At 44.4% G+C, this 57,671-nt stretch carries 53 protein-coding genes and 5 tRNA genes (2 of these 58 cut by a window edge); 22 read left to right on the forward strand and 36 right to left on the reverse strand.

What is annotated here, in order from left to right:
- On the reverse strand, positions 1-167 hold the start of the coding sequence (gene recG / locus LVJ86_RS06355; protein ID WP_047760226.1) for an ATP-dependent DNA helicase RecG. Its footprint begins 1,873 nt before the window's first position; only the first 167 of its 2,040 coding nucleotides appear in the window; the start codon lies at positions 165-167; its stop codon lies off the left edge, out of view.
- A 113-nt stretch (positions 168-280) separates the two neighbouring features.
- Positions 281-1,156, reverse strand: coding sequence for a chorismate mutase (locus LVJ86_RS06360; RefSeq protein WP_047760227.1), 876 nt, complete (start codon positions 1,154-1,156; stop codon positions 281-283).
- Positions 1,157-1,369: 213 nt separating this feature from the next.
- Between LVJ86_RS06360 and LVJ86_RS06365 the strand changes: the two genes are divergently transcribed.
- Positions 1,370-3,487 carry an AsmA family protein gene (locus LVJ86_RS06365; protein ID WP_053008290.1) on the forward strand — a complete coding sequence of 706 codons (2,118 nt, stop codon included), beginning with the start codon at positions 1,370-1,372 and terminating at the stop codon, positions 3,485-3,487.
- 153 nt (positions 3,488-3,640) lie between these two features.
- Positions 3,641-4,210 carry a peptidylprolyl isomerase gene (locus tag LVJ86_RS06370; RefSeq protein WP_047760228.1) on the forward strand — a complete coding sequence of 190 codons (570 nt, stop codon included), beginning with the start codon at positions 3,641-3,643 and terminating at the stop codon, positions 4,208-4,210.
- Positions 4,211-4,865: 655 nt separating this feature from the next.
- Here the strand turns inward: LVJ86_RS06370 and LVJ86_RS06375 are convergent.
- Positions 4,866-4,952 (reverse strand) — tRNA-Leu (locus LVJ86_RS06375).
- Positions 4,953-5,021: 69 nt separating this feature from the next.
- Positions 5,022-5,108, reverse strand: a tRNA-Leu gene (locus LVJ86_RS06380).
- A gap of 73 nt (positions 5,109-5,181) precedes the next feature.
- On the opposite strand from LVJ86_RS06380, the gene rnr reads away from it, so the two are divergent.
- On the forward strand, positions 5,182-7,635 hold the full coding sequence (rnr, locus tag LVJ86_RS06385; RefSeq protein WP_075968070.1) for a ribonuclease R: 2,454 nt from the start codon (positions 5,182-5,184) through the stop codon (positions 7,633-7,635).
- A gap of 472 nt (positions 7,636-8,107) precedes the next feature.
- On the opposite strand, the gene LVJ86_RS06390 is transcribed toward rnr, so the two are convergent.
- From LVJ86_RS06390 to LVJ86_RS06420, 7 genes are all read right to left on the reverse strand, one after another.
- Positions 8,108-11,173 carry a type I restriction endonuclease subunit R gene (locus LVJ86_RS06390; protein WP_047760230.1) on the reverse strand — a complete coding sequence of 1,022 codons (3,066 nt, stop codon included), beginning with the start codon at positions 11,171-11,173 and terminating at the stop codon, positions 8,108-8,110.
- Between the two features lie 29 nt (positions 11,174-11,202).
- Positions 11,203-11,649: a type II toxin-antitoxin system death-on-curing family toxin gene (locus LVJ86_RS06395; protein WP_047760231.1), complete on the reverse strand. Its 447-nt coding sequence runs from the start codon at positions 11,647-11,649 to the stop codon at positions 11,203-11,205.
- Positions 11,650-12,669 carry a hypothetical protein gene (locus LVJ86_RS06400; RefSeq protein WP_047760232.1) on the reverse strand — a complete coding sequence of 340 codons (1,020 nt, stop codon included), beginning with the start codon at positions 12,667-12,669 and terminating at the stop codon, positions 11,650-11,652.
- 93 nt (positions 12,670-12,762) lie between these two features.
- On the reverse strand, positions 12,763-13,908 hold the full coding sequence (locus LVJ86_RS06405; RefSeq protein WP_047760233.1) for a restriction endonuclease subunit S: 1,146 nt from the start codon (positions 13,906-13,908) through the stop codon (positions 12,763-12,765).
- Positions 13,909-13,917: 9 nt separating this feature from the next.
- Positions 13,918-16,530: a type I restriction-modification system subunit M gene (locus LVJ86_RS06410; protein WP_047760234.1), complete on the reverse strand. Its 2,613-nt coding sequence runs from the start codon at positions 16,528-16,530 to the stop codon at positions 13,918-13,920.
- Positions 16,531-16,817: 287 nt separating this feature from the next.
- A tRNA-Ser gene (locus LVJ86_RS06415) sits at positions 16,818-16,908 on the reverse strand.
- A gap of 263 nt (positions 16,909-17,171) precedes the next feature.
- Positions 17,172-18,512, reverse strand: coding sequence for an anaerobic C4-dicarboxylate transporter (locus LVJ86_RS06420; protein WP_047760235.1), 1,341 nt, complete (start codon positions 18,510-18,512; stop codon positions 17,172-17,174).
- A 357-nt stretch (positions 18,513-18,869) separates the two neighbouring features.
- Here LVJ86_RS06420 and LVJ86_RS11060 point away from each other — a divergent pair, with 357 nt between their 5' ends.
- Positions 18,870-19,001 carry a hypothetical protein gene (locus tag LVJ86_RS11060; RefSeq protein WP_268776888.1) on the forward strand — a complete coding sequence of 44 codons (132 nt, stop codon included), beginning with the start codon at positions 18,870-18,872 and terminating at the stop codon, positions 18,999-19,001.
- Positions 19,002-19,027: 26 nt separating this feature from the next.
- A complete protein-coding gene (locus tag LVJ86_RS06425) occupies positions 19,028-19,882 on the forward strand; it encodes a nuclease-related domain-containing protein (RefSeq protein WP_235284579.1) in 855 nt (284 codons plus the stop codon).
- 146 nt (positions 19,883-20,028) lie between these two features.
- Here the strand turns inward: LVJ86_RS06425 and LVJ86_RS06430 are convergent, their stop codons facing one another.
- The 10 genes from LVJ86_RS06430 to recO all read right to left on the reverse strand — a co-directional run bounded on the left by LVJ86_RS06430 (position 20,029) and on the right by recO (position 28,133).
- Entirely contained in the window at positions 20,029-20,850 is an 822-nt protein-coding gene (locus LVJ86_RS06430; protein ID WP_047760236.1) for an undecaprenyl-diphosphate phosphatase, read from the reverse strand.
- A 286-nt stretch (positions 20,851-21,136) separates the two neighbouring features.
- On the reverse strand, positions 21,137-21,844 hold the full coding sequence (locus LVJ86_RS06435) for a thiol:disulfide interchange protein DsbA/DsbL (protein WP_047760237.1): 708 nt from the start codon (positions 21,842-21,844) through the stop codon (positions 21,137-21,139).
- Positions 21,845-22,028: 184 nt separating this feature from the next.
- The gene (locus LVJ86_RS06440; protein ID WP_047760275.1) at positions 22,029-22,799 is read right to left on the reverse strand and encodes an SPOR domain-containing protein; all 771 of its coding nucleotides are present in this window, start codon (positions 22,797-22,799) and stop codon (positions 22,029-22,031) included.
- A gap of 98 nt (positions 22,800-22,897) precedes the next feature.
- A complete protein-coding gene (locus LVJ86_RS06445; RefSeq protein ID WP_047760238.1) occupies positions 22,898-24,394 on the reverse strand; it encodes a YifB family Mg chelatase-like AAA ATPase in 1,497 nt (498 codons plus the stop codon).
- Positions 24,395-24,412: 18 nt separating this feature from the next.
- Positions 24,413-24,715 (reverse strand): accessory factor UbiK family protein, encoded by a 303-nt coding sequence (locus LVJ86_RS06450; RefSeq protein ID WP_047760239.1) that lies wholly within the window; start codon positions 24,713-24,715, stop codon positions 24,413-24,415.
- Positions 24,716-24,814: 99 nt separating this feature from the next.
- The gene (locus tag LVJ86_RS06455) at positions 24,815-25,249 is read right to left on the reverse strand and encodes a hypothetical protein (protein WP_047760240.1); all 435 of its coding nucleotides are present in this window, start codon (positions 25,247-25,249) and stop codon (positions 24,815-24,817) included.
- An 8-nt stretch (positions 25,250-25,257) separates the two neighbouring features.
- Positions 25,258-26,061 carry an NUDIX domain-containing protein gene (locus tag LVJ86_RS06460; RefSeq protein ID WP_047760241.1) on the reverse strand — a complete coding sequence of 268 codons (804 nt, stop codon included), beginning with the start codon at positions 26,059-26,061 and terminating at the stop codon, positions 25,258-25,260.
- Positions 26,062-26,096: 35 nt separating this feature from the next.
- A complete protein-coding gene (gene acpS / locus LVJ86_RS06465; protein ID WP_047760242.1) occupies positions 26,097-26,474 on the reverse strand; it encodes a holo-ACP synthase in 378 nt (125 codons plus the stop codon).
- Positions 26,475-26,570: 96 nt separating this feature from the next.
- A complete protein-coding gene (gene pdxJ, locus LVJ86_RS06470; RefSeq protein WP_047760243.1) occupies positions 26,571-27,302 on the reverse strand; it encodes a pyridoxine 5'-phosphate synthase in 732 nt (243 codons plus the stop codon).
- A 78-nt stretch (positions 27,303-27,380) separates the two neighbouring features.
- Positions 27,381-28,133, reverse strand: a complete 753-nt coding sequence (recO, locus tag LVJ86_RS06475; RefSeq protein WP_047760276.1) for a DNA repair protein RecO — start codon at positions 28,131-28,133, stop codon at positions 27,381-27,383.
- A 161-nt stretch (positions 28,134-28,294) separates the two neighbouring features.
- Here recO and yaaA point away from each other — a divergent pair, with 161 nt between their 5' ends.
- From yaaA to mnmC1, 4 genes are all read left to right on the forward strand, one after another.
- Positions 28,295-29,074, forward strand: a complete 780-nt coding sequence (gene yaaA / locus LVJ86_RS06480; protein ID WP_047760244.1) for a peroxide stress protein YaaA — start codon at positions 28,295-28,297, stop codon at positions 29,072-29,074.
- Positions 29,075-29,168: 94 nt separating this feature from the next.
- Positions 29,169-29,259 (forward strand) — tRNA-Ser (locus LVJ86_RS06485).
- 39 nt (positions 29,260-29,298) lie between these two features.
- Positions 29,299-29,389 (forward strand) — tRNA-Ser (locus LVJ86_RS06490).
- 303 nt (positions 29,390-29,692) lie between these two features.
- Positions 29,693-31,279, forward strand: coding sequence for an FAD-dependent 5-carboxymethylaminomethyl-2-thiouridine(34) oxidoreductase MnmC1 (gene mnmC1 / locus LVJ86_RS06495; protein WP_047760245.1), 1,587 nt, complete (start codon positions 29,693-29,695; stop codon positions 31,277-31,279).
- A 66-nt stretch (positions 31,280-31,345) separates the two neighbouring features.
- Here the strand turns inward: mnmC1 and LVJ86_RS06500 are convergent, their stop codons facing one another.
- The 3 genes from LVJ86_RS06500 to LVJ86_RS06510 form a co-directional block, all read right to left on the reverse strand.
- Positions 31,346-31,957: an MlaC/ttg2D family ABC transporter substrate-binding protein gene (locus LVJ86_RS06500; RefSeq protein ID WP_047760246.1), complete on the reverse strand. Its 612-nt coding sequence runs from the start codon at positions 31,955-31,957 to the stop codon at positions 31,346-31,348.
- Positions 31,958-32,070: 113 nt separating this feature from the next.
- Positions 32,071-32,985, reverse strand: coding sequence for an oxygen-dependent coproporphyrinogen oxidase (gene hemF / locus LVJ86_RS06505; RefSeq protein WP_047760247.1), 915 nt, complete (start codon positions 32,983-32,985; stop codon positions 32,071-32,073).
- 100 nt (positions 32,986-33,085) lie between these two features.
- Positions 33,086-34,360, reverse strand: coding sequence for a NupC/NupG family nucleoside CNT transporter (locus LVJ86_RS06510; RefSeq protein ID WP_047760248.1), 1,275 nt, complete (start codon positions 34,358-34,360; stop codon positions 33,086-33,088).
- A gap of 144 nt (positions 34,361-34,504) precedes the next feature.
- Here LVJ86_RS06510 and LVJ86_RS06515 point away from each other — a divergent pair, with 144 nt between their 5' ends.
- The 7 genes from LVJ86_RS06515 to tadA all read left to right on the forward strand — a co-directional run bounded on the left by LVJ86_RS06515 (position 34,505) and on the right by tadA (position 38,856).
- Complete coding sequence (locus tag LVJ86_RS06515; RefSeq protein WP_047760249.1) at positions 34,505-34,945, forward strand: peroxiredoxin; 441 nt, start codon at positions 34,505-34,507, stop codon at positions 34,943-34,945.
- A gap of 13 nt (positions 34,946-34,958) precedes the next feature.
- Entirely contained in the window at positions 34,959-35,561 is a 603-nt protein-coding gene (locus LVJ86_RS06520) for a GNAT family N-acetyltransferase (RefSeq protein ID WP_047760250.1), read from the forward strand.
- The gene (locus LVJ86_RS06525) at positions 35,558-36,043 is read left to right on the forward strand and encodes a methylated-DNA--[protein]-cysteine S-methyltransferase (protein WP_047760251.1); all 486 of its coding nucleotides are present in this window, start codon (positions 35,558-35,560) and stop codon (positions 36,041-36,043) included. Before LVJ86_RS06520 ends, LVJ86_RS06525 begins: the two co-directional genes overlap by 4 nt.
- On the forward strand, positions 36,040-36,480 hold the full coding sequence (yciA, locus tag LVJ86_RS06530) for an acyl-CoA thioester hydrolase YciA (RefSeq protein ID WP_047760252.1): 441 nt from the start codon (positions 36,040-36,042) through the stop codon (positions 36,478-36,480). The genes LVJ86_RS06525 and yciA overlap by 4 nt, the downstream gene beginning before the upstream one ends.
- Before the next feature lie 37 nt (positions 36,481-36,517).
- Complete coding sequence (gene xerD, locus LVJ86_RS06535) at positions 36,518-37,393, forward strand: site-specific tyrosine recombinase XerD (protein ID WP_047760253.1); 876 nt, start codon at positions 36,518-36,520, stop codon at positions 37,391-37,393.
- A 122-nt stretch (positions 37,394-37,515) separates the two neighbouring features.
- The gene (locus LVJ86_RS06540; protein ID WP_047760254.1) at positions 37,516-38,079 is read left to right on the forward strand and encodes an RBBP9/YdeN family alpha/beta hydrolase; all 564 of its coding nucleotides are present in this window, start codon (positions 37,516-37,518) and stop codon (positions 38,077-38,079) included.
- A gap of 45 nt (positions 38,080-38,124) precedes the next feature.
- A complete protein-coding gene (tadA, locus tag LVJ86_RS06545; protein ID WP_047760255.1) occupies positions 38,125-38,856 on the forward strand; it encodes a tRNA adenosine(34) deaminase TadA in 732 nt (243 codons plus the stop codon).
- Positions 38,857-39,140: 284 nt separating this feature from the next.
- Here tadA and LVJ86_RS06550 read toward each other — a convergent pair whose 3' ends face one another.
- Complete coding sequence (locus tag LVJ86_RS06550; protein WP_047760256.1) at positions 39,141-39,437, reverse strand: H-NS histone family protein; 297 nt, start codon at positions 39,435-39,437, stop codon at positions 39,141-39,143.
- Between the two features lie 398 nt (positions 39,438-39,835).
- Here LVJ86_RS06550 and msrA point away from each other — a divergent pair, with 398 nt between their 5' ends.
- From msrA to recN, 3 genes are all read left to right on the forward strand, one after another.
- Complete coding sequence (gene msrA, locus LVJ86_RS06555) at positions 39,836-40,402, forward strand: peptide-methionine (S)-S-oxide reductase MsrA (protein ID WP_235284577.1); 567 nt, start codon at positions 39,836-39,838, stop codon at positions 40,400-40,402.
- Positions 40,403-40,503: 101 nt separating this feature from the next.
- Entirely contained in the window at positions 40,504-41,394 is an 891-nt protein-coding gene (locus LVJ86_RS06560; protein ID WP_047760257.1) for an NAD(+) kinase, read from the forward strand.
- A 449-nt stretch (positions 41,395-41,843) separates the two neighbouring features.
- The gene (recN, locus tag LVJ86_RS06565; RefSeq protein ID WP_047760258.1) at positions 41,844-43,505 is read left to right on the forward strand and encodes a DNA repair protein RecN; all 1,662 of its coding nucleotides are present in this window, start codon (positions 41,844-41,846) and stop codon (positions 43,503-43,505) included.
- A 129-nt stretch (positions 43,506-43,634) separates the two neighbouring features.
- Here the strand turns inward: recN and LVJ86_RS06570 are convergent, their stop codons facing one another.
- The 4 genes from LVJ86_RS06570 to icd all read right to left on the reverse strand — a co-directional run bounded on the left by LVJ86_RS06570 (position 43,635) and on the right by icd (position 48,686).
- Positions 43,635-44,288: an IS1595 family transposase gene (locus tag LVJ86_RS06570; protein WP_244702549.1), complete on the reverse strand. Its 654-nt coding sequence runs from the start codon at positions 44,286-44,288 to the stop codon at positions 43,635-43,637.
- Positions 44,289-44,518: 230 nt separating this feature from the next.
- On the reverse strand, positions 44,519-45,316 hold the full coding sequence (locus LVJ86_RS06575; RefSeq protein ID WP_047761796.1) for a Cof-type HAD-IIB family hydrolase: 798 nt from the start codon (positions 45,314-45,316) through the stop codon (positions 44,519-44,521).
- A gap of 173 nt (positions 45,317-45,489) precedes the next feature.
- Positions 45,490-47,013: a helicase HerA-like domain-containing protein gene (locus LVJ86_RS06580; RefSeq protein WP_047761795.1), complete on the reverse strand. Its 1,524-nt coding sequence runs from the start codon at positions 47,011-47,013 to the stop codon at positions 45,490-45,492.
- 434 nt (positions 47,014-47,447) lie between these two features.
- Positions 47,448-48,686: an NADP-dependent isocitrate dehydrogenase gene (icd, locus tag LVJ86_RS06585; RefSeq protein WP_047761794.1), complete on the reverse strand. Its 1,239-nt coding sequence runs from the start codon at positions 48,684-48,686 to the stop codon at positions 47,448-47,450.
- Between the two features lie 163 nt (positions 48,687-48,849).
- Between icd and LVJ86_RS06590 the strand changes: the two genes are divergently transcribed.
- Positions 48,850-49,410 (forward strand): pseudouridine synthase, encoded by a 561-nt coding sequence (locus tag LVJ86_RS06590; RefSeq protein WP_047761793.1) that lies wholly within the window; start codon positions 48,850-48,852, stop codon positions 49,408-49,410.
- 162 nt (positions 49,411-49,572) lie between these two features.
- Here LVJ86_RS06590 and LVJ86_RS06595 read toward each other — a convergent pair whose 3' ends face one another.
- Complete coding sequence (locus LVJ86_RS06595; protein WP_200900181.1) at positions 49,573-50,049, reverse strand: DUF3465 domain-containing protein; 477 nt, start codon at positions 50,047-50,049, stop codon at positions 49,573-49,575.
- 92 nt (positions 50,050-50,141) lie between these two features.
- Positions 50,142-50,981: a hypothetical protein gene (locus LVJ86_RS06600; RefSeq protein ID WP_047761791.1), complete on the reverse strand. Its 840-nt coding sequence runs from the start codon at positions 50,979-50,981 to the stop codon at positions 50,142-50,144.
- 78 nt (positions 50,982-51,059) lie between these two features.
- On the opposite strand from LVJ86_RS06600, the gene LVJ86_RS06605 reads away from it, so the two are divergent.
- Both LVJ86_RS06605 and LVJ86_RS06610 read left to right on the forward strand, forming a co-directional pair.
- Positions 51,060-51,311, forward strand: coding sequence for an NGO1151 family protein (locus LVJ86_RS06605; RefSeq protein ID WP_047761790.1), 252 nt, complete (start codon positions 51,060-51,062; stop codon positions 51,309-51,311).
- A gap of 131 nt (positions 51,312-51,442) precedes the next feature.
- Entirely contained in the window at positions 51,443-52,237 is a 795-nt protein-coding gene (locus LVJ86_RS06610; RefSeq protein WP_047761789.1) for a basic amino acid ABC transporter substrate-binding protein, read from the forward strand.
- 106 nt (positions 52,238-52,343) lie between these two features.
- Here the strand turns inward: LVJ86_RS06610 and LVJ86_RS06615 are convergent, their stop codons facing one another.
- The 5 genes from LVJ86_RS06615 to LVJ86_RS06635 all read right to left on the reverse strand — a co-directional run.
- Positions 52,344-53,537 (reverse strand): amino acid aminotransferase, encoded by a 1,194-nt coding sequence (locus LVJ86_RS06615; protein ID WP_047761788.1) that lies wholly within the window; start codon positions 53,535-53,537, stop codon positions 52,344-52,346.
- Between the two features lie 204 nt (positions 53,538-53,741).
- Positions 53,742-54,071: a thioredoxin TrxA gene (trxA, locus tag LVJ86_RS06620; protein WP_075968094.1), complete on the reverse strand. Its 330-nt coding sequence runs from the start codon at positions 54,069-54,071 to the stop codon at positions 53,742-53,744.
- An 80-nt stretch (positions 54,072-54,151) separates the two neighbouring features.
- Positions 54,152-55,693, reverse strand: a complete 1,542-nt coding sequence (locus LVJ86_RS06625; RefSeq protein WP_047761786.1) for an ABC transporter ATP-binding protein — start codon at positions 55,691-55,693, stop codon at positions 54,152-54,154.
- A 120-nt stretch (positions 55,694-55,813) separates the two neighbouring features.
- On the reverse strand, positions 55,814-56,560 hold the full coding sequence (locus LVJ86_RS06630; RefSeq protein WP_053008361.1) for a toxin-antitoxin system YwqK family antitoxin: 747 nt from the start codon (positions 56,558-56,560) through the stop codon (positions 55,814-55,816).
- 1 nt (position 56,561) lies between these two features.
- A protein-coding gene (locus LVJ86_RS06635; RefSeq protein ID WP_047761799.1) for an aldehyde dehydrogenase family protein crosses the window boundary here: on the reverse strand, positions 56,562-57,671 show its 3' portion. It continues 234 nt past the right edge of the window; 1,110 of the gene's 1,344 nt are visible here — the last part of the coding sequence; its start codon lies beyond the right edge, outside the window; its stop codon occupies positions 56,562-56,564.

Below are 57,671 nucleotides of genomic sequence, written 5' to 3' on the forward strand. Positions count from 1 at the left end.
CAAGGCACACCGGGGCGCGCATCGGCAATCGGGGTGATATGGGTTTCGTCTTCATAACGCAAAGGCAGGTGCAACACCGCATCCCAAACGCTGCGGATATTCAGTTTATCGAGTTTTTTAGCTGTATTTTCGGTAATTTTAAGCTGTTTCTGCGTATCGGCATTCATCTCGCAAACTTTATGCACTATAGTTTTCAGGCAGCCATTTTAAACGATTTCGATACCGAAATAAAAACAAAGGCCGTCTGAATTTCAGACGGCTTCTTTTTCAAAATCAACGTTTATAAACTGTTCACTACGCCGTTTACACCTGCCGCTTCAGCCAAACGGTAAAGCACTTCCTGCGGCATATCGCCGTGCCATAGGCGGGTAACGTTGGCGATAACGGGCAAATGGCTTAATTTACGCACGCGCACGATAGCGTCCACATCCAAACGGTAAGTGTGTTCAGGCTCGAAACTCAACGTACCCGCCTCGCCCAAAATGATATGGTGGTTGCCGTGCAATGCGATATGTTCCGCCGCTACCAGCCAGTCGTCTACCCTATGATGCTTGTCTTTACACAAAACCACAGGCGTATTCAGACGGCCTACTTCATCTTGTAAAGCGCGGTTAGTCATCAACTCGCCGCCCAAATACAATATATCGGCCTCGGCTGCTAAAGCAGGTGCTATCTGGCGAACATCTCGGATACGTACCAACACGGGTTTACCCGCTTCGTGGCAACGTGCCACTTCTTGTTGCATTGTGCGGATTTGTACTTTCTCACCGGCATATTCAAGCTCGGCATAGGGGCCGCGTGGTACAAAAAACGGATCGGTATATACTGCATCTGCCGCCTCAGTCTCACTACCTGCCGTAGCAATATCCAATATTTTTCCACCACCGAACTCCACACCGCGCACGGTAATCGTACTGTCTTGAGGTTGGGTCTCACGGCTGATGATGCGCCAGTCGTTCAATACGCGGATCGCACGCTCCACTTCCGGCAGCGTATTAACCTCATGCAGGTGTAATACCCTTTCATCACCTACGGCACCGATAATCGTACGCTCCTCACCTCTGGAAATATGCTCCTGCAAACCGCGCCGGCGGATTAAATCCACCACTTGTGCGATCGCCTCGTCCGAAGCGTGCTTGCGCATCACAATCAACATCTTTATTTCTCCTGAAAATTAATAGTTCCATAGTAGCAACATTCCCACCACTCGCCAATATTTCCCCTGCCAACATCCTAATCACCCCCCTTACAGTATTTAGTTTTTCTAAAAATATTTACAATATTTAGTATTTTAAAGCTTGTGGGATTCAGTATTTGTGTTCATCATTATAAGATTTTAACGAAAACAATTTTTGCGGCTATTTTCCCTATGATTCACTTTTTACGCTCAGGCAAATTCTGGCTGAAAACCATCATCTTCGGCGCACTTGCCGCTCTGCTGCTGGCGCTTGGTCTGCAAGTTGCCCTTAGGGAAATCTTCAACCCTCAAAAAATCCAAACCGAACTGGATAAATTTACAGCCGGCAGCGGTAGAAACACGCGCATCCATGCACAAATCGGGCGCAGCTGGCTGCCTCGACCAACCGTTACCCTACACAATCTTTCTATCAGCAAACCCAATAGCCAAGCCGATGCCGTATATATCAAAGAAATGAAAATAGGCTTATCTTGGAAAAGCCTCTTCAACCAAACTACCACAATAGAAAAATGGGTGATCAAAGGGGCAGATATAGAGCTAAACCGTGACGCAAGCGGTAACTGGAGTTTGGCCGATCTTTGGCGCAGGTCATCAACGAACATACATCTCAACCGCCTTATTGTTGAAAATAGCCGCATCAAACTGAATCTTCCCAAGCATCACTATTTCATCAGCGACCTACGTTTTAACGGCAAAAATCTTAACGGCTCTGAAAAAATATTCGATTTTTCGGGTACTGCCGATGCCGGTGCCAAAGGCAAAGCCGTATTGGGCGGCGAAGGCCGTTTAATGCAAGCATCTGATGGCTGGCGTATTCCCCAATTAGTCCTCAAAGCCGACGCAGATATAAAAGGCCGCCAAATCCAGATCAAATCTGAAAGCAGCTTAAACTGGCAGCCCCAAAACCAAACCCTCAATCTGCAAAATGTGCGCCTGAGTGCCGACAATACTGCACTAAACCTTCATATCAATGCCCAAACACCCCAAATTATTTGGCAAAATAATCATGTCTCTATCAATGAATTTGGCAGTGTACTGACAGCAAAAGAAAGCGGTAACCAATGGGATGCTGCAATCAAACTCAATAAAATCAGCCTACACCCTACTATAGTGACCATCGCAGAAGCCGGCCTGACAGGCAGTCATAAAAATGTTTACGGGCAGACAAACTTTACCTTTACCGGCCCGATCAACTGGCAGCAAAGCAATACGATCGAATCGCCCCGTTTTAGTTTTACCAGCATCCAAGATAATCCTTCAGCACCTCAACCCCGGTTTATTAGCCAACTGGACGGTTCATTCAGCTACAAAAACGGCAACTGGCAAACCAACCTGCAAGGACTTTTCGACCGACAACCGGTTACCCTACAAGCAGCCTACCAACAAAACAGCGGTAAAATTACAGGAAATCTGAATCTTGGCCGACTCAATCTCACACCTTATCTTCAGGAAAAACAAGATTCTACTACCATTTATCCGAAATTTTTATCTCATCCCAATACCCCAGCCATCGAAGCCGATATCAGTATCGGCAGTTTGATAATACCTGGTATACAGGCCGATAATCTAAACGCACAATTATACGCCGACAATCAGCGTATCAGCCTCTCCCGCCTTAACGCCTCTCTTTACAATGGCAGTTTGGAAGGCGGCATCAGTATGGCAAATACGAATCCGCCCACATTCCACCTACAACAAATTGCTACAAATATCCAAATCCGCCCGCTCCTACAAGATTTATTCGGCTATCATCGCATTAACGGAAACGGCAATGCCGTTATCGACTTTTCCGCCAGCGGTACCACACGGCAAAATCTCATGGAAAACCTGAAAGGCAGCCTCCAACTGAACATTTCGAACGGCGCCCTCATCGGTTTCGACATGCGCAATATTCTTAGAAATGCCAGCACCAACAGTAAACTAGACGGCTATGATGCCGACGTACAAACCCCCTTTTCCCGCTTGACCATGAGTGCCGATATCGAGCAAGGTATCTTGCGCCACAATAACAGCGAGCTGATATCGGACGTTTTGCTCATCAACAGTAGCGGCAGCACCAACCTTGCCTCGCAAACTCTTTCGGAAACTCTGATTATACGTAACGCCCACAACCGCAATGCAAAAGCAGTTCCTTTAAAAATCAACGGCGACGTCAACAATCCCTCGGTTACCATAGACTATCCCCGCCTGACCACCGGATTAAACAGTCCAGAGCAGCGTCAACAAGCCTTAGCAGAAATGTTAAAAGAGCAATGGCAATGGTTGAACCCACGTAACGGCAACCGCTAATAATATAAAATAAGCTTTTACATCCGTTTTACAGATGGCAACACGGAATTAGATAATAATAATGCCCACAATAAAAACCAAAAAATAGGCCGTCTGAAAAAAGCCGCCTATTTTGCCGCCAAATCTTTAAACTTTTACACTGGAAAACTTCCGATGAATACCACTTTGAAAAATATCCTTCTCGGTACCCTACTCGGTACTGCCGCCCTTAACGCACAAGCACAAACACGCGCTGTTATTGATACCAATATAGGCAAAATAGAGCTATTGCTGGATGAACAGAAAGCCCCCAAAACCGTAGCTAATTTCGTCAACTACGCCGAAAAAGGGTTTTACGACAATACGATTTTTCACCGCGTTATCGACGGTTTTATGATTCAAGGCGGCGGATTTACGCCTGATATGGTTCAAAAAGCTACCGATAAAGCCATCAGCAACGAAGCTGCAAACGGCCTCAAAAATACTGTCGGTACGATCGCTATGGCACGCACGGCTAATCCCAACTCTGCCACCAGCCAATTTTTTATCAATGTTACCGACAACAATTTTCTTAACTATAAAAATGCAACCCCTCAAGGTGCAGGCTATGCCGTATTCGGACGTGTAACCAACGGCATGGATATTGTCAACAATATTGCCAAAACGCGCACTACCAGCAAAGGTTATCATCAAAATGTACCGGTTACCCCCATTATCATTCAAAAAATAAACATCATTCGATAATATGAAGCCGTACTTTTTATGTTTGATAATAAATACATATGATTAAAACCACTGCATTTTGTAATAAAGCTTATAAATAACAAACCTGCAATAAAGCTATGCCGTCTGAAATATTCAGACGGCATGGTTTTATTAATATCTACGCCTTTTTGCTCAGTGCATTAAAATCATATCCCAAACTACCGAAAATAAAACCGCTCTATAGCAATCTTGAGAAGATCTTTTACCAGCATAAAATTATGCGTATTGTGGCCGGCACCGTAAACTTCTTTAAGTGATATAACAATATATTTACCAATTCAAAACAACTTTTTCTGCAAATGCGGTATTTCAGTAATTTACCGCCCGTGGGGTAAATAACCAAATACCAAACCAAGTAGATATTAATGCCGTCTGAAATTCCATAGTGCTTAATATGTTTTAATTAGCGGCATTGTGAGGAGGCTTTTTCAAAAATATTGGTAAGATACCCCGAAATATATCCCGTTTTTAGATTGGTTCTACAGGATTAGCTTAGATGTTATTGGATGTACAACCGATGCCAAAAGAATCGGAAACCACCCCAAATCATTATTTTTATTGAATATTATAGTTGTCATTAACAATATTAAGACGCAAAAAAACAGCAACCTAAAAAGGCTGCTGTTTTTCAGTGTGGTGCCCAGGAGAAGACTCGAACTTCCACACCCGTGAGGATACTAGCACCTGAAGCTAGCGCGTCTACCAATTCCGCCACCTGGGCTTTAAATAATTTGCTAAAACCAACATTTTGCTGTACAACAAACAAATTAATGCATTTTTATTATATTAATGGTGCCCAGGAGAAGACTCGAACTTCCACACCCGTGAGGATACTAGCACCTGAAGCTAGCGCGTCTACCAATTCCGCCACCTGGGCTTTGCTTTAATCTGTTGTTTACGTTAAAGTGTTGCCTTAACGAAAGAATGCAATTATATATCTAAACAAAAGAATGTCAATCATACAAATGAAAAAAAAATCTAAATTATTCAATCTGCGAGAGAAAGATCCTTTTTTAAATCGTGAGCGGCAACGCTATGAAAACCCTCTTCCCAGCCGGGAATGGATTGCCGAAATCCTCGAGAAAGAAGGTGTTCCGCTTAAAATTGACGTATTGGCTGAAAAATTATCCATTACCGAATCAGAATATGAATTTTTCGAGCGTCGTATCAAAGCCATGGCGCGCGATGGGCAACTGCATATCAACCGCCGAGGCGCCCTATGTGCCGCCGACAAACTGGCATTGGTAAAATGCCGTATCGAAGCCCATCGAGACGGATTTGGTTTTGCCGTACCACTCACCTCTACCGGCAAAAGAGACTTCGTTCTCACCGAGCGCAATATGCGCGGACTAATGCATGGCGATATCGTGACCGTACGCCCGGGAGGTACTGACCGCAGAGGGCGGCGTGAAGGCCAGGTATTGGATATTGTCGAGCGTGCCCAAAAACAAGTTGTCGGCCGCTTTTATGTAGAACGCGGTATAGCCATTCTCGAACCTGAAGATAAACGTCTCAGCCAAAGCATCGTACTCGAACCGCAAAGTTTGGCCGAATTCAAGCCTGAATCAGGACAAGTTGTTGTTGGTGAAATCGAAAGCTATCCCGAACATAACCGCCCTGCCGTTGCAAAATTGGTTGAAGTATTAGGTGACTATGCCGACAGCGGCATGGAAATCGAAATCGCCGTACGCAAACACCATCTGCCCCACGAATTCAGTTCGGCCTGCTTAAAAGCCGCCGAAAAAATTCCCACACATGTTTTAAAACAGGAAATTACTGAAAAAGGCCGGGTAGATTTACGCGACTTACCGTTGGTTACCATAGACGGCGAAACCGCGCGCGATTTTGACGATGCCGTTTATGCTGAAAAAATCGGCCGTAATTACCGCTTGGTCGTTGCTATTGCCGATGTCAGCCATTATGTGCGTCCAGGAGACGCCATTGATAAAGACGCACTGGAAAGAACCACCAGCGTTTACTTTCCGCGCCGTGTGATTCCCATGCTTCCCGAGAAGCTGTCAAACGGCATCTGCTCTCTTAATCCTGATGTTGAACGTTTATGCATGGTCTGCGATATGCTCATCACTTATGCCGGCAACATTAAGGAATATAAATTCTATCCTGCCGTCATGCGGTCCCAAGCACGCCTTACTTATACTCAAGTATGGAACTGGATTGAAGCGGGCGGTGACTACCCTCACAAAGCCCAAATCGAACCTTTATACAAACTCTTCCAAATCTTGCAGAAAAAACGCGAGCAGCGAGGAGCAATGGAGTTTGAAAGTGTAGAAACACAAATGCTATTTGACGACAACGGTAAAATCGAACGAATCATACCCGTTGTCCGCAATGATGCGCATAAACTAATTGAAGAATGTATGTTGGCCGCCAACGTATGTGCCGCAGAATTTCTGATTAAAAATAAGCATACCTCGCTTTTCCGCAACCACTTGGGGCCAACACCTGAGAAGCTCGCAACCTTACGCGAACAGTTAAGCTTGCTTGGCCTTCATTTGGAAGGCGGAGACCACCCCACCCCGAAAGACTACGCAATATTGGCGGAAAAAATCAAAAACCGACCCGATCGCGAATTACTGCAAGTCATGTTGTTGCGTTCAATGCAGCAGGCAGTTTACGAACCAGAAAACCAAGGCCATTTCGGTTTGGCATACGAAGCTTATGCTCACTTCACCTCCCCTATCCGCCGCTATCCCGACCTTACCGTTCACCGCGCTATAAAAGCCGTGTTGAACGGCGAAAAATATCAACCCGAATCATGGCAAGCATTAGGTGTAAGCTGTTCGTTTAATGAACGCCGTGCAGACGAAGCCAGCCGTGATGTTGAAAACTGGCTGAAAACTTACTATATGCGCGATAAAGTGGGCGAGGTATTCCAAGGCCGCGTATCAGGTATGGCTAATTTTGGTATTTTCGTTACCCTCTCGGATATCCACATCGAAGGTATGGTGCATATTAGTGATTTAGGCGAAGACTACTTTAACTTCCGTCCGGAAATCATGGCTATGGAGGGCGAGCGCAGCAGCATCCGCTTCAATATGGGTGATGAAGTGGTTGTAAAAGTTGCCCGAGCCGACTTAGATACGAGCAAAATTGATCTCACATTGATCAGCGGAGGTAGCCTAAGCAAAAAAAGCAAACACGGTAAACAAAAAAATAACGAGCGGCAAACTGAAAGTAAACGCAAACCTTCTAAATCCACCGCAAACGAAAAAGCCAAACGTCATGTTGCAAGCCCTACTGCTAAGCAAAGCAAGGCTCTGAAAGTGGTGAATGGCAAAATCACACTGGTTAAAAAGCAAGCTTCGGAAAGTAACAATACCCGTAAGCCCTCAGTTTCTGATAAAAAAGCAACCTCTCAAAAGAAAAAAGGTAAACGCAGATAAAGCGGTATCTTCTTGCTTCATTTATTAAGAAAAACAAAAATCCCAAGCTACTATAGCTTGGTTTTTTTTATTTGGCGGAGAGGAAGCCTGCCTAATTATGATTAGGTGCTAAAACTTTCCAACACTTTTTAATTTTAAAATATATTTTTATTATTCAATATATTATTTTTTAATTCTTCATTCATTTCTCCCAACCACTCTAACCAAATATTTCAATAAATGGCATGCTGATTATCGTTTGCCTGATGGTTTTGAAGGGCAACTAAATAACAACCGCCAATAGGTGCGCTTGTAAGCTGCTCACGAGATACGGCATTACGTAATATTAATGATTTGCCGGATAAAGGGATTTTGCAGAGGTCACAGAATGCTGGGCAAAGTGCATTTTATGAAATCAGCCATACTTTCAACTAACCCCCATACAACAACGCCATTACTTAAACAGTAATGGCGTTGTTGTATGGTTTAAAAATCAATTTGTAATAAACTCTCGCAAAAACTCATCAATCTTTTTACTCAAAAAAATCGGGCGGTTTTCATTAAAGTAAGCAGCAGCCTGCTCTTTGTTTACTGTGGCTTTTAATCCATTCAATTTGCCCAAATCCAAGTTTTCACGCGTATATTTTCTTGCCAGCATATCTTGTAACAAATCGCCATTCAAACCCAAACCATTGATAACTTGTTGGATTTTATCATTGGTGGCTTGTTGTTTGTATTGCGTAATGTAGTCATTTAACGTGAGTTCGGAATCAGGCTTAATATTGCCAGATTGCACATCATGCAAAAACTGCTCGGCAAATTTTTGGTCTTCTTTGGATAATGTGGCAAAAGAAGAAAGTAATTCTTCAAAAGCAGCGGTTTTTTCTGCTTCATCAATGGCTTTGAGCCATTTGGTGAAGCGGGTATTCATATAATCTTGGTCAATTTTGTCCGTTTCAATTTCATTGATGTGCGAACGCAAATCAAATGGCAAACTGTCATCACCACCCGTACCACCACCGCCCTCTTCATACAAATCTTTGTAACGAGTCAAAAGTTTGTCGTAGGTTTGCCGGTCAAAATTCAACGTTGCCGTGATAGTTGAACCATCTTCCTGCACCACATCATAACTTAATTTTTCCCAAACAAAACCCAATAATCGAGCAGCCTGTAAGTTATCATTGAGCTGATTAAACAGCCTCACAAATTTCGCACAAGCCGCTGCATCATCAGGATTTTGGGCAAAGTCCGGCTGTCCTGAGTGTTTGAAAATATCGGTAATCTCTGCAAAATTATCATTCATTTTACGGATGATTTTATCCAGATTATCCACAAATAAACCCATAGGGCGGTCACCTGAATACAATTTCACCGCTTTTTCAATATTGCGTTGCATGGTATGCGGTTTGCGATAATAACGGATTAAACCAAACGGCTTATCGGTTTTATCGCATAAACGATTGGTGCGTGAAAAGGCTTGGATTAAATTGGCGTAATCCAGCATTTTGTCTAGATACAGGGTATTGAGCCATTTGCTGTCAAAGCCTGTTAGCATTTGGTCCACCACAATCAACAAATCCAGTTGCTCATCGGGTTTCACTTTTTTATACGCTTTAATATGCGACAATCTGTCCGACAAATCCGCCTTGAAATTGGCATAAGTGGCATAGCCAAACTTCATACCAAATTGGGCGTTGTAATCCGCCAAAATCTCGGCAATCCATTCTTCTTTCTCATGGCCTTGCCCATCATTATCAATGCTTGGATCAAACAATACGGTGATTTTCAGCCCTGAATTTCTTGCTTTAAACTTACGATAATAATTAACTGCTTCGGGAATGGAGCTGGTTGCCAAAATCGCATGATATTTCTTGCCTTGGCTTAATCGTTGCCAATTATCCAGCATATCATCAATGACCGCATTAACGTGTTCAGCCGTTTGATATTGCACATTTGGCACATAGTCTTCAATGCCTTTAGCGTATTTACCGTCTTTACCAAGCTTGCCTGCCATTGGCACATCGTTCATAAAGCGATTAAACACTTTCTTTTTGGCTTCATCGGCAAATGCTTCGGCCTCATCTTTGGCTTTGGCTTCTTGCAACGCCACCACTTTGCGTAAATCACGGTCTTTAAACGTGCTGATATGAAACAAATGAAAGCCCAACACATTGCCATCACGAATGCCATCAGCAATGGAATAACGGTGCAATTCATCGCCGAACACCGTTGCCGTTGTCGCATTTTTCTTGGCGTTTTCATCTTCAATCGGCGTGCCTGTAAAACCGAAGAACAATGCGTTTGGAAAAGTTTGTTTAATCGCAATCAACATATCGCCAAAAGTGGTGCGATGGGCTTCATCAATAATAAACACTACACGCTTACTGCGAATAAGTTCAATATCTGCCTCATTAACACCCTCTTCGGCTTGAATATTACTCATTTTTTGAATGGACGTAACAATCAAGCGCTCACGGTCAATGCTGCTTTTTAACTTAGCCAATAGAATAGACGTGTTTTCAGTGGCTTGTACATCTTTCGCATCATCGGCAAAGTTTTGATATTCTTCAAGCGACTGCTTGCCCAGTTCAATACGGTCGAGCAAAAAAACCACCTTATCCGCATCTTTACGTCTGCTGATTAACTGTGCTGATTTGAAGCTAGACATCGTTTTGCCCGAGCCTGTTGTGTGCCAAATATAACCGCCCCGTTGATTGCCCGAACGCCAATCAGTTTTCGCCACTTTATTGGCAATTTGGTTCACCGCGTAATATTGATAGCTACGCAATACTTTCAGCTGTTCATCTTTGGCATCGGCAATCGTGTAATCACCGATAAACTGATGTGCCATAGGAATAGACAAAAAATGCGTAGCGATTTTGTCCCAGCTTTCCATATACACATTATTAAAATCCGCCCAACGGAAATAAAACGCCGGATTAAGTTCACCGCTCGTATTGGCAAAATAACGGCATTCTTCAGGCGACATCGCCACAAAAATCTGCACTAAGCTGAAAATCCCCGAAAACGCCCCGGCTTTGTGGTATCGCTCAATTTGATTGGTCGCTTGGCTAATTGGCACGCCCGATCGCTTTAATTCAATATGAAACATCGGCATACCATTGATTAACAGCATTAAATCGCCACGCTGCTTGGGGTATAAATCACTTCTAGGCGAAAAATGCGGTTGTACCGCAATTTGATAACGGCTTTTGCCTGCGGAAATTTCTTCACGGTCAAAAATATCCAATGAAATTTCTTTACCAAAATGGCGGCTTTCCGTGTTTTCACGCTTAATCGCCACCGTTTTGCCATTGATAAATCCATTTAATCTATAAGGCGTTTTCAGCTCTTGCACCTGCTCCAAAATTTGGCTCATTTCCGAACGGATTAACGGTACATCAAGCTTATCAATATGGCTATTGGTTTTATTCAAATGCGCCTGCCAGTTAGCGATTAAATCTTCTTCGCTCGGGTGGTTTAACACCGATTTTTCCCAACCTCTGGTTTGGAGCATTTCAATCAAGGCTTGTTCAAAAGCAGATTCTTTATGAAACATATTTATCTCTCTCACTTTGTGCGGATTGATTATTCGCTAATCGCACAAATCAATTCATATTTTACCGCTTCGGAAAATTCGTCTTCATTATCAATAATCGACTTCACCAATTTTTCGAGTAATTCTTTTGAGATTTTACTTTCAGCCAGCCAAACAACGATATTTTCCATTTCCAGCACAAATCTTTTTACACAATAATCATAGCCATTTAATTCTAAAAAATAGGCTGCTAATACCAAGCTTGCGCGCTTATTGCCATCAAGAAATGCATGTAATTTATTGATAGAATAAAGCAAATGCGTAAGTTTCTCTTCAAAAGTCGGATAGTAAACATCGTTTTGAATATGTTCTAAAACACTATCCAATTTATCTTCACCACCGACATGAATACCTGACAAACCACCAGATTGCGCAATAATCCAATCATATACTTGTAACGCATGGGGCACATCAAAATAAACAACCTTAATCGTCATCTATCTGTCCTTTAAGCGTTTTAGCACATCTAATGTTGCGGTATCTTCTAATTGCTCTTGTAAAGAACGGCTTTTTTCGCCTAAAAAACGGTCAAAATCACTTTCAGGAATAGATTGGATATAGTGTTCTAATTTTTCGTGTAAAGCTTCTCTAAACCCCAAATCTCGACTAGCCATTTTGATTCTGGCGTCTAAAATAAACGGTTGCATAAAAGGGTTATTTTCGGCTTGGGCAATTAACTCATCTAATTCGGCAGGCAATAATTTTCTGCCCAACTCATCAGATTTATTTTTCATTTGAGCGGCCAATCCGCATTCAAAACTGCCAATCGCCTTTAACACTTCTGAATACATCGTATCTCGTGTTTTATCTTTGTCTGCCAAGTTTAAAATTTGCTTATATTCTTTGGCATTTTCATAAAAAACCGCCTGATAAATTTTATCGGTATAAATGGCATATTTATGATTGCCCATCTGCAAATAGTCTCTTAGTGCATCGGTGAATTGTTTGCGATAGCTATCTTCTAAAAATGCAGCAGGCAAATAATCCGCATCTCGTTGATTGATAAATTTTGTTGAGCCGCCAGATTTTTGCGCGATGACATCAATCACAATATCAAGCATTCGGCTGCGGATAAAGCGTGCTTTTTCGCTTTCTGTGACGAGCATCGCAAGATTTAAGACCGCGCGAAAAGAGAAAATGCCAAGCGATGGTGCTTTGGAGTTGATGTCGACGAAATTATTTTCGTCGACATAGGCTAACTTTATATTTTTTAAAGAATTACCTTTTAGAGTGCGATACCCGTTTTTGTGCAATTCTTCGGCAAATTTGCTCAGATAATTGTCAATCGTCCTTTCTGTTACCTCTAAAATTTGTGCAACCTGCGATTTGGTAAACACCGTTTCACCCTCAAAGCCAATCCCGCCTAATGCCAAATTTTGCTCTAATTGAGCAAGGGCGAATTTGTTATTCAATACATTATCGCGGGCAATAACGGAAACTGTTAAATCAGTATTCATATTGTATTCTCTTGGTTTAAATATTTTCAGGCAGCCTTAAATATATTCTTGTCGCGTATTTTCAGACGGCATAAAACACCATTTTTACTATTTTCACACCAACATCACCGACAACAAGCCTTTTTTAAGCTGGTTTAATTTTTCCAGTTCGGCGGCCTGTAAAGCAATGGTTTTATCTAGTTGGCGGAAAAAATTACCGATTTGGGTTTGTTCCTTTTGGGTTCTGGGAAATTTAATTTCAATCTTTTTGACAATTTCAGCCGATAAATTTCCTTGTCCACCTTGCAAATATAAATTAACAATATTTTCTTTATTACCTTTAAGCCATTGTGCAATAAATTCAGGATCATAAACTTCATTTGGAACAATCGCCAAAATAGCTTGATTTATTGCTCCGTTAATTTGGCTTCTCCCAACTTCTCCACTTGTTGCACCATATAACGCAAACAAAATATCACCTTTTTTTACTAATTTTGCCGATGAATTATTTAACCCTTCTTGGGTTAAGAATAATTCTGTACTTGAACAATGAATTTCACCTGAACGAACAAATGGAATTTCTCCACCATAAAATTTAGCATTACCAACGCTAGGCGTACCACCTGAATAAAAATAACCAACCTCCCCCAACTTCTTCCTTTCCCAATCCCCACTAAATCCGTTAAAGCGGATTTCAGGTTTCAGGCTGCCTGAAACGGGAAACATTTTTGCCAACATCGCTTTTTTTAGCTGAATGCTTTTTTCCCACTCGGCACGAGCTTGAGCAATTTGTTGGTCTAATTGACGGAAAAAATCGCCGATTTGGGTTTGTTCGGGTAGTTGAGGGAAATACTTTTGAATTTCATGAATGGTTGTGCTGGTTAAACTGGGTACGCCTGTTGATGTGTCCAATTTTCTCCATTCAATACATTGAAACAAGAAATATAAAAACTTTCCATCAATGTTACTTTTCAATTCACTATAAAAAAGTGTATCCACCGTCCAAAATGGTGTGTTCATATAATAAGGCTTGTCAATTGTACCTTTGCGCCCAATTAAAACACTTTCTTTATCATACAAAGCTGTATTCGTTCTCCCAATTTCTCCACCAGTTGCCAAAATGGGATAAATTCCACCTGAAACTTCAATTTCTTTTTGTGAAAATCCGCTTTTAATCGTAAGTACTTCTTTTAACTTTTTCTCTTCCCAATCACCATCAAACCCTTTAAAGCGTAACGGTGGCGTTTGTGGTTTATCCATTTTGTTCTCCTACGCTTTTAAAATCGCTTGCCACGCGGTAATGCCTTGCAAATCAAATTCATTGCCCGTCAGTTCATTCATCATTTCTGCCAATGCGTTGGCGCTTTCGGCTTTCTCTTGGCTGATTTGTTGATAGGTTTGGGCGTATTTTTCGCAAAGGGCGGTGAGTTGTTGGCTAAATTGCGCCAACATGGTTTCAGGCAGCCTAATCATCGCTTCATTTAACGGAGCAAGCCATTTTTGACGCAATAAATCTAGGGCTTCGCTGTCGCTTAGGTTTTCAATCGTTGCTTTGGTATCGCTGTGCAATTGGACGCTGTCGGTTTTGATTTGGGTTTTAAGCGTTTTTTCTGCGGCAAGTAGACGATAGGCAGCCTGTAATTTTGCCCCTAAGCTGTCTTCGGCAAAAACGTGGGCTTCAATCGCTTTGGCTAAATCGGCTTTTTTGGTAATGATAACGCCGCAGGCTTCCAGTTCTTGCTGTAAGGCTTTGGGCAATTCGGCATTCACAAAGCTGTCGCCATCGTCATTCACGGCAGAGCTGGCTTTTTCTTCTTCGCTTAAATTTTCTAATAGGCTTTGAATTTCGGCGGTGATTTCGGTTAAGCGGTTTTCTTTGGTTTTCAGGCTGCTTAATTGTTCGGGCAATTTAACTGCTTGCACGAGTTCAAACGGCAAAATATGCCCGACCCAGCCGTCTTGGACTTCGGCTTCTTTTTTGGTTTTGCTGTCTTTTTTGATAACCATATACGGGTCTATTTGTTTAATGGCTTGTTTGCCTTCGGTTTGAATCATTTCCAAATCGGCAGCAATGCCCGCACTTTCGGCACGCCATAAATCGTCTAATTTTTGATAGGCGGTGTAAAAATCCAAAAGTGGCATCGCCGCTATTTTTTGACGAATCAGCTCGGCAAGCTGCCCTTTGGTTTGGGCGATGTTCAGCGTTTGCATCGGTTCAATCAGCATTTTTTCCAGGCCGTCTGAAAAATCGGCAAAATTCTCGGCAAATTGGTTTTTGTATGCCAAAACACTCGGATGGTTTTGAATTTGGGTTTGTAGATTCTCTGCTTTAACTTGCATATAAGGCGTGCCGTTGTCGGCAAATAAAGCTGCCTGTAAGCCGTTAAACGCTGCCCAATAGTCGTTAAACCGGGCTAATTCGCTTTTTGGAATACCGCCGTTCATGGTGGCAAAGATATCCCATTGTTCGGCAGGTTCGGCAGAATCCACATAGCGTGGAATGTTCAAGTTATATCCGTTGGCAACGATTTCTTCTTTTGACACCACGCGGCTGAATTTGGGTAATTCACGGCGGTGTGTTACGCAATCTACAATGCGTTTGATGTCGCTGGCTTGAAGATGGTTGTTTTTACCGAGTTTGAGAAAGTGTTTGGACGCGTCAATCATTAACACGTCTTTGCGTTCACGTTCTTGTCGCAATACCATGATGATGGTAGGAATGCCTGTGCCAAAGAAAATATTGGCAGGTAAGCCGATAATGGCGTCAATGTGGTTGTATTCGATCAGATTTTTGCGGATATTTTCTTCTTCGCCACCACGGAACAACACGCCATGCGGTAGAACAATGGTCATCATGCCATCGGGTTTTAAGTGGTATAAATCGTGTAATAAAAAGGCAAAGTCGGCTTTGGTTTGCGGCGCAACGCCAAAACGCTTATAGCGTGGGTCGGATTCTTTGTCTTTGGGGTTCCAAGGTTGGGAATAAGGAGGATTGGATACGACTGCGTCCAAATAAAGCGGTTCGCCTTCTAATGGCCAATCGTCTTCTAGCGTGTCGGCATTGCGTGTAAAAATATTGCTCGGCAAAATACCCCGCATCACAAGGTTCATACGGGTTAGGTTGTAGGTATTTTCTTTAAGTTCTTGGGCGTAATATTTGATGTTGTTGGCATTTTTGAGATGTTTCGCCACGCTATGCCCGATGTTAATCAATAACGAACCTGAACCGCTGGTTGGGTCGTAAATGCTGATTTCTTCACGGTCTTTTAAATGGTCGGCGATGATTTCGGACATTAAAAGCGATACTTCGTGTGGCGTATAAAATTCGCCTGCTTTTTTGCCTGCGTTGGCGGCAAACATACTAATCAAATATTCATAAATAAAACCTAAAACATCATAGCCTTGTTTACCATCCATCGGAATATCGGCAATTAAGACAAATAAATCTTTCACGGCATTGGTTTGGCTGGCGGCGGTATCGCCCAATTTACTCAAACCTGATTCCAATGTTTTGAAAATACCGTCAAACACAGCGGTATAGTTGTCGGCAATATTACGGCTAAACGCACTCATGGCGGTGCGGACATGGGCGATATTGAAATCCGAGCCTTGTGCCAGCCAAGTGGAGAATAGATGTTCGTAGCTGATAAAATAGCCGATATTATCCTTAATAAAATCCACGAATTCGCCATCTTCTGTAAGTTGGTCTGCAAAATCGTCTTTTGCAAGCCCTTCTCCAAGAACAAATTTTTCTAATTTATCAGAGAGAAATTTATAGAAAATAAAGCCTAAAATATAATCTTTGTATTCGTTCGCTTCGATTTTGGAACGCATTTTATTGGCAGATTGCCAAATTTTTGATGCAAGTTGTTGTTTGTTCATTAGGGGAGTTCCATTTATAAATAATAGGGCGATGTTTAATTGCGATTTAGCTATACCAAATTTCAAGTGCCATAAATCTTGCTTTTGTATTTAACTTGAAAGTGCCATGGCAACGCTAGCAAAATGAATTGAAGTGCATTAGTGGTATAAGTTAGCATTTTCCCATCACATTAAAGTGATTGTAAACATATTACAGATAGCCAAAAAAAGTAGGCGGGATTTTTTTCAAAAACAAGCAGTTATTAAAAAGAAAACCCACTGATAAATCAGTGGGTTCCATATAATTTTGGCGGAGAGGAAGGGATTCGAACCCTCGATACGCTATTCACGTATACACGCTTTCCAGGCGTGCGACTTCAACCACTCATCCACCTCTCCGAATCATTACCAGTGGAAATGAAGGGCAGATTATACGGCGTATTCTTTACCTGTGCAATCCTAATACTTCGACCTGCACAGAAAGATATTTTCGTAGCATGATCATTAGCAAATAAGAAATTTCCGAAGTACGCCATTTTCCCAAATATGGCAGCTCATAAACAGCCCAAAACTATATTGCTTGGAAATAAAAACCGCAAAGACCGTCTGAAAAGAATCAAACCAACCATTTTCAGACGGCCTTTTAATAGTAATCGTATTGATTACAACACCAAAGGTGCCAGCAAAAAGCCTAGCGCAACGGCAAAAACAATGGCTAAAATGCCTGGAATCAAAAACGAATGGTTGAATACAAACCGCCCGATACGTGTACTGCCGGTATCATCCATCTGCACTGCCCCAAGCAATGTCGGATAAGTAGGCAAAACAAACAGAGCCGATACGGCGGCAAAACTGGCAACTAAAATATAAACCTGTCCATTGTTTTCAGGCGTAATGCCCAAAGCCAAAATAACCGCCGGTATAATTGCCTTAGCGGTTGCGGCCTGTGAGTACAAGAGCATACTGGCAAAAAACAAAGCCACAGCCAACAGCCACGGATAGCTGCCCACAAGCTCCGAGGCCGTTTCTTTAACAGCATCCAAATGGCCGCTCACGAAAGTATCACCTAACCATGCCACCCCCAAAACACAGATACAGGCTGCCATCCCCGATTTAAATGTACTCATCTCCAGCAGTTTGCCCGTATCCAATTTACAGCTCATCACAACCAATGTTGCAATAATCATCATAAAGCTGATAATCGCTCCGTCACGCGGCAGCACCGGTTTTTCTATCAAACCCACCGCAGGAGAAATAGCACAAGCATACATAACCACGGCAACTACGCCACCGAAAAAGATCCACACGGATTTGCGGGCGCCTGCCGGTAATGGCAATCGCTCCCCCGGTATATTATTTTCCTGAATCAAACCGGCAGCCAAACGCTGCTGATAAGCCTTACTCTGAGACAAATCTAGATTGCCGAACAAATTAATCAGCAATGCCACCAACATACAGGCTGCATAAGTCGTTACCAGCCATATCAATAACAGCTTGGGATAACTTACTCCCAACGGTTCAAGTACACCGCTCATAAAAACCACGGCGGCACTTACAGGCGAAGCCGTAATCGCAATCTGAGAGGCTACGACAGCAATACTCAAAGGCGCACAGGGGCGGATATTTTCTCCTTTGGCCACTTCCACTATAACGGGCATCATTGAAAAAGCCGTGTGCCCCGTACCGGCCAGAATAGTCAGAAAATAAGTAACCGTAGGCGCTAAGAAATTAATATTTTTGGGATTCTTACGTAAAATGCGCTCTGCCGAACGTACCAAGTAATCCAGCCCTCCTGCAAGCTGCAAGGCGGCGATTGCTGAAATAACCGACATAATAATTAAAATTACATCATACGGAACCTTACCCGGCTCCATTCCCAAAGCCAAAGCCAATACAGCTACGCCTAAACCGCCGGTATAACCGATCGCCAAGCCCCCCAGCCTAACACCTAAAAAGATTGCCGCCAGCAATACTGCCAGCTGTAAACATACAGAAAAATCCATGATTCACCCGAATCGTTAACCAAATCAAATAAGGATTATTTGTAACATAATTTCATGAAATCTTAAATGGTTTTTAATTAAAATACATTCCGCAGCGTGCTAAATTGGAAAATATTTAACTTTAATCAATAAAATAATTCAACAATGAAAAATGAATATGAAAATCATCACAAAATAAATGTAATTAAATTAAATTTTTTGAAATAAAAAAATTCATACATAAAAAAACATTACAAAAAAGCAAAAGCCGTCTAAAAATACTTTTTCAGACGGCTTTAATAAATTTAACCACAATAACGATATTAAGTATAATTACTACTTTGAAAGTATTACTTTATAAAAATATATAGGCTATCTATGATTATCAAACATGCAGAAGGCCGAAGCAATGACTTAGAAGTGCTCAACCAGCTTTTGGCATTACCACATATTAATCAAGAAACCAAAACTAAATCAAGCGGGAAATCCGAAATATTCAATCCGGTTTAAAGGGAGAAGAAGAAGCTTCATACCAAATCGATTTCCATTACGGAAACTCCCCCCGCTGGATGGTTATTCACGATCTTCGGCTAGAACACAACGGCCATACCGCACAAATCAATCATTTACTTATCAATCGGTTTCTTGAAGTATATGTATGTGAAAGCAAACGCTTTCACGAAGGAATTTCTATTAACGAACATGGGGAATTCTCTGCCTTTTACCAAGGGCGCGCTTATGGCATTCCATCTCCTATTGAGCAGAATAACCGTCATATCACATTATTACAGCGTTTTTTTGATGCGGATGAAACCATTTTACCAGCACGATTGGGATTAAAAATCAAACCCAAATTATTCAGCTTAATTTTAGTTGCCAACTCTGCCAGAATTTCACGCCCTAAAAATCACAAAAATATTCCCGGATTAGACAGAATTATTAAAAATGAACAGGTAGTGAAAAAAATAGAACAAGACATAGCCAAAGAAAATATCTTTAGTGTAACGTCATCCATAGCAAAATTGATTTCCAGCGATAGTTTACAAGCTTTCGCCGAAGCTTTAGCAGCTTTACACCAACCTCTAACGATAGATTGGAAAGCTCGATTCGGCATCGATGACATTTCTACAGAAGCTCAAACTATAAATACTGTTGAACCATCTGCTCCACCTCCTGTTTTACAGGCTATACCTGAAACACAGGTAACCGAAGAAGCAAGCAAAAAAGAAGAATCTAAATCTTCAGAGGAGTCCTCACGCCGCCCTACCCGCCTGTTTTGCGCATCATGCAGAAAAACGGTAACACCAAATATTGCCAAATTTTGCTGGAATAATACCAAACGCTTTAACGGTAAAGTTTACTGTTTTCAATGCCAAAAAAATATGCAATAAAACAATGATTCTGCCACCTATTATTAATAGTAAACCGGATATCAGCCTTACCTTGTAAATAACATCAAATTTTTTTGCCAAATTAAAAATACGCCGTCTGAAAATTAGTTTCAGACGGCATATTTTTAATTCCAAATAAAATTATTTTAATTCCAATTTACCCAACCCATGGCCCAAGTCAGCAGAATCAAGCCGCCGAAAATAATACGGTAATAAGCAAACGGTACATAGTTTTTCGTTGCCAAGAATTTCAAAAGCGCTTTTACAGCCAGCAAACCGGAAACAAATGCAGCTACAAAACCGACCGAAATCAAACCGATATCTTGCGCACTGAAAAGTTTGTAATGCTTCAATACATCATAAACTGTAGCAGCAATCATCACAGGCACTGCTAAAAAGAAAGAAAATTCCGTTGCCACTTTACGTTCCAAACCCCAGATCATGCCCCCCATAATCGTACTGCCGGAACGTGAAGTCCCAGGTACCAAGGCTAAAATCTGGGCTAATCCGACCACCAAAGCATCACGCACACGCATATCATCTACGCTGGTTACTTTCGCAGTCTGTTTAACCGCACGCTTTTCCACCCAAAGAATAACCAAGCCCCCTAATACCAACATCGTTGCCACGCTAATTGGGTTAAACAGCACTTCTTTAATTTGTTTGCTGAACAAAAAGCCGACTACGGCAGCCGGAATAAATGCCACAATCAGATTTAAAACAAAACGGTTTACTTTATTGTCGCGCCCGATATTGGTAAGAACATGGGTAAAACGCTGGCGGTATTCGAAAATAACAGCCAAAACGGCCCCGAGCTGGATTGCAATTTCGAATACTTTTCCATTGCTGTGAAAATCTAACAAACTACCGAATACAATCAAATGTCCTGTACTGGAAATCGGCAGAAATTCCGTAAGACCTTCAACGATACCTAGTATTAATGCCTTAAATAACAATAAAATATCCATAAATTCTTTCAATTAATATAAGAATCTGCCTCTAAAATACCATGCCATAAACAATTCTCTATGTATGATCCCAAATACATTATTTCAGTTTCATATGCAAACTATAAATCCATAAGCATTCGGTATATATCTGTTTTATATCAATATATATTTTCAGACGGCATCTAACCTTATCAGAATCTGAAAAAGTAGTTTTCCATAACAAAGAAATAGTTAAGCAATACCCAACCGGGCATGAAAAATTTCAGGCAGCCTGTCTATAGGCTGCCTGTAACCAATACCTGTATTAATGATTTGCTATTTTAGCCAATGCAGCACCTTTACTTTTCAGTGAAGGTTTTGCAGCCGGTGCCTTCATGCCGCGCTCGTTACGCACCTTATCAACCAAAGCATCAATAACGGCCATGCCGGCATTCCAATCTCCGCTAAACTGCACTTGATACTTACCGCCAACCACAACAGTAGGCGTGCCGCTGATTTGATAAGTATTAGTCATTTCTTCCATTTTTTTGGCTTGGGCCTGATTGCCAAACGAATCGTATGCAGCAATCAGTTTTTGTCCGTCAAAACTTTTCTGTTGGGCAGCCCATGCTTTGAAAGTGGCCGGATCTTCCAATTTGAGTTTTTGGTTATATACGGCTTCAAAGACTGCCGGATTAGCCTGATATTTCAGACCGGATTGGTTAACGGCTGCAGCCACACGAGCCAATCCGAGCATTTCAGGTTGCCAAACAACATGCTGTGTTCGCAAGTAGGTATCTGACGGAAAATTACGCGCATGCTTCAGTAAAACAGGGTCAAGATGATAACAATGCACACAAAAGTACCCGAAAAATTCAAGTACCTCGATTTTATTCGCCTGCTCCTGAGGAATAGGCTTTGGCAAAACGGTATAATCTTTGCCTTCTACCGGTGCCGCTCCGGCTTGGGCAGCAAAACCGGCAGCCAATACGGCAGCCAATACGGCAGCCAAAATAGCAGATTTAAACTTCATTTTTCATCCTTATCATCATGCGGTTGAAACAGGCGTATATCACTAAAATATAGGATTTTATCCCATCAACCAAAATATATTACTGCTTTTATTACTTCAAAAAATTAAATACAAGGCCGCCTGAAAAGTCATTATGATTTGATCAATATTGGTACGACTATCAATGATCAACCCTCTTGATATTTTATTTAGCGGTACGAGAAAAACTATCGACACCGTTTTGACGTAACGTATTCTGTACCCTTGCTGCCTCGGCTTGGCTCAAACGGCCGCTCTGTACACGATAAACAGTTTTGCCGTTAACCGTACCTTGGACAATACTTGCACTAACACCCATCATTGCCAGCTTCGCACGTTGCGCCTCGGCCGCAGCTTGGTTGTTAAAAGAGCCCATCTGCACAATCACACGATTACCTGTACCTGATTGATCTGCACTCGGTTTTTTAACCTGAGCCTGAGCATCTTTGCGTGCCTTTTCAATACTGCCACTGTTTAAAATTTGCTCAGGCGTCGGTTTGGTTTCTGCTTTTTTCTCTACTTTTTCAGCTTGCTTTTTAGGCTCCGCTTTTACCGTATCCCTTACCGTTTTTTCGGTTTTAGGTTTAGTAGTTCCGGTAGGTTTAGACGGAGACACAGCTATCGGCTTATCTTCTTGTTTAGTTATGTCGGTAGTGTCGGACGCGGCTTGCTCTTCGATAAATTGCCCCAATACATCCTCTTCGGGTTCGCTAGCTGACCATCCTCCGCTCGCAGGTAACTCGGGAATAGAAGCCGGCGCGTCTTTCGGGGTTAATACCTCCGGCACCGGCGGTGCGGCCGGACGCTCCGGCTCTTTGAATGTTTTTTTATTGCTCTGATTCAGAAAAAACAAAATACCGGCAATCACCACCGTGGCCAGTAATAAGCCCAACATAAAGCCGGAAAGGCCCTTACCGTATTGTTTTTTTGCACTCATAAAATACCTTAAAATGAAATAATTCCAGCCAGCCACTTTCAGACGGCTGCTCATAAAAATCTATTCTAACAAATTATCCGTACGGCTGCAGAGTACCCTTACAAAGCTCTACGGAAACTTACTGCCCGTAACACATGCGAACGCAATACTTGTTCATCACCGGCTAAATCGGCCAAGGTTCGTGCCACCCTCAGGATACGATGATAACTTCGGGCAGAAAGTGATAATTTTTCCAACAGTTCACCCAATGTTTTTTTAGCCTCTTCATTGACTGCCGCAATACTATCCAATTCCGTAACACTCAAGCGGGCATTAATTTTCCCCTGACGCTCATACTGTCTGCAACGAGCTTTCTCTACTCTAGCCAGCACCACTGTGCTGGATTCCCCGGCTTCATGACCACTTAATTCGGCAGCAGATAAAGCTGGCACTTCAATAGTTAAATCAATACGGTCAAGCAGCGGCCCGGAAATTTTACCTCGGTAACGTGCAATACTGTCGGGGGTACAACGGCAAGGTTTGGCCGGGTGACCGAGATAGCCGCAAGGGCAAGGATTCATAGCTGCCACCAATTGGAAATTGGCCGGATACACAGCCTGACGGGCAGCGCGGGAAATATGGATTTCTCCGCTTTCTAGCGGTTCGCGTAAAACTTCTAAAACTTTACGGTCAAACTCAGGCAGTTCATCTAAAAACAACACGCCGTTATGTGCCAAAGAAATCTCACCCGGGCGGGGATCAGAGCCACCGCCAACCAAAGCCGGGGCGCTAGATGTATGGTGTGGCGATCTAAACGGGCGGTTGCGGCTTAGGTCTTGATTATATTGCGGTAACAGAGAACGTAATGCCCATACGGAAATCAGTTCTTCTTCCGTCAACGGGGGTAAAATACCCGGTAAGCGCTGGGCCAGCATAGATTTACCGGTTCCCGGCGGCCCTACCATCAATAAACTATGCCCACCGGCCGCAGCAATTTCCAAGGCCAAACGGGCAGTGTATTGGCCTTTTACGTCTTGTAAATCAGGTAATGCCAAAGCTTCAGACGGCATCTCCTTTATTACCGGCACATTTTGCTGCAAAGGTGCTATTCCGTTCAAATGAGCCGCCACTTCTGCCAAACTGCCGGCTCCGAATACCGTTATTTCCCTCATAACCGCGGCTTGGGTAGCATTTTCCTGCGGCAATACGAATGCACGCCCAGCCTGCATACCCTGCCAAGCCATGGCCAATGCACCGCGCACAGGGCGTAAAACACCCGACAAGGCCAATTCACCGGCAAATTCATATTTGTCCAATCGGTCTGCCACAATCTGCCCCGAAGCAGCCAAAATACCCAATGCAATCGGCAAATCGAAACGCCCCGATTCTTTAGGCAAATCCGCGGGAGCTAAATTGACGGTAATTTTTTTGGCGGGAAAATCAAAGCCGCTTTGTAAGATAGCAGCACGCACGCGGTCACGGCTTTCCTTTACTTCGGTATCCGGTAGGCCGACAATATTAAATGCAGGCAACCCGTTGGCTAAGTGTGCTTCCACTTCTACCAACGGTGCCTGCATTCCGCTAAGAGCGCGGCTGTAGATTACGGCTAAAGACATAATCCTTCAGACGGCCTGTTAGTCTTTTTGCTCCGGAACAGTTTCCACCGCATCCGCATCTTGTACTTCAGGCTGAACATCCGTTTCTTCACTTCCGCCTTCCAGTTTGGCCAAACGTGCTTCAAGCTCGGCCAGCTTGGTGCGGGTTTTGATAAGCACTTGCTGTTGGATATCAAATTCTTCGCGGGTTACTAAATCCATACGGTTAAACGCGCTGCCCAACATGGCTTTTACGTTTTTTTCAACATCTTTAGCCGGGCTATTGGCAATGGTTTCGCTTAATTTAGCTGATACTTCTTCAAAAATTTTCTTACCAATCATGATTCGGCTCCTTATGTTCAGATAAGATGTTTGATGTTGACAGCATTGTATAGCGATTCATGCCGTATGAAAACCCGCAGAGTGATACAATCCAATTCTTTATCGGGCGGTAAAGGCCGCCTGAAACACTTGTTTGCCAATATGAATATCGGCCAAGTAATCATAACGGTTTTGCACACACACGGGCAGGCGTACCTGCTCAGCCTTCCAAGTACCGCTACCTTGGTGGACCAATTTATAGCGGTTAAATCCCATATCCATACCGCTCATCGAAAAGCTGACAAATACTTCTGCAACCTCCTGCGGAACATTTTGTAAAACAATATCAAACGGCCCTTTGGCCTGAATTTCATCACTGAATTTAACTTTCACGCCATTGGGGAGTATACAGCCGCGGCTTACATTACATTGTGCTTCGGTAAGCCGTTCAATAGCAGGCTGTTGGTTTTTCCACCATAGCAATGCCACTATTTTAACTACGGCAAACACCAGCAATAGGCAAGCAATCCATATTTTTTGTTTCCGGCCTTGCATTCGCATCCTCATGCTAATTCGGTTTCTTGATTTTCTACGACAGCATGCGCTCCCGCTGCCAGCCATTGTGCTGCATACCGTGCGGCTATATACGGTACTGCATAAACCACCAAAGGCTGGGAAACACCCGCCGCCAATACTTTATCTACTGCCTGAGCCGCTTCATCATCAGTCACACGCCAAACAATAACATCAGCATCCTGTACTCTGTGCCACTGCTGCTGGTTTTCTACCAACACCCATACACTTCGGGCCGCAGGCAAAGTGCCGCGTTTCTGTAATAAAGGCTCGCTAATCAATATATTGGCATGCTCCGCCTCTGCCGCCTCAAAAGGGACGACACGGTATTCACCCATACTGTTTTGCCCGTAAAAACCGTTACGCGTATTACCCTGTAAATGCCAAGGCACAGACAGTGCCGCCAATAAGGGGCCGTTGGCCGGCAGCATGGGAGATACACTGAAATCACCGGCTTTCTGCCACGACCACTTTTGCCCTTCGCGTGCCAGAGGCTCGCCCGACCATTCGTCGGGCCGTATGCGGAAAAAGCGCAAGTGTACATGAGCATGCTCGTAAGCGTGGATTTTAGTCAGCCACGGCGTAGCATGGTGGATATGGATACCCAATTCTTCCTCGAACTCACGCTTGAGGGCATCTAATTCGCTTTCAGACGGCTCAACTTTCCCTCCGGCAAACTCCCAATAACCTGCATAAGGTTTACCTTCTGGGCGGGAACTGAGTAAATAGTCTCCCTCCCGATTGAGTACGACACCGGCAACAACTCGGATTAACGGGCGCGAATCTTGAATCATTTTTACTTTCTATCTAAGAGCTTTCCCAAACAATATTATTTTTCAGCCACGGCAAAAGCCATCACTACTTCCTCTTCGTCGCTCATACTTAAATGAATTCGCTTAATGCCCTTTTGCTTTAACCAAGCTTGCAGCTCTCCCGAACAAATAAACTCAGGTTTACCTAATTCGTCATGCCCGACACTGATATTATGAAAAATCACCGGTGCGCGGATACCTGTACCCACCGCTTTGGCAAACGCTTCTTTAGCGGCAAAACGTTTGGCCAATAATTTGACAGGCTCGGCCACGCCCGGCCAATCATGCATTTCCACTTGGCTTAAAATACGCTCGGCAAAAGTTTGCCCATATTTTTTATACAATTTTTCAATGCGCTTTACATCAACAATATCTGTACCGATTCCGTATATCATGCATTCTCTCCAAATGAACTCAGACGGCCTTCATACCGCTATAATATACAGTTAAGCCGTATCCGTAAAAACTATCCGCCCGATTATGTGTATTTATCAATAAGGCAGCGCACGCGCCTTAAACATGACTTCCTTCATCTGGCGGATAGCTTCGGGCAAGCCGAGAAAAACCGCCTGGGCAATCAAAGAGTGTCCTATATTTAATTCATGAATCGCTAAAATTTTTGCAATCGGCGTCACATTATGAATGGTTAGTCCGTGCCCTGCATTCACCACCAAACCTAATTCACTTCCGAAATGGGCGCCGTTTTCAATTCTTGTCAGCTGTGCGGTTTTTTCAGACGGCGTATGTGCGTCGGCATACGCGCCGGTATGCAACTCGATAACGGGTGCTCCGATATCATGGGCTGCCTGAATTTGCGCCTCATCGGCATCAATAAATAAAGAAACACGAATACCGGCTTTGGTTAGTGTTTCGGTAAAACGCGCTACCTTATCGATTTGTCCCAACACATCCAAACCACCTTCCGTTGTAACCTCTTGGCGTTTTTCGGGTACCAAGCAAACATCGTGAGGCATCACGTTTAAGGCGTTTTCCAACATTTCATCGGTGAGTGCCATTTCCAAATTCATACGGGTACGGATTGCATTTTTAATAACAAATACATCTGCGTCTTTTATGTGGCGGCGGTCTTCACGCAGATGCAGCGTAATCAAATCGGCACCGTGGGTTTCGGCAATCAGAGCGGCCTCAAGCGGACTGGGATATGCCGTACCCCGTGCATTACGCAAAGTAGCCACATGATCGATATTTACACCTAACAACATCAAATTATCCTTTCTCCATACCGAAAACCAACGGAAGCTCATCTAAAACCAGAAAAATTTAAGATCATGCCGGATCTGTCACTTCAAGCCGTCTGAAAAACTCTGCATTTGCTGCAAAATCATGCGTGATCGGATACCTTCGGGTAAATAAAAATCCAACAACATCCGCGTCAAACCCAATGCTTGCGACATATTCTCACCACTAGTGAACGCCCCTAAACGCAACTCGTCCAATACCGCCCCTTTCGCCGCCACTCCGGGAGCTTCGGCAGCATCCAAACCCGAAGCATGGGCAAACAGTAACGGAGGCGACTGAGGTCGCATCCAATACACCTCTTCCGCATTAATCGGCAAACCGTCTTCATCTTTCTGCAAATCCGGTGCCAAGCCCAGTTCCGTCAGCAAAGTCCACTCAAAGCGGCGTAAAGCCGCAACATGATTCGGCTGCTCTGCCACCGCCCGCATCAAGTCGGCAAGCGCATCATACAACAAAGGATGGGGATCTTCCCTAGCCGTCAACCGGCATACCAATTCATTGGCATACAAGCCGCTGAACAAAGCCCTACCCTGCGGCTGCCGCCATCCGCCCAGCCACTCGGCCCGATGTAGGGTTTTCAACTCTTGAGTTCCATACCAAGAAGCACTCATCGGCACAAACGGCACCAATACTCCGCGCAGCTCACTCTGACGCTTACGCGCGCTTCTCGCCAACAAAGCCACCCGCCCGTAACGACGGCTGAAGACCTCCAGCCACAAACTGCTCTCACGCCACGGCGTAGCACTCAATAGAAAAACAGGTTCATGATTGATACGGTGGTTTGCTGCAGCCATAATATCGCTAAAGATTAGATTGGCACTTATTATACTGCACTCATAACAGGCGGTTGTGTTTATTTTAAAGCCGATAAAATACATCAATTTACCGCATATCTTGCCAAACAATACGCAGCACATTAAATTAAAGGCCGTCTGAAAACCACATTGGAACCGCTATGTTTTTTATTCTCTCACCCGCTAAAAACCTTAATGAAAAAGAAGCAGCGCCAACTCGGCTGCATACCCAGCCGTCGCTACTGTCAGAAGCAGAAAAACTGATGGCCGAACTACGCCTGCTTGCCCCGCAAGAATTGGCTGAACTCATGCACGTTTCAGACAAAATCGCCCTACTCAATGCCGAGCGCAATGTCGCATGGCACACGCCCTTTACGCTTGAAAACGCCAAACAAGCAGTTTATCTGTTCAACGGAGATGTATACGAAGGTATAGATGCCGCTAGCTTACCGGAAACCGGCATCGACTACCTGCAAAACCATGTCCGTTTGCTTTCCGGTCTTTACGGCCTATTGCGCCCACTCGACCTTATCCAACCCTACCGCTTGGAAATGGGCACCGCATTTGCCAATTCCCGCGGTAAAAACCTATACGAATTCTGGGGCAGTCTGATTACCGATTTACTAAACAAAACCTTGGTCGAATCAGGCAGCGACACACTTGTCAATTTAGCCTCGCAAGAATATTTCAAGTCAATCGACACCAAAAAACTCAATGCCCGCTTGATTACGCCCGTGTTTAAAGATGAAAAAAACGGCCAATACAAAATCATCAGCTTCTACGCAAAAAAAGCACGCGGTCTGATGGTCCGCTATGCCGCCGACCACCAAATTACCTCACCCGAAGCGCTGAAAAATTTCGATTACGAAGGGTATACATTTAATGAGGCTGCCTCATCTGAAAACGAATGGGTTTTCTTGCGCGCCGAAAATAAAAAATAAACGATTCCAATAAAAACAATATACTAAATACAAAAACAAGCAAAAGACTTGGCAAAACAGGCAAATTGCGATAGTATGCCCGTCTTCAAGAAACGGAAGCGTGGCAGAGCGGTTTAATGCAACGGTCTTGAAAACCGTCGAGGGTTGATAGCCCTCCGTGAGTTCGAATCTCACCGCTTCCGCCAATCTTGAAACAATTTTTTATGCAGTAAAAAAGCATAACCGGAAGCGTGGCAGAGCGGTTTAATGCAACGGTCTTGAAAACCGTCGAGGGTTGATAGCCCTCCGTGAGTTCGAATCTCACCGCTTCCGCCAATTACCGAAAACCCGCTGAATATACGGCGGGTTTTCTCTTTTCCGCTTCAGCAAGCCGAAAAACGCTCTCCAAAACGTTATCCCTGCTATAAACCTCTACCTTAATCTTCTTGACTAAACAGGCCCTGGCATCCAAACACACTACCTATTTGTTTGCACCTACCATCCTCAAACCCTCTGAAAGCTCAAACCCAATACCCCCAATCTTTCAGACGGCCTATAATTCCAATAAAAGTTAAATGAGAAGCAGTAATACACTGCTGCATTACAAACCTCCCTCAATACCAACATCACCAACTACTTATGAATCTTGTTTGGAACGCCCCGCCACCACTCGCAGAAATCGCTGCTGCTATTGAATCTCATGAAGTACCGCTCTATCTGATTGTTTGTCTTCCTAACTCAACTCTACCCGTATTCAAAGCGGCTGAGCGGGCAGGAGCATTAGAGCGAAAACTAAGCGATATTCTCACCACGAAAATTACCTGTTTGCAATTTAACGGCCCCAACGTCTTGCATCATATTCTGCCAAACGTACACTTATGGCTGATGCCGTCTGAACATGCTTCGCACTTAGCCGACTACTTTTCTACACCGTTACAGTGGCAAACCGAAATCACGCCACAACAACCTCCGCAACAGCCTAAACCATGGTACGCGCCTCCTTCTACGCACCCTCAAGCTGAACATGTCGTTGTGGTAGGTGCGGGTATTGCAGGTGCGGCAACTGCCTATGAATTAGCACAGCATGGTATCCGCGTCAGCGTCTTAGAGACTGCATCCCCAGCCCTTGCCGGATCGGGAAACCGGCAAGGGCTGCTTTACGCCAAAATTTCTCCACACAACACCGAACAAACCGAGCTGCTGCTATGCGGTTACGGGTACACCCACCGCCTGTTACAGCAACTATTGCCCGAACAAAACGCTTGGGGTGGCTATGGTGTATTGCATCTCAACTACTCTGCCACCGAAAGCAAACGCAACCAACAGCTGGATCAACACAGCCACCATCGCCACCTTTACCGCTACGTTACCGACACCGAAGCCACTGTAATTGCAGGTATCGACATTTTTTCAGACGGCCTCTATTGGCCTCAGGGCGTATGGCTCAATCCTCGCCACTTGGTTCATGCGCTGATTTCCCATCCATTAATCGAACTACACACAAACGCGCCGGCTCTTTCAACCGATTATGACGGCACACATTGGCATATCCGAACACCCTCAAAAACTTTCCGCGCCAGCCATGTGGTTTACTGCATGGGCGCACACAGTCCGAATGCACCCGATATCAATGCTGCCTCCCAGCCTTACCGACTGATACGCGGTCAAACTTCATTAGCCCGTACCACCTCCGGATCCGCCAAACTACGCTGCGCACTTTCCGGGGCATCCTATATCAGCCCTGCTTGGGAAGGGCTGCATTGCTTCGGGGCCACTTTTATCCAGCATGATAAAGAAACCGACTGGCGCGAGTCGGAAAACCAATCCAATCGGCAAGAATTAGCCGAACTCAATCCAGCATTAGCTGCCGATCTGTTTTCAGACGGCCTGCCCCAACCGCAAGGACATGCCGCCTTGCGCTGCGACAGCACCGATCACTTACCCATCGTTGGGCCACTTGCCGATACCGCCGCCCTACGCCAAGCATATGCAAAACTGGCTGCCGATAAAAACTACCCTATCAACACACCCTGCCCTTACCTACCCGGTGCCTATATTAATACGGCACACGGCAGCCGAGGCTTGGCAACCGCGCCTCTGTGTGCGTCAGCAATAGCCGCCGACATTCTAGACCTGCCAAACCCGCTCTCACCCCGGCTTCGCACCGCCCTACACCCCAACCGGGCTGCTATCCGCGCATTAATCAAACAGCAGGAAAACCCGTAAACATAAAAAACGGAAATACCAATACGGTATTTCCGTTTCACAAACTATCGTCTTTCAGACGGCCGATTAATTAACCTTTTTCAAACCACGGGCATTCACAGTAGCGATGGTACCGTCAATACCCTTTTGTTTGATCAGATCATTAAACTGGTTACGGTACACCGTTACCATACTTGATCCATCCACACGGATATCATAAATCTTATAAACACCACCCACTTTATACAAACGATAGCCGACTTCGTATTTATTGCCGCGTGCCGTACGGATTTCGGTAAATACCTCGGCACGGTTGTTACCGCTATCTAATACTTTCGGCAACATCTCCACATTTGCGTCTACCGCCCCCATTAAGGCCGAACGCGAATACATACCGATCATCATGCTTTTAAACGCCGCAATAAAATCGGTTTTCTGTTTCGGAGTAAACTGCCGCCACGGCAGTCCCACTGCCAAAGCGGCAATACGCTCATAATCGAGATATTGGTCGGCATAGCGCTCGATACGCTGGATTTTTTGCGCATCATTCAACTGTTTGTTACGCGCCACTGCCAATACCGCATCCATATTTTGCTTGAACTGCACTTGCGCAGGATGTTGGGTGGCAGGTGCCGCTACGGAAAACGGCGCAACCACAGCCACCGGAGCAACCATCAATACATTGAACCATCGATTCATTTTATTTCTCCATTGCAAACGGCAGAGGCCGCCTGATTAAAAATACAGTATTTATTAAACACAATATTACCGTTATCTGCCTTTAACAACTTGCAAATTAGCAGTAAAAAATGTTACTGGCCGCTCAGTTCTGCCAACCAATCACGCGGACGCAAATAATCGTTCAGCCGAGCTTCCGGACTACCTGCCTCGGGTTCGTAACAATATTCGAAACGCACTTGCGGCGGCATCGACATCAAAATGCTTTCCGTACGCCCGCCGCTTTGCAAACCGAATAAGGTACCCCTATCCCACACCAAGTTAAACTCAACATAACGCCCGCGGCGATAAAGTTGAAACTCCCGCTCCCGCTCTCCATAAGGTGTATTTTTCCGGCGGGCCACAATGGGAACATACGCATCGATAAAACCTTTGCCCACTGCTTTAATAAAACGCAAACAGGTATCGAAATCCCAGCTGTTCAAATCGTCAAAAAACAAACCGCCCACGCCGCGTGTTTCGCTACGGTGCTTCAGATAAAAGTACTCGTCACACCATTGTTTGTACTCACTGTAAACATCGGCACCAAATGGTCGGCATACTGCTTGCGCGGTTTGATGCCAATGTAAAATATCTTCATCAAAAGGATAAAACGGTGTTAAGTCAAAACCGCCTCCGAACCACCAAACCGGTTCTTTATTTTCAGGATACGCAATGAAAAAACGCACATTAGCATGACTGGTCGGCACATACGGATTATTCGGGTGAATCACCAAAGATACCCCCATTGCTTCAAACGGAGCTCCCGCAAGTTCAGGACGGTGGGCCGTAGCAGAAGCCGGCATCGCATTACCTTTTACATGAGAAAAATTTACGCCGGCCTGCTCAAATACCTGCCCTTTTTTCAATACGCGGCTCTCGCCCGTTCCCAACCGGCTCTGCCAGCTGTCTGCTACAAACATTGCCTTTCCGTCTTCTGCTTCCAATGCGGCACAAATCTGATTTTGCAGCGATTTCAAAACAGCCAATACGGCTTCGGTATGGAACATGATGGTTTTCCTTTTTACGGTACAAGCCGCTTATTATAAAGAAAGGCCGTCTGAAACCCAAAAAGTTTCAGACGGCCTGTAATAGTCCGCAACAATCAGATCAGCCTAATACCGCCACACCAGAAAGGCCGATAAACAAGCCTGCAATCACTGCGCTCATTAAATTAGACAGCGAACCTGCAATTACCGCTTTCAAGCCAAGTTGCGCGACATCTTTACGACGGTTCGGCGCCATAATACTCAAACCGCCTACCAGCACGGCAATAGAACCTAAATTAGCGAAACCGCACAATGCAAAAGAAATAATCGCTTTGGTGGTTTCACTCAACTGCACGGTAGATTCCGGAGAAAGGTACTTCACAAATTCGGAATACGCCACAAATTCGTTTACCACCACTTTCTGACCGATCAAAGAACCGGCTACACCGGCCTCATGCCAAGGCACGCCGACTACCCAAGCCAAAGGCGCAAACAACCAGCCTAAAATCGCCTGCAAGGTTAAGCCTTCGTAACCGAACCAACTGCCCACACCGCCAATCATACCATTGATTAATGAGATCAACGCTACGAAGGCCAACAGAGACGCACCTACTGCCATCGCAATTTGCGCACCGGTAACCGCACCGCCGGCTGCCGCATCAATGACATTGACGGGTTTTTCTTCACTGTCATCAGCAATCTCTTCATCGGTACGGACCTTTTCAGTTTCGGGTATTAAAAGTTTGGCAAACAGCAAGCCACCGGGTGCAGCCATAAACGAGGCCGCAATCAGATAAGGCAACGGTACGCCCATTTGCGCGTAACCGCCCAAGACAGAGCCTGCTACAGAAGCCAAACCGCCACACATAACGGCAAACAGCTCGGAGCGGGTCATCGTTTTAATAAACGGGCGCACTACCAAAGGTGCCTCGGTTTGCCCTACGAAAATATTGGCCGCGGCAGACATAGACTCAGCACGCGAAGTGCCCAATACTTTTTGCAAAAATCCGCCAATAATTTTAATCACCACCTGCATGATACCGACATAATACAATACCGCTACCAACGCAGAGAAAAATACAATCATCGGCAACACACGCAAGGCAAAAACGAAGCCGCCGCCGCCGAACACTTCGAACATTTTATCCGAAACCAGGCCACCGAATAAAAAACCTACGCCGTCATTACCGTAAGCGATGACTTTACTCACGCCTTCGGAAACGGTCAATAAGCCTTCACGTCCCCAAGGCACATACAACACCAAAGCACCCAAAGCGACCTGGATCAAAAAAGCTCCCGCTACGGTACGGATATTAATGGCTTTACGGTTGCTGGAAAGCAATACCGCAATGGCAATCAGCACCACCATACCGAGCAAGCTGTTTAAAACACCCATCTGGATTATCCTTTACAAACAGAAATACGAGTTTCGGGCGCGATTATAAAATAAATTCACGTTTACCACATAAAAATTAACATTTGCCTAGCTGGGTTTATGCGCTTAAGATTAAGAACCTTGCCATTTTGTAGCGGAAATATCATGCAAACTTACCATTTCACCCTTCCTTCCAGCAGCGGCGAAGATTTCAATAGTGCCGACCACCTACCCCTTATTGTTTATTTTTACCCGAAAGACAGTACCCCCGGCTGCACCACTGAAGGATTGGACTTCAATGCCCGTTTGGAACAATTTAAAGATCTAGGTTACACCGTTGTAGGTATCTCGCGAGATGGTGTGAAATCACATCAAAACTTCTGTGTCAAGCAAGGTTTTCGGTTCGAACTGTTAAGTGATAAAGACGAAACCGTTTGCAAACTGTTTGACGTCATCAAGTTGAAAAAACTCTATGGTAAAGAATCGCTGGGTATCGAGCGCAGCACCTTCGTTTTAGACAAGGAAGGCCATATCGCCCATGAATGGCGCAAAGTAAAAGTAGCCGGCCATGCACAGGAAGTTTTGGATACTGTTAGCGCGTCATAAAGTAAATATTGAGATGAGTGATTTCGTACAGGCAGTAGAGCTTTCTTTCAACCGCGTACGGTTGGAGCCGCTCAGCTTTTCGCATGAAAGCGGATTGCGCGAAGCAGCGGCAGACGGCGAACTATGGAAGCTGGTTTTTACCTCTGTGCCAGAGCCCGAACAAACCGCCGCTTATATCGAAACAGCTTTGGCTACGCCCAACCGCATGGCTTTTGCCGTGATTGATGAAACCAACGGTAAGATTATTGGCAGCACCAGTTACCACGACATCGTGCCTGCCGCCCGCCGTGTAGAAATCGGTTATACGTGGTACGCCCGCAGCTATTGGCGAAGCCGCATCAACAGCACCTGCAAATACTTATTGTTGAACCATGCTTTCGAAACATTAGGCTGCGAAACGGTAGGCTGGCGTACGGATATTCTGAACAGTCGCTCCCAACAAGCCATCGAACGGTTGGGCGCGAAAAAAGACGGCATCATCCGCGGCTTGCAAACACGGCGCGACGGCAGCATTCGCGATACCGTGTTTTACAGCATGAAAGCTGAGGAATGGCCTCAAGCCAAAAGGCTTTTACTGCAACGTATCCATTATTTTTCAGACGGCCGCGAAGCATGAAATACGCCTGCCTTTATCAAGCCCCTTTCGGCAATATCACACTGGTGTTCGAGCAAAACGAACTACTGGAACTGCACTTGCACGGCCATCCGGCCGATGCACCTTACCCGCTGCCCGAACAATGGCGGCATAAGTTAGACGACTATTTTTCAGGCCGTCTGAAAAACTTCGGGCATCCCATTTCCCGCAGCGGTACAGTATTTCAGCAAAAAGTTTGGCAAGCCATTGCCGAAATCCCCGCCGGTACGGTCATGACGTATCAAGATATCGCACGCAAAATCGGCAGCCATCCTCGTGCAGTAGGCGGTGCCTGCGGTAAAAATCCGCTGGCTTTGGTCGTTCCCTGCCATCGTGTTGTCGCCTCAAACGGCTTGGGCGGATTTTCCAGCGGCTTGGATCAAGCCCTAGATATCAAAAGATGGTTATTGGAACATGAGGGAGTGTTTCTCAACTCCGAAAATAAGGCGAAAGTAAAGAAATGACACCCGATACCAACCCAGCCTCAAACAAACCTGACGGCGAACTGCTCTTGCGTACGCTTGCCATGCCTGCCGATACCAATCCGAACCAAGACATCTTCGGCGGTTGGATTATGTCGCAAATGGATATCGGCGGTGGTATTTTGGCTTCTGAAATCGCACGGGGGCGCATCGTTACCGTGGCAGCTCAAGAAATGACATTCGTGCGCCCCGTAAAAGTCGGCAATGTGGTTTGCTGCTACGGGCGTTGTATCAGGGTAGGCAATACTTCTTTGCAAATCAAGCTCGAAGTATGGGTAAAAACTCTGATGGCCGAAGAGTTCGAAGACGACCGCCGCCTGGTTACCCATGCCGTTTTTACCTATGTTGCCGTAGACGAACAAGGCAAACCGCGCCCCGTGCCGAAAGAAAATAACCCCAAACTTACTGGTCTGATATAGATTATGTAATAAGGCCGTCTGAAACTTGATTGTTACCATGACAGATAACATCACTGAACGCCTGCTGGAACATTTATGGCTGCAAGAACGTTTAAGCCAAAATACGCTCGACAGTTATCGCCGCGATCTTGTCAAAATCGAACGGCGGCTTTCCGAACAAAACCAAACTTGGATTAATGCCGAAAGCACCGATTTGGCAGCAGCCGTTTACCATCCCGACGAACACCCGCGCTCGCAAGCCCGCGCCCTCTCCGCCTGTAAACGCCTTTACGGTTGGTTGGCCGAAACCGAACAGCGCATCGATAACCCTACACGCCATCTTAAGGCTCCCAAGCAGGCACAGACCCTACCCAAACTGATTACGGAAAACCAAATCGATGCCTTGCTTTCGGCTCCCGATACCGATACGCCTCACGGTTTGCGCGACAAAGCATTATTGGAGCTTATCTATGCCAGCGGCCTACGCGTTAGCGAAGCGGTCAAACTCAAAACAGGCGAAATAAATTTACAGCGTGGCTTGGTCAACACCATCGGTAAAGGTGATAAACAGCGCATTGTTCCTTTAGGGGAAGAGGCGTCGCACTGGATAAGCCGTTATATCGCCGAAGCCCGCCCCAAACTGGCTAAAGGACGATTGATTGACGAATTATTTATCAGCCAAAAACGTACCGGCATCAGCCGGCAATTGGCTTGGATGATTGTGAAACAATACGCGCAAGCAGCTGGCATTGAAGACATCAGCCCCCACAGCCTCCGCCATGCCTTCGCCACGCATCTGGTTAATCACGGAGCTGATTTACGGGTTGTGCAACTCCTGCTGGGGCATGCCGACATCACTACTACCCAAATCTATACCCATGTTGCCAACGAACGGCTGAAACAACTTGTCGACACGCACCATCCCAGAAGTTGAAAGCAACCCGATACAATGCGATACTTCTTCGAATTACCTGCCTCCCAGCCCATTAATGAAGTAATAAACCATCCGGTATATCCAGACAAATGCTTGTACATATCGATACAAAGGACTGTAATATGACACGCCGCGTATTCATTATCCACGGTTACCAATCCGCCCCCAACCGCCATTGGTTTCCATGGCTGAAACGCGAACTAAACAAGCAAAATATCCCTGTTTCCGCGATAGCCCTACCCGATTCTAATAACCCCGATTTCAGCCGATGGCAACAAACTCTAGCCGAACAAATCGGCACACCTGCCGCACAAGATTATTTTGTCGCCCACAGTTTGGGCTGTATCACCGTTTTACACTATCTCTCAACACACGCACGAAACCGCTTCGGCGGATTGGTACTGACAGCGGGTTTTGCCAAGACCATACCTACGCTGCCTGAACTAGACAGCTATATCGGGCAAGCCTCGATTAAATTTTCCGAACTCGCCAACCTTGCTCCGATACACAGTATCATTAGCGACAATGATCAGATTATTCCGCCTTCCTACAGCCTGCATTTGGCAGAGCAACTCGGCAGTAGCGTTTGCATGATTCCGAACGGCGGACATTTGATGCAAAGCGACGGCATCAACGAATTACCCCAAGCGCTAAAAGCCTTGCAAGCCATGTTTGATGCCGTCTGAAAATTATAGTTTGTTATATTTTGGATTCAGACGGCATCAAACATCATGACCACTCCTCTCAGTACTCCGCCTCTTGCCCCCAAAACCGTACAGCTTCTCAAAACTTTCGGTATTACCACTCAAGCAGAACTCAAGAGCTGTGGTGCCGTCAAAGCCTTTTTACTACTCAAGGCAGGCGGGCTCAGTGTTACCCGCAGCACGCTGTGGCAACTGGCCGCCTTGATTAAAGATACCGTCCCCCAAGCCTTAAACGAAGTAGAGAAACAAAGTTTGCTTAAAGCCTTACAGCTGCACCCGCCCGTGGATATATTCCCTCTACAAAGTGAAATGGAAGCCTTCATGCATGAAGCGCTTGCCCAAGCACAACTGGCCGCAGCCAAAGGAGAAATACCCGTGGGCGCCCTCGTCGTACATCAAGGAAAAATTATTTCCGCAGCACACAACAACTGCATTAGTCATCACAATATCAGCCACCATGCAGAAATACAGGCATTGGCAGAAGCAGGAAAAATATTACAAAACTACCGCTTAGATGGTTGTGATGTCTACGTTACCTTGGAGCCGTGCAGTATGTGTGCCAGTGCACTAATTCAAGCTCGTGTACGCAGAGTCATTTATGGAGCCGCCGAACCCAAAACCGGAGCCGCCGGCAGCATCATAGATTTATTTTCAGATAGGCGTTTAAATACACATACTTCTGTAATGGGTGGTATTCTCTCCGAAGATTGCACAAATATCTTACAAGCATTTTTCAACAAGAAAAGAAACTACCGATAATATTAGAATAATTTAGAATTTATCAGATGGTAGGATTACAGAAATACCAACCATTACTCACAATATTTAGTATTTCAGGACAATTAAACAAGTACTGTAATTATATTACTTTGCATATTTTATAGATAACTTTTGATGCTTTTTATGCTTTTGATTTTAAGATAATCTGATTTTCTTAACAGGATTTCTATTTGTCTAATAAATAATCAAGCCGCCCGATTGAGATATAACAATCAGACGGCTTGAGTACGTTTCAGCAACTGCTGCAAAATTAAGATTTAATCTTAATTTACACGATATTTCTCAATATCCTCACCTGCTTCAATCACCTCACTCACCCAAGCCGGTTTACGACCACGGCTAGAGCCTGACCAAGTCAGATCACCCTTTTGATACATAACGGTGCTTTCTCTCTTAGCGCGTTTTGAAGGCGCCAAACCGAGCTGCTCAGCCGTTAGACCGTAAGCTGCTATTTTTTCTTTAATTTCTGCAATTACTGCTTTACGCTCAGCTTTTTTCAAAGCATCGGCTTGCTCTTGCAGCTTTTTAATTTGGGCTTGGAGTTCAGCATAAGTTGCCATTACATTCATTCCTTTTGTTTAGTTGTGTCAGATAAAATTTAATTCATTTAAAAAAAATTATACAACATTTTTTTAAATGACTACATTAAAAAAAATAGCTGGATATATATTTATTGAATAAGCAAGAGCTATTTTATAAAAAATAAAGCTTAAAGCCATCATTGTTAATTAAACATTACAATTTACACCAATAATTTAACCAATTAAAAAATGCTTATGCCTAAGATAGGAAAATAAAAATATAGTTTCCCAATAAAAAGAATATACCACCTGCTTCCAGCTTAACTTCTTGATATTAAATTATCATAAATATATGGCATATATGCAGAATCAGAAAATTTCACGGTATAATCCATATAGCAACATGGCTATAAAATCAATATCGCGAAAAAGAAAATATGAATACTCAAATACAAAACCATTATTATCCAAATATGCAAACTGCTATTTTCGGCGGCGGCTGTTTTTGGTGTATCGAAGCTGTTTTCAATAGCATTCAAGGTATTTGTTCTGCCGTCTCCGGTTATATCAACGGCCATATTGAAAATCCAACCTATGAAAAAGTATGTTCCGGATTAACCGGATATACAGAAGCAGTTAAAATCGAATTCGATCCTGAAATCATCAGTTACCGTACATTGCTGGAAATTTTATTTACTATACACGACCCGACCCAACTTAATCGGCAAGGCCACGATATAGGCCCACAATACCGCAGTGGTATCTATTATTTAAATGAAGAACAACAGCGCGAAGCCCAAGCCTTTTTAAATGAAATAAAGGAGCATTACGACAAGCCTATCGTAACTGAGTTAAAGGCAGCCCAAACTTTTTACCCGGCAGAAGAATACCATCAAGATTATTTTGCTAAAAACCCTCATGCTGGTTACTGTGCTGCCGTTGTTGCACCCAAATATCTAAAAGCTAAACAACACTTTACCCATTTATGGCGTGAAAACGAATAAAACCGTATACCGTTTCACTCAAAATACGGCCTACCCTTTCAGGCGGCCTTAAAATAAAGCTATAATCAGCCTATTAATTTATTCGACACCAAAAGCTGCGCATGAACAGCCAATTCAAACACATCGGCCTCGTTACCCGCCCGCAAACCCCGGGTATAGAAAACGTATTGCACGAACTCATAGCCTTCCTACACCAACAAGGCTTGGATATTTTTATCGATCAAGCCAGTGCAGATGAAGGTATCATCTCAGACGAAGATTTGCAGTTCTGCCATATCGAGCAAAAAGACAAACTAGGTAAAAAATGCGACCTAGTAATTGTTTTGGGGGGGGACGGCACCTTTCTCTCAGTTGCCCGAAAACTGGCTCCGTTTAGGGTTCCGATGATAGGTGTAAACCAAGGCCATTTAGGGTTTCTCACCCAAGTACCGCGCGAAACCATGATACACGAGCTATCCGGCATGCTTACAGGCAAATATCTGCCTGAAGAACGAATCTTATTGGAAACCTCCATATGGCGCGATGGAGAGGACGTGGGTACCTCCTTGGCACTCAACGACGTTGTAATCAGCCGTGGCGGCATGGGTCAAATGATTGAATTCGAAGTATTTATTAATGGTGAATTCGTCTACACCCAACGTTCTGACGGCTTAATAATATCCACCCCCACAGGCTCCACCGCCTATGCCCTAGCCGCAGGAGGTCCAATCCTGCAAGCCAGTCTGAGGGCATTTACTCTCGTTCCGATTTGCCCCCAATCCATGACCAACCGCCCCATTGCGGTAGCCGATACCTGTGAAATTGAAATCCTGATCACCAAAGCGGCTGATGCACGAGTCCATTTTGACGGCCAATCATTTATCGACATACACAGTATGGACCGCATCAATATACGGCGTTACCGACATACCCTGCGCGTATTACACCCCTCCGACTACCAATACTACAAAACCCTCCGCCAGAAGCTGCACTGGGGAGAACAACTTGTTTGATTGCCAGTTATAAATAAGGCCGTCTGAAATAATTATTTTCAGACGGCCTTATCTTCATTTTTATCTACTTGAAAAATATCCGGCTACATTCGTCAATACAGCCTTATCCAGATAAAAAACACTGCACAAAACTAAGGAAAAGTTTAAAATTAAGAAAAAACTTATTTTAACTATATAAAACTTTATATATAATCGTAGTTCGGTAGTCCGAAATTTGGTAATATTGAATCAGACTCTAAATAAAACTATTAGGATCATGGCACATGAGATACATCCACTGACGAACATATCAAACTGATATCATGAAGCTTTGGATTGCTAAACCAAAGAAAACAAGTATTAACATCTAAATACAATATCCTCCCAAATTGGTATCTGGGACACCTGTTCTAAAAAATTTTCCGGTAACCTACCAAAACGAATATTCATACTTTACAAAGGATTATTCCATGCTGCTGGCACTTTCCCTACGAGACTTTGTCATTGTCGAACAGCTTAATCTGAACTTTCAAACCGGGTTTACCGTACTAACCGGAGAAACAGGCGCAGGCAAATCTATCACTCTCGATGCAATCGGCCTGCTTTTAGGGGACAAAGCGGACTACAGCCAAGTACGCAACGGCACCAAAGAAGCACAGCTCTCAGCCCTTTTCGACCTGAGCAAATTACCTGGTCTGCAAGCCCAACTGCGCGAACAAGGCCTGCTGGAAGAAGGCAGTGAGGAATTAAGCATCCGCCGGATTATCGATGCCAAAGGTAAAAGCAGAAGCTTTATCAACAACCACGCAGCAACTTTAACCCAACTAAAGCAAATCGGCGAACAACTGATCGACATACACGGCCAAAATGCCCATCACTCGCTAAATCAAGAATCGGCACAGCGTGCACTTTTAGACGCATTCGCAGGTGTACAACATCAAGCGGAAGCAGTCAAACAGCATTATCAAAGCTGGATTACCGCCCAAAAAAACCTCAACGAAGCTAAGAACCATGCCGAAAACATTGCCATTGAACAAGACCGCTTGGAATGGCAACTCAATGAACTCAGCCAGCTTAACCTGCAAAACGGCGAATGGGAAAGCCTCAGCCAAAGTCACAATAACCTAGCTCACGCCGCCGATCTGCTGCATACGGCAGAACAAGCAAGCGAATATATCGACGGTGAAAACGGCCTGCAAAAACTGGTATACCAATGCCAAAAAATACTATCCCCCTTACAAAACATCGAACCCCGTTTTGCAGAAAGCCTAAACATGCTGGCTAGCATAGAAGCCGAATTAGGTGAAATCAGCGCCAATATGCGTGATGTAGCGGCAGATGTAGAAATCAATCCTCAAGAACTGGCTGCACAAGAACAGCGTATGGCCGACCTGATGAGTATGGCACGCAAATACCGGGTCGAACCAGAAGAACTGCCAGCAAAACAAGCCGAAATAGAATCTGCCCTACAAACACTACATGCCGCTGCTGATATTACAGCCTTAACAGCAGCGGCCGAAGTCGCAGAAAACCGCTATATGCAAGCTGCACACAAACTTTCTGAGTTACGCCGCCCGGCAGCTGTCAAACTTGCTACAGAAACAGCAAACCATATGCAGCACTTGGCAATGAAAGGAGCCCAATTCCATATAGAGCTAGTGCCTTCCGTACCCGGCCCCAACGGATTGGAACATATCCAATATCAAGTTGCCGCCAATAAGGGGAGTCCTTTACGCCCGCTCAGCAAAGTCGCCTCAGGCGGCGAGCTTGCCCGTATCAGTTTGGCGCTACAAGTTGTAACCAGCCAGTACACTCAAGTTCCTACATTGATTTTTGATGAAGTCGATACCGGTATCGGTGGAGGGGTGGCCGAGATGGTCGGCCGCTCACTACGTGCATTGGGTAAAAAACATCAAGTATTGGCAGTTACCCATCTGCCGCAAGTAGCCTCTTGCGGTGAAAACCATTGGCAGGTTCACAAACACAACCAAGGAGAGCAAACTGTTAGTGAAATTAATATCTTGAATCACAGCCAACGGATAGAAGAAATAGCCCGTATGCTCGGGGGGGAAAAGATTACTGATACCACCCGCAACCACGCCGAAGAAATGTTGTCTTTAGCGGCAAAATAAATCCCCCTACTTTCAATATCGCCCAAAAGCCGAAAAGTTCAACAACATCGGTCGGATTATATTTTCGATGGCAAAATACAATGTAGATATCGGTTTATACAATATTTATGGGGCTGTATTAGATTAGCCTTAAATATCACACCAAATTCGCAAGATTTTAAGTTGCTCTTTTGGTGTACCAAAGTTAAAACGAAATTCGCATTCTTTCAAGAATAAAGGGAAAGATTTTCGGTCAATTCCATTGTACTTTCGTAGAACGCGCTTTGCCTGATTCCAGAAGTTTTCAATACCGTTGATATGGTTTTGACGGTCGACAAAAAGCTCTGAATGATTGATTCTGTGATGCGTAAATTCACTCACATCTAGCACATCATAGCTTTTGTAATAGTCCGTATAAACAATGCTATCAGGCATTATTTTTCGTTTAATAACAGGTAGTAAAGTATCTTGTTTGGTATTTTTAACGACAACAGTATAAACCTTGCCTTGACGTTTCAAAATACCAAATACCGCTACTTTCCCAGCCGCTCCGCGACCGCGTTTGCCTTTTCGTTGTCCACCAAAATAACTCTCATCAAGCTCGATTGAACCATCAAAGATTTCATCAGCTTGAAGCTCTAAATGATAGGCAATGACTTGGCGAATTTTACGGTAAAACAGAGCTGCTGAATTGGGGTTAATATCCAATAAATTGGCAGCAGAACGGGCGGTTACCTCAAGTACAAAAAATTCAAGCAACTTTTTTTGTACTTTTTTAGATAGTTTACAGTATGTTATCTTCATTTTTAAAGGGTAACATAACTGCCAATCTAATACAGCCCCATATTTATTACTCAACAAGCGGCTTGAATATTTAAAACCATTAAATATGATTGAGCTCACAAAAGGTAAAATGCCGTCTGAAAAATTCAGACGGCATTAAAAACAAATGTTATAAGCATTCAATGCTTCTTGTACGACAGCATATTTTACATATAGTAATAAACTGCAATTAAATTATCTTTCTTATAATATTAATCCGCAATCACACCTAAGCGCTGCAAGCCAACCAATACCCCATCTTCCTCTACACTCGGGCAAACATAATCGGCTATTGCTTTTAATTCAGGAACGGCATTGCCCATTGCCACACCCAAACCCACTGTTTCAATCATTTCAATGTCATTCAGGCCGTCTCCGAAAGCCATAACATCTTGCATGGCAATACCCAGTTTAGCAATCGCCAAAGCAATTCCGCGCGCTTTCGAGCCCTCTGCATCCAACATATCAACAGATTGCTTGTGCCAACGTATACTTTTAAAACCGTGTTCAGCAATAGCGGACTCTACCAAAGCATCTTGCTCCACCCCGTAAAAGGCCAACATCTGATAAACCTCGTGTTTCATAAAATAGTCGGCATCTATAGGATGATTTGGCAATATCACCGATAGTGCTTCCGAAACCGAAGGAATTTCCTCTGATACCGCGATGGTTTTTTCCGATACAAAAGCATAGGGAATATGATGGCTTTTTAAAAAAGCGCATATGCCCCTTATATTATCAATGCCCAACGGCTGCTTATCCAACACCTCGCCGCGGTAACTGATATATTGCCCGTTGATGGTTACCAATAAATCAATGCCAGCATCTTCAATTAATCGGCGAATTTTATTCGGAAGAGCAGCTAACGTCCGCCCCGTAGCGATTGCCGTGATAATACCACGCTCTTTCAAAGCCTCTATAGCCTGCGCTACAGACGGCCTCAACGTATCGGTTTGTTTGCGATATAGGGTATCATCAATATCAAAAAATACTATTTTGGGTGTTCTCATACATTTCTTAATTCTTACAAAATACTTATCTAAAACATCATGGGGAAAAGCGATACTATATCAATTGAGCAAACGCCTTCTTGCCACACAAGCTTCCTTATTCTGAATACCTGTTCATTATCTTTTTTTACAGATTGAAAATGCCGTCTGAAAGTTTCAGACGGCATTCCGTTTTATTTCAACATATTCTTAATTACACCCATCACACTTCGTGAAATTGCACGGGTAACCTGTTTGTTAATCTGGTTACCAACCGAATCCGCCAAATCATAAGCGATACCTTGATTGGCTTTTTTGCGACTACCAAACAAACCGCCTAAAAGCCCTCCTACAACACCGTTTTTTTGTGGTTCGGCTTCATCAGCTTTCTGTACAGCAGACTGCTCTTTCGCAGTACTTTCCGCAATAACCGCTTCATTTTGCTTGGCTTCCAACTCTGCCAATGCCTCATAGGCAGAATAATTATCAACCATATCTTTATAATGCCTATACAGAATATCGCTTTCACATTTACTGTCGCGTTCGGTAACAGTTAGCGGGGTCAAACTCGACTGCGGAGGCAATACCAACGCACGCTCAACCGGCATAGGCATACCCTTTTCATCTAAGAATGAGACCAAAGCCTCCCCTACGCCAAGCTCTGCAATTGCCTCTACCACATTCACATTGGGGTTGGTACGGAAAGTTTCTGCAGCTGCCTTTACTGCTTTCTGATCACGCGGAGTGAATGCGCGCAAAGCATGCTGTACACGGTTACCCAACTGACCCAAAATCGTATCAGGTAAGTCAAGCGGGTTTTGGGTAACGAAATATACACCGACGCCTTTTGAACGAATCAAACGAACCACTTGTTCAATTTGCTCTACCAAAGCGGCAGGAGCATTGTCAAAGAGCAAATGGGCTTCATCAAAAAACATAACAAACTTAGGCTGTGCCAAATCACCGACTTCGGGCAAGGTTTCGAATAATTCAGCCAACATCCACAATAAGAATGCGCTATACATCCTCGGACTGCGCATCAATTTTTCAGAATTAAGGATATTAATCACACCTTGGCTTCCCTCGGTTTGCATCCAATCTTCTAAATTCAATGCCGGCTCACCGAAGAGATTTGCAGCTCCTTCATTTTCCAAAGTCAGAAGCTGACGCTGAATGGCTCCTACACTCGCAGGGGATACATTACCGTATTGGCTTCGGTATTGTGCCGCATTATCTGATACATGCTTCAGCAGGCCACGCAAATCTTTTAAATCAATTAAGTGCCAACCATTGTCATCTGCCACCCTAAAAACCAAATTCAACAAGCCTTCTTGGGTGTCATTCAAATTCATCAAACGCGCCAGAAGCATCGGCCCCATTTCAGAAATAGTAACACGCAGCGGGATACCGGTTTCGCCGAATACATCCCAAAAGCGCACAGGGAAACCTTGCAGCCATTGCTCCCCTAAACCAAACTCTGCCACACGCTCTCCGACTTTACCGCTATTGCTGCCTGCATTAGAAATACCCGACAAGTCGCCCTTTACATCAACCAAAAACACTGGCACGCCAGACAAACTGAACGCTTCGGCCATACGGCGCAAGGTAACCGTTTTACCGGTACCGGTCGCGCCGGCAATCAAACCATGCCGGTTAGCCATTTTTCCTTGAATCTCAAGCGTTGACTCACCGGCACGAGCAATGGGAAAGGCAGACATAATAAATTCCTTCAATGAGGGTTAATTTTTCAAAATGATATTGTACTGGTGAATAAATATGCGATACAAGCTGTCGGACACAAAATAATCAGTACCGTTTTACCAAGATAGAAACAATAAATGAGATGCAAACACCGTTGTAACAAATACTGCTAATTTAACCTACAAACCAAATGCCAATCTGATATCTTTGCAATACGCAATTCATTATATTCCCTATCAAAATACTCACTGCTAAGGAATACCTCAGTTGGGTAAAAATCAAGCAAACCCATCCGTTTAAAATACTTTTGCGATTAGAAAAGGCTAAGAAAACCTAAAACTCTCCGGTTTGGTATTAAAGTTCATATTTCTCAAAAATGAGCTTTCCAACGTATAAAAATGCCGTCTGAAAATCTCAGACGGCATTCATCAAGATTTAATCGGCTGGTAAATTACATACGCTCAATCATTGCTTTACCAAATGCGGAGCAAGAAACCTCATTGGCCCCATCCATCAGACGGGCAAAGTCATAAGTTACTTGCTTGTCGCCGATAGCTTTTTCCATAGATTCGATAACCAAATCGGCCGCTTCTTTCCAACCCAAATGGCGCAACATCATTTCCGCAGACAAAATCAAAGAGCCGGGATTTACTTTATCTTGGCCGGCATATTTCGGCGCGGTACCATGAGTTGCCTCAAATACCGCATAATTATCGGAAATATTAGCACCCGGGGCGATACCGATACCGCCTACTTGAGCAGCCAAAGCATCCGAAATATAGTCGCCGTTCAAATTCAAAGTAGCAATAACGTCATATTCTGCCGGGCGCAATACGATTTGTTGCAAGAAAGCATCCGCAATCGCATCTTTAACGATAATTTCTTTACCGGTTTTCGGGTTTTTGAATTTGCACCATGGACCGCCGTCAATCAACTCCGCACCAAATTCTTTTTGCGCCACTTCATAGCCCCAATCACGGAAACCACCTTCGGTAAACTTCATGATGTTGCCTTTGTGTACCAACGTTACGCTATCGCGATCATTGTCGATAGCGTATTGGATAGCGGCACGTACCAAGCGGCTGGTTCCTTCTTTAGATACGGGTTTGATACCGATGCCCGAAGTTTCCGGGAAACGGATTTTCTTCACGCCCATTTCGTTTTGCAAGAAAGCGATCACTTTTTTAGCCGCTTCGCTTTCAGCCTCCCACTCGATACCGGCATAAATATCTTCGGTATTTTCACGGAAAATCACCATATCTGTTTTACTCGGATCTTTCAGCGGAGAAGGAACGCCGTTGAAATAGCGCACGGGGCGGACGCATTGGTAAAGATCCAGCTCTTGGCGCAAAGCAACGTTTAACGAACGGATACCGCCGCCTACTGGGGTTGTCATCGGGCCTTTGATCGATACCGAATAATCTTTCAGGGCTTGCAGGGTTTCCTCAGGCAGCCATACGTTGTCGCCGTATACGCGGGTAGCTTTTTCGCCCGCATAAACTTCCATCCAATGGATTTTCTTCTCGCCACCATAAGCTTTGGCAACTGCCTCATCAATAACGTCTTTCATTACCGGCGTGATATCTACACCGATACCGTCACCCTCGATAAAAGGGATAATCGGGTTGTTGGGGATAGCTTGACCCAGAATGATTTTCTGACCTTCTGTAGGTACTTTAATGTGACTCATGGTGTCTCCTGTCTCTAATTGTTTCATTTCTTCTTGGGTGGAACGGGCAGTATGAAAACTGCCGATTGACTTCCGATTATGCTTTATTTTGAGCCTTTGCGCTAGGGGCTTAAATACGTTTCGAGGTAGAATAAAGCTTACATATAATTTAATGACAAACTAAATGAATGATTTAATTATTTTTAATAAACCATATGGGGTTATTTGCCAATTTTCACCCCATGAAAAACATGCCTCTTTGAAAGACTTTATCAATGTTCCCGGCTTTTATCCCGCCGGCCGCTTGGATACCGACAGTGAAGGCTTGCTATTGCTAACCAATAATGGCCGGCTCCAAGCCCGGATTGCCGAACCGAAATTTGGTAAAGAAAAAACCTACTGGGCACAATTAGAGGGGGCACCAGATCCAATTAAACTCGCCTTATTGCAAAAGCCCATGGATTTAGGCGATTTTAATACCCGCCCGGCACGTATCCGATTATTAGAAACAGAAGAAATCGATAAGCTATGGCCGCGTAACCCGCCTATTCGCGAACGTAAAACCGTACCTGATTTTTGGCTGGAAATTACCATCTCAGAAGGAAAAAACCGTCAAGTACGCCGCATGACGGCCAAAGCCGGTTATCCTTGCCTCCGTCTGGTAAGGGTAGCGGTAGGTCAGTTGAATTTATTCGAACAAAATTTAGATTTAGGTTGCTGGCGATATACCGCTCAACGTCCTTAAACAATTTCGACAATTCTCATTTCTTCTGCCTAATCGAATAGGATTCACCTATCAAAAGTGAAAACAACAGGTTTCTTTGAAACAAATACATATACCGTCTGAAAAATTCAGACGGCATATGTATTTAAAAACCATCTTTTAGGGGGATTATTGTAGAGTGATTTATTCAAATATCTGTCCTTGATGTTTCAACCAACCACCGATATGTCGGCCTTGCGGATCGTGATGTGTCCAATGTATCACACCGCCTTTATCCGACCACTCATATACACCGTAAAACTCGACTTTATCGCCTTTTTTCAATCCCTTGATTTTAGGCGCCAAGTCAATATTATGCGCGACCAATACAGTATGATTTCCGGTCAGTTTTAAAATAAAACGTTGATGGCGCGAACCCTTATTATCATCCGGTAAGGTTTTCGCAACCGTGCCTTCACCGCGCACTTGGATTCCGCTTTGCTGATTTCGAAAAGCTTTTTGGATAATGTCGCTACCGTCAACACTGTTCCCTTCAACAGTATTCTGCTGAGTATATCCACCTTGAGGTAAAGAGGCAGTATCTTTCGGTGTTTTCTGCCAATACAGATAAGCAGAAACAGCCACGGCTAACGATACAATAACAATCCAATTTTTTTTCATACCAATCATTTCATCCGACAAAAAGACACCTCCTGATACTTTTTAAAGCAAGCGGAGGTGCCCATCATTTCAAATTTGCCATTTCAAACGGCTTAACGTTTGAATTTCAAATCATATTTGATTTCAGACATTACTGCCTTCAAATTGTATTCCAAAACCTCATCCACGACTCCGGGAGTTTGTTCGTTTAACATCTGCTGTAACTGATAAGTTATTGCTGCGGTTTGCTTTTGTACGGCCACACGTACCATACCGGATACCGCATCCGTCAGGTGCGGGCGCAGTCGTTTAACCAACCGTTCGAACAATTCTTGTTCAGATAGGCACATCACGCGTTGATTAGGTGCAATCTGGGGAGCTAATACTTGTACCGTTACAGGCATGCCGGACTGCGCAGGCAAATCAATATCTTCATCCTGCTGATCGTTTGTTTCCTGATCTACCGTATCAACTGCATATTCTGTTGACTGCTTGCGTTTCGGTTTCAACCAAACCGTACGTTGTTCACTGATTTGGCTGTCATCTGCGGCAACTTGCAATGAGGATTGGGCAGCTAACCAATCCTCCTGAAGCAATACGGTAGCATCCGTTTCAGCTTGGTCTTTAGGCAATGCATCGTTATGTTCCTGCTGCCATTGGCGCAAATACTCCTGCAAGGCCTGCTGTTTTATACGGGCATCAATCTCTTGGTGTGAAGCCCTTGCCGTTGGCGGTATCGCACGTTGAGCTTCAACCCAAACCGGTTCAGAAGACACCGCAGGGCGGGCAATACGAACCGGATTATCCGCAACAGAGGGAACTCGCTCTGAAGAGCGGCGCTCGCGCAATTTTTCCAAGCCTTTTTCCCAGTCGAAGTCCTCCTGTACCGGTTCATTCCGGCGCACAGGTTCCTCAAGAGTAAAAACCAATTCTGAATTTTTTCGGGTATCCATACTCTATGCTTTCGTTTTAAAGCCGTGCTGTTCAGTTATAATGCGCATATTCTAACAGATTATTTATAAGGATATCGCATGAACAGCATCGAACAACGCCTCAATTATCTTGAAGAAACCTGTGATGTTCTGCGCATGCAGAATCATGTATTGTCTACAGCATTTAAGGGAATGGTTCGCGCCCTGCCTGCTGATATTGCACAAGATGTGATTGAATCTGTCCAACTAGCTTTCGAAGATGCGCTGGCGGAACTCAATTACGAAGACAGCCCGCACGTAGACTTATTTCACGATGTCACCTATGCCTTTTTTCGCGAACGAGAACGCTGATAAAAATACGGCATAATATTTTTAATGGCTTTTACAATTATCATTAGGTCTATGCCGTCTGAAATAATCACACCAAATATGTAAAATCCTGATAAAATTTAACAGTTGAATTCACCAGAGGAACCTAATCAATGAATATGAAAAAATGGCTGACCGCCGCCCTAGCCTGCTCAGTATTCGCCCTTGCCGCCTGCGGCGGTTCTAATACCGAAAAAGCAGCATCTCCTGCGCAACCTGCTTCTTCGGAGAAAGTATACCGTGTGGCAATGAACGCCGAATTCGCACCGTTCGAATCACTGAACACCACTAACCAAGTAGAAGGTTTCGATGTTGATTTGGTTAATGCCATGGCAAAAGCCGGTAACTTCAAAGTAGAATTCAAACACCAGCCGTGGGACAGTCTCTTTCCTGCTTTGGGTAACGGCGATGTAGACTTTTTGACCTCTGCCATCACCATCACGGATGACCGCAAACAAACCATGGATTTCACTAAACCTTACTTTGAAATTACCCAAGTAATTCTGGTACCCAAAGGCAAAGAAATCAAATCGGTCGAGGATCTGAAAAAAGCCAACAAAGTAGGCGTGGTAACCGGTAATACCGGTGACTTTGCCGCATCAAAAATCTTAGGTAACGAAAGCCCAAAAATCGCCCGCTTTGAAAACTTACCACTCTTAATCAAAGATTTGGAAAGTGGTGGTCTAGATGCAGTCATTAGCGACAGCGCAGTAGTTGCCAACTATGTAAAAAATAACAGCGACAAAGGTTTCAGCATGGTGGCGGTCCCTGACTTCGATATTGAAAACTACGGTATCGCCGTACGTAAAGGTGATACAGCAACGCTGAATATGCTCAATGATGCTTTAGAACGTGTGCGCTCTACCGGCGAATATGATCAAATTTACAGCAAATACTTTGCCAAATAATTTATTTATTCAAAGCCCGCTCCAAGCGGGCTTTTTAATATGTCACATATTTCTACCCCATAAAAAAAGCCGTCTGAATTTTCAGACGGCTTTTTCGATATCGATTTTACAGTACCTTAACGATACTTTCGCACAAATAGCGGATATTGCTTTCAGTAATCCCCGCCACATTAATACGACCGGAACGCACGGCATAAATGGCAAACTCATCTTTCAAACGGTCAACCTGCTCGGGTGTCAAACCGCTGAATGAGAACATACCGTTTTGGTTTACAATAAAACTGAAATCCTGTTCGGCACCGTATTCTTTTAACAAATCAACAAATTTTTGGCGCATTTCTTTGATACGGCTGCGCATTTCGTCTAATTCGGCTACCCACTGCGTTTTCAATGCTTCATCTTGTAACACCAAAGCCACAGCACTTCCGCCATGTGAAGCGGGGTTGGAATACAAAGTGCGAATAATCGTTTTAACTTGGCTAAATGCACGGGCGGCAGTTTCCTCATCAGCCGCAACCAAAGTAAAGGCGCCTACTCGTTCATTATACAAACCAAAATTTTTCGAATAAGAGCTGGCAACCAACAATTCTTTATTGTTTTCGGCAAAAGCACGCAAGCCTGCCGCATCCTCTTCCAAACCGTTGGCAAAGCCTTGGTAAGCAAAATCAAATAACGGCAACCAACCTTTTTCAGCCGACATTTTTGCTAATTCAGCCCACTGTTCGGGTGTAGGATCGATACCTGTCGGATTATGGCAGCAACCGTGCAATAAAACCACATCTCCTGCCTGTGCTTTCGATAAATCCTCAATCATGCCGTCCCAATCAAGGGCGTGCGTGTTCTTATCATAATAACGGTAATCGCATATATTAATACCTACTGCACTAAAAATAGCATTATGATTCGGCCATGTCGGCGAGCTGATCCATACGTTTTTCGCACTCGTTTGACGCTTGATAAATTCCGCAGCTACACGCAATGCCCCGGTACCACCCAAGCTTTGGGCAGTTTTGGCACGCTTGGCCGCTAAAATTTCACTATTTTCGCCAAACAACAGTTTTTGGGTTTCCGCGTTGAAAGCAGCCACACCATCAATCGTGAGATAATTTTTGGTATTTTCGGCATCCAGTAAGCGCTTCTCGGCTTCTTTTACAGCCTTCACAATCGGTGTTTGTCCTTCGGCATCTTTATATACGCCAATCCCAAGGTTAACTTTACCTTCACGGCTGTCGGATTTGAATGCTTCTCCCAGACCTAAAATCGGATCGGCAGGGGCGGCTTGGATATGTTCGAACATGATGGACTACACCTTTCTGTCATTGCAATTGAAACGAAAATAACACAAAAATATTAACTTTAAATATTACGCCTTTTAATTGACGATGAGAATACTTGCCTTGCTAATATTTAAGCCGAAATATAAATAATCGGCACATAATCTGCTTAAAATATAAAAGGCCGTCTGAAATTTTCAGACGGCCTTTTGAAGATCAATTAAATCCTGTTAGATAGAGGCGTTAACGAAAGCGACCAATTGACCTTTTGCTAAAGCACCTACTTTGGTAGCGACATTTTTACCGTCTTTAAATACCATCAAAGTTGGAATACCGCGTACACCGAATTGCGCCGGAGTTTGCTCGTTTTCGTCAATATTGATTTTAACGACTTTCAATTTGCCTTGAAATTCCGCAGCCACTTCATCCAAAATCGGAGCAATCATTTTACAAGGGCCGCACCAAGGTGCCCAGAAATCAAGTAATACGGGAACGTCTGATTTCAGTACATCTTGTTCAAAGCTTGCATCGGTAGCGTGCACGATTAAATCGCTCATAATATTTTCCTTATGTGATGAATGAGTGCTCATTCGAATTTGTGTTTACTCGTTTTCTAGAATAGGGCTTTAGCCGCAAAATTTCAAGAGGCCGCATAAGTTAATAGTTTTTTCGTATAATCCGCATCAGGTTTGGCAAATATCCTATCGGCATTACCCTGCTCCACGACACACCCATCTTTCAACACCAACACGCGATGTGACAATGAGCGGATAACAGCCAAATCATGGCTGATCAGTATCAGGCTTAAACCGTACCTAGCCTGCAGTTCGCCCAGTAATTCCAAAATCTGCTGTTGCCACTGTACATCAAGTGCGCTTGTCGGCTCATCCAATACCAACACTTTTGGGCGTACCGCCAACGCACGCGCAATAGCCAGCCTTTGCCGCTGGCCACCCGAAAACGCATGCGGATAACGGTTTAGAATATCGCTATCCAAACCAACCTGTTGCAATACTTCGCATACTCTCCGGTGCATTTCGGCTTTTCCGGCAACCGTATTTTGGGCACGTAAAGGTTCCGATACGATATCAAATACGTTCATACGGGGGTTAAACGCGCCGAATGGGTCTTGAAACACCATTTGTATATTTTGGCGCAGCTTAGGCTGCCATTTTTCACCATTAACCGACACAACTCCTTCATAAGGCATCAGCTGCATCACTGCTTTGGCAAGCGTGGTTTTTCCGCTACCGCTCTCGCCGATAATGCCCAATGTTTCTCCTTCTTTCAATTCAAACGACAAAGGTGCGAGCAAAGTATGCTTCTGTTTGGTAAACCAACCTGCCCTCTGGGTTACCGATACACTGATATCCTTTGCAACCAATACAGTTCCGGCATCTTTCGGCAACGGATTGGTTTTACGCGGCATCCCGATACCCAACAGCATTTTTGTATATTCGTGTTGCGGATCATTTATAACTTTTTCCGCACTTCCCTGCTCGACTATTCTACCCCGCCTCATCACTGCAATATCATCGGCAAAACGACGTACCAAATTTAAATCATGACTGATATAAATTAATGTCATGTCATGGGTACGCTGCAGGCGGGAAAGCAGATCTAAAATCTGCGCCTGAACGGCAACATCCAATGCGGTAGTCGGTTCGTCGGCTATCAAAAGCTTCGGCTCGGCGGCTACTGCCATAGCAATCATAGCGCGTTGCCTTTGGCCGCCCGAAAGTTCGAACGGATAAGCAAAAGCTTTTTGTTCGGGGTTATGAATGCCGGTTTCCGCCAACAGTTCTACCGCACGATGCCATGCCTCCCTTTTCGGCAATCCCAGATGTAGTGTCAGTACCTCGGCAATTTGGTTACCGATGCGCATAATGGGATTTAGTGCCGTCATCGGCTCTTGGAATACCATACCGATTTCCCGCCCCCGTAACTTTTGCAGTTGGCGCGGACTTTTATCCAGCAGATTTTCTCCCTTGAAATTCAGACGGCCTTGAAAAGATACGGCTGGATTCAATTGCATGATGGCTTGTGCCAATACAGTTTTGCCGCTGCCACTCTCACCAACAATCGCCAATTTTCTACCGCAGCGCACGTTTAGATTAATTTCATGTAAAACTTGCTTGCCGGGAAAGAAAGCATTCAGGTTTTGAATTTCAAGAATATTCATGAATCGTCGGTATCATGGCGCTAAAGCCAGTAATTATATTTTACGGATAAGTATCCGGGCCGTCTGAAAATAAAAATAATCTAAGCAGTTGCCTTTAATACTGTAGACTCAAATTTTTTATTACTCTTCGCTGACAATATAACCGTCCTCATCCCAAACAGTACGTTTGACCAAGGCACCGTTTTGGTAAACAGACTCCGATTTTTTTGCGCCGTCAGCATACCAGTCTAAAACAATGCCGCTGCGTCTGCCGTCTTCTACTGCCAACTCTGAAGTTAACTTACCGTCTTCGTTCCAGGTAACGATGGTAACGGGTTTGTCGTTTACCACATTCATTTCGGCTTTCATACTGCCGTCCGGATACCATTGCCGCCACAAACCGTTGGCACGGTCATTTTTAAAAGTGATCTCACTTTCTTTATTGCCGTTACGGTAATAACGGGAACCGACACCTTCGCTTTTACCGTCTGCATAGGGCATAACTGCCAACAACTTTCCATTGGCATACCAGTTGCTCCAACGTCCGTTGGGTTTTCCGTTACGGTAACTTCCCACCATTTTTTTCTGGCCGTTAAAGTGCCACAAAGTAAGCACACCGTTATTCAATACGGGAACGAAATTATTAATCTGTCTGGCGCTAACCTGATACGGATCGGAATATTTTTTCAATGACGGATAATAGAAGTCCTGTGCATCGGCCAGACCGTTATTCACCGAATACTTGCGTACATAAGCAACTGCCGACATATTCTCAGTTACCTGCCCTTGCGGATTAAAATATACTTTGGAAACATTCTCCGCACGCGCAATCAATGAGCCTGAAACCAACACTGCCAACAGCCCGACCCGCCCCAATATTTTTACCATACTATTTCTGCCAATAAGATTTTACATTTACAAATTCATACAACCCGAACTCGGAAAGTTCCCGCCCATAACCCGACGCCTTTACCCCGCCGAAAGGCAGCCTTAAGTCGCTACTGGTGTGGCGATTGATATAAACCGCGCCGGTTTGCAATTTTTCCGCATAACGCCAAGCCGCGGCTTCATCCGCCGAATAAATACTTGCTCCCAGCCCAAACGGATTATCATTGGCCAGCTCTACCGCATGTTCGGGATCCGTCGCCCTCAACAAAACGGCTACCGGCCCGAACACCTCTTCACGGTACACTCTGGCCTCAGGCGTTACCTTATCCAATACGGTAGCCGGATAAAACCACCCCGGCCCGCTTTCGATATAACCGCCGCATAACAGTTCCGCGCCATTTTTAACAGCATCCTCCACCTGGGTATGTACACGCTCACGTAAATCTTGACGGTGCAAAGGTGCCAAACTGGTTTCATGATGTTTAGGATTCCCGATTTTCAGCTTTGCGCACTCAGACAAAAATAAGGTAATAAAGTCTTCCGCCACCGCCTCCGTCACAATAATGCGCTTGGCGGCATTGCATGATTGCCCGGCATCTCTAAAACGCGAATAACAAGCATCTTTGGCTGCCTGTTCCAAATCCGCATCCGGCATCACAATAAAAGCGTTGCTACCGCCGAGTTCCAAAACGGTTTTTTTCAGGTGCCAGCCTGCATGGGCAGCCAAATACCTGCCTGTTTCGGTTGACCCTGTAAATGCCAATGCATCACAAACTTCTATGGCTTTTAAAGTATCGTTGTCGGTAAGCCATGCCGCCTGAAAAGGCAAATCATCGCCTACCAGTTCAAATAAAGCAGCGGTTACGCCCGCCACACTCGGCGCAGGTTTGACTACACAAGCATTACCGGCACATAAAGCGGGAACGGCAAAGCGCAATACCTGCCACACCGGGTAATTCCAAGGCATGACTGCCAATACCACACCCAAAGGTTCGAACCGCACCTGGCTCAAACTGGCCTGAGTAGCAATGGTTTTATGTGCCAAAAGTTCGGGAGCCAAACGAACGTAATAGCGGATCAGCTCAATAGATTTGTCCAACTCTGCCAAACA

Source organism: Neisseria arctica (genome assembly GCF_022870905.1).
Taxonomy (GTDB): Bacteria; Pseudomonadota; Gammaproteobacteria; order Burkholderiales; family Neisseriaceae; genus Neisseria; species Neisseria arctica.

Coding starts and splice junctions, on each gene's coding strand:
- LVJ86_RS06360 (WP_047760227.1), bottom strand. CDS start 1,156: ATGTTGATTGTGATGCGCAAGCACGCTTCGGACGAGGCGATCGCACAA.
- LVJ86_RS06365 (WP_053008290.1), top strand. CDS start 1,370: ATGATTCACTTTTTACGCTCAGGCAAATTCTGGCTGAAAACCATCATC.
- LVJ86_RS06370 (WP_047760228.1), top strand. CDS start 3,641: ATGAATACCACTTTGAAAAATATCCTTCTCGGTACCCTACTCGGTACT.
- rnr (WP_075968070.1), top strand. CDS start 5,182: ATGTCAATCATACAAATGAAAAAAAAATCTAAATTATTCAATCTGCGA.
- LVJ86_RS06390 (WP_047760230.1), bottom strand. CDS start 11,173: ATGTTTCATAAAGAATCTGCTTTTGAACAAGCCTTGATTGAAATGCTC.
- LVJ86_RS06395 (WP_047760231.1), bottom strand. CDS start 11,649: ATGACGATTAAGGTTGTTTATTTTGATGTGCCCCATGCGTTACAAGTA.
- LVJ86_RS06400 (WP_047760232.1), bottom strand. CDS start 12,669: ATGAATACTGATTTAACAGTTTCCGTTATTGCCCGCGATAATGTATTG.
- LVJ86_RS06405 (WP_047760233.1), bottom strand. CDS start 13,908: ATGGATAAACCACAAACGCCACCGTTACGCTTTAAAGGGTTTGATGGT.
- LVJ86_RS06410 (WP_047760234.1), bottom strand. CDS start 16,530: ATGAACAAACAACAACTTGCATCAAAAATTTGGCAATCTGCCAATAAA.
- LVJ86_RS06420 (WP_047760235.1), bottom strand. CDS start 18,512: ATGGATTTTTCTGTATGTTTACAGCTGGCAGTATTGCTGGCGGCAATC.
- LVJ86_RS11060 (WP_268776888.1), top strand. CDS start 18,870: ATGATTATCAAACATGCAGAAGGCCGAAGCAATGACTTAGAAGTGCTC.
- LVJ86_RS06430 (WP_047760236.1), bottom strand. CDS start 20,850: ATGGATATTTTATTGTTATTTAAGGCATTAATACTAGGTATCGTTGAA.
- LVJ86_RS06435 (WP_047760237.1), bottom strand. CDS start 21,844: ATGAAGTTTAAATCTGCTATTTTGGCTGCCGTATTGGCTGCCGTATTG.
- LVJ86_RS06440 (WP_047760275.1), bottom strand. CDS start 22,799: ATGAGTGCAAAAAAACAATACGGTAAGGGCCTTTCCGGCTTTATGTTG.
- LVJ86_RS06445 (WP_047760238.1), bottom strand. CDS start 24,394: ATGTCTTTAGCCGTAATCTACAGCCGCGCTCTTAGCGGAATGCAGGCA.
- LVJ86_RS06450 (WP_047760239.1), bottom strand. CDS start 24,715: ATGATTGGTAAGAAAATTTTTGAAGAAGTATCAGCTAAATTAAGCGAA.
- LVJ86_RS06455 (WP_047760240.1), bottom strand. CDS start 25,249: ATGCAAGGCCGGAAACAAAAAATATGGATTGCTTGCCTATTGCTGGTG.
- LVJ86_RS06460 (WP_047760241.1), bottom strand. CDS start 26,061: ATGATTCAAGATTCGCGCCCGTTAATCCGAGTTGTTGCCGGTGTCGTA.
- acpS (WP_047760242.1), bottom strand. CDS start 26,474: ATGATATACGGAATCGGTACAGATATTGTTGATGTAAAGCGCATTGAA.
- pdxJ (WP_047760243.1), bottom strand. CDS start 27,302: ATGTTGTTAGGTGTAAATATCGATCATGTGGCTACTTTGCGTAATGCA.
- recO (WP_047760276.1), bottom strand. CDS start 28,133: ATGGCTGCAGCAAACCACCGTATCAATCATGAACCTGTTTTTCTATTG.
- yaaA (WP_047760244.1), top strand. CDS start 28,295: ATGTTTTTTATTCTCTCACCCGCTAAAAACCTTAATGAAAAAGAAGCA.
- mnmC1 (WP_047760245.1), top strand. CDS start 29,693: ATGAATCTTGTTTGGAACGCCCCGCCACCACTCGCAGAAATCGCTGCT.
- LVJ86_RS06500 (WP_047760246.1), bottom strand. CDS start 31,957: ATGAATCGATGGTTCAATGTATTGATGGTTGCTCCGGTGGCTGTGGTT.
- hemF (WP_047760247.1), bottom strand. CDS start 32,985: ATGTTCCATACCGAAGCCGTATTGGCTGTTTTGAAATCGCTGCAAAAT.
- LVJ86_RS06510 (WP_047760248.1), bottom strand. CDS start 34,360: ATGGGTGTTTTAAACAGCTTGCTCGGTATGGTGGTGCTGATTGCCATT.
- LVJ86_RS06515 (WP_047760249.1), top strand. CDS start 34,505: ATGCAAACTTACCATTTCACCCTTCCTTCCAGCAGCGGCGAAGATTTC.
- LVJ86_RS06520 (WP_047760250.1), top strand. CDS start 34,959: ATGAGTGATTTCGTACAGGCAGTAGAGCTTTCTTTCAACCGCGTACGG.
- LVJ86_RS06525 (WP_047760251.1), top strand. CDS start 35,558: ATGAAATACGCCTGCCTTTATCAAGCCCCTTTCGGCAATATCACACTG.
- yciA (WP_047760252.1), top strand. CDS start 36,040: ATGACACCCGATACCAACCCAGCCTCAAACAAACCTGACGGCGAACTG.
- xerD (WP_047760253.1), top strand. CDS start 36,518: ATGACAGATAACATCACTGAACGCCTGCTGGAACATTTATGGCTGCAA.
- LVJ86_RS06540 (WP_047760254.1), top strand. CDS start 37,516: ATGACACGCCGCGTATTCATTATCCACGGTTACCAATCCGCCCCCAAC.
- tadA (WP_047760255.1), top strand. CDS start 38,125: ATGACCACTCCTCTCAGTACTCCGCCTCTTGCCCCCAAAACCGTACAG.
- LVJ86_RS06550 (WP_047760256.1), bottom strand. CDS start 39,437: ATGGCAACTTATGCTGAACTCCAAGCCCAAATTAAAAAGCTGCAAGAG.
- msrA (WP_235284577.1), top strand. CDS start 39,836: ATGAATACTCAAATACAAAACCATTATTATCCAAATATGCAAACTGCT.
- LVJ86_RS06560 (WP_047760257.1), top strand. CDS start 40,504: ATGAACAGCCAATTCAAACACATCGGCCTCGTTACCCGCCCGCAAACC.
- recN (WP_047760258.1), top strand. CDS start 41,844: ATGCTGCTGGCACTTTCCCTACGAGACTTTGTCATTGTCGAACAGCTT.
- LVJ86_RS06570 (WP_244702549.1), bottom strand. CDS start 44,288: ATGAAGATAACATACTGTAAACTATCTAAAAAAGTACAAAAAAAGTTG.
- LVJ86_RS06575 (WP_047761796.1), bottom strand. CDS start 45,316: ATGAGAACACCCAAAATAGTATTTTTTGATATTGATGATACCCTATAT.
- LVJ86_RS06580 (WP_047761795.1), bottom strand. CDS start 47,013: ATGTCTGCCTTTCCCATTGCTCGTGCCGGTGAGTCAACGCTTGAGATT.
- icd (WP_047761794.1), bottom strand. CDS start 48,686: ATGAGTCACATTAAAGTACCTACAGAAGGTCAGAAAATCATTCTGGGT.
- LVJ86_RS06590 (WP_047761793.1), top strand. CDS start 48,850: ATGAATGATTTAATTATTTTTAATAAACCATATGGGGTTATTTGCCAA.
- LVJ86_RS06595 (WP_200900181.1), bottom strand. CDS start 50,049: ATGAAAAAAAATTGGATTGTTATTGTATCGTTAGCCGTGGCTGTTTCT.
- LVJ86_RS06600 (WP_047761791.1), bottom strand. CDS start 50,981: ATGGATACCCGAAAAAATTCAGAATTGGTTTTTACTCTTGAGGAACCT.
- LVJ86_RS06605 (WP_047761790.1), top strand. CDS start 51,060: ATGAACAGCATCGAACAACGCCTCAATTATCTTGAAGAAACCTGTGAT.
- LVJ86_RS06610 (WP_047761789.1), top strand. CDS start 51,443: ATGAATATGAAAAAATGGCTGACCGCCGCCCTAGCCTGCTCAGTATTC.
- LVJ86_RS06625 (WP_047761786.1), bottom strand. CDS start 55,693: ATGAATATTCTTGAAATTCAAAACCTGAATGCTTTCTTTCCCGGCAAG.
- LVJ86_RS06630 (WP_053008361.1), bottom strand. CDS start 56,560: ATGGTAAAAATATTGGGGCGGGTCGGGCTGTTGGCAGTGTTGGTTTCA.